Raw genomic sequence first — 51,266 nt, forward strand, 5'->3', positions numbered from 1 at the left:
AGCCCGAGACCGGCGGCGACGGCGAGGTTCGACCGCGAGTGGTCGCGCAGCACCGTCCGCAGCGCCTTGCGCGCCACGAACGCCAGCACGATCGCGGACCTGCCCGCCGAGCCCGGCCTGGACACCGAGGCGATCCTGGCCGAGGCCGCCGCGGGACGGCGCGGCGCGCTGCTCGTCGGCGGCGTCGACCCCGAGGACCTGGCCGACCCGGCCGCCGCGCTGCGGGCGCTGGACGCCGCCCCGTTCGTGGTGAGCCTGGAGCAGCGGCCGAGCGCGGTCACCGACCGCGCCGACGTGGTCCTGCCGGTCGCGGCGGTCGCCGAGAAGTCCGGCACGTTCGTCGACTGGGAGGGCCGCGGCCGTCCCTTCGACGTCGTGCTGAAGTCCGCCGGGCGCCTGTCGGACCTGCGGGTGCTGGACGCGCTGGCCGGTGAGATGGACGTCCACCTCGGCCTGCCCGGACCCGAGGCGGCGCGCCGCGAGCTCACCGCGCTCGGCGCGCACCGCGGCGAGCGGCCCGAGCCGCCGAACGTGGCACCGCCGCTGCCGCCGCACCCGGAGCGGGGCGAGGCGCTGCTGGCGACCTGGCGGCTGCTGCTGGACCGGGGCAGCCTGCAGGACGGCGAGCCGTTCCTGGCGGGCACCGCCAAGGGCGCGGTCGCCCGGCTGTCGCCCGCGACGGCCGCGGAGATCGGCGCGACCGGCACGGTCACGGTGGCCTCGGCGCGCGGCGCGGTGACGCTCCCGCTGGAGATCACCGCGGACCTGCCGGACCGGGTGGTGTGGCTGCCGACGAACTCGGCGGGCTGCGCCCTGCACCGGGACCTCGGCGCGGGCGCGGGCGACGTCGTCCAGATCGCGGGCGGTGGGCCCGCGGGCACGACCGACACCACCGCTGGAGGCTCACGATGAGTCCGCACGCGCACGCGCAGGCCCCGCACGCGCCCGTGGCGGCGGCCAAGGACCCCACCCTCGCGGGCTTCGGCCACGACCCGTGGTGGCTGATCGGCGGCAAGGTCCTGGCGATCTTCGTCTTCCTGGTGCTGACCGTCCTGCTGTCGATGTGGGTCGAGCGGCGCGTCATCGCCCGCATGCAGCTGCGCACCGGCCCGAACCGCGTCGGCCCCCAGGGGCTGCTGCAGGGCCTCGCGGACGGCGTGAAGCTGGCGCTGAAGGAGGACATCGTCCCCCGCCAGGTCGACAAGGTCGTGTTCGTCCTGGCGCCGATCATGTCGGCGGTGCCCGCCTTCATCTCCTTCATCATCATCCCGTTCGGGCCGACCGTGTCGGTGTTCGGGCATCAGACCGCGCTGCAGGGCACCGACCTGCCGGTCGCGGTGCTGCTGGTGCTGGCGATGTCGTCGATGGGCGTCTACGGGATCGTGCTGGCCGGCTGGTCGTCGATGTCGCCGTACTCGCTGCTCGGCGGGCTCCGCTCGTCCGCGCAGGTGGTCTCCTACGAGATCGCGATGAGCCTGTCGTTCGTGGCGGTGTTCCTGTTCGCCGGGTCGATGTCGACGTCCGACATCGTCGCGGCGCAGCACGACAAGTGGTTCGTGGTGCTGCTGCTGCCGTCCTTCCTCGTGTACGTCATCACGATGATGGGCGAGTCGAACCGCATCCCCTTCGACCTGCCCGAGGGCGAGGGCGAGCTGGTCGGCGGCTTCCACACCGAGTACTCCTCGCTGAAGTTCGCGATGTTCTTCCTGGCGGAGTACATCAACCTCGCGACGCTCTCGGCGCTGGCCACGACGCTGTTCCTCGGCGGCTGGCGGGCGCCCGCGCCGATCTCCACGGTGTGGGCCGGCGCCAACGCCGGCTGGTGGCCGGTGCTCTGGTTCCTGGTCAAGCTGTGGCTGTTCATCTTCTTCTTCATCTGGCTGCGCGGCTCGCTGCCGCGCGTGCGCTACGACCAGCTGATGAAGCTCGGCTGGAAGGTGCTGATGCCCTTCTCGCTCGGCTGGATCCTGCTGGTGTCGACCATCCGGGCGCTGAAGAACGAGGGCTACGACATGCGGCAGATCGTCATCGTCGCCGCGGTCGTGGCGGCGGTGGTGCTGGTGGCCACGGTGCTCTGGGAGATGATCCGGGGCGGCGGCGAGCAGGTCGCGCCGGAGGCCGGCCGCGACGCGGTCCGCGACCCCGCCGCGGGCGGGTTCCCGGTGCCGCCGATGGACGCGCCGCACTATCACGGCGGGCGCGGCGCGGCCGGGCCGTCCACGATCGAAACCCCTCCTGAGGAGGTCACCAGTGGGACTCACTGATTTCCTGAATCCGGTCAAGGGGTTCGGGGTCTCGTTCCACCAGATGTTCACCAAGAGCGAGACCGTTCAGTACCCCGAGGTGAAGAAGCCGACGGCCCCGCGCTTCCACGGCCGCCACCAGCTCAACCGGTGGCCGGACGGCCTGGAGAAGTGCGTCGGCTGCGAGCTGTGCGCCTGGGCGTGTCCCGCCGACGCCATCTACGTGGAGGGCGCCGACAACACCGCCGACGAGCGGTACTCGCCCGGCGAGCGGTACGGACGCGTCTACCAGATCAACTACCTGCGCTGCATCCTGTGCGGCCTGTGCATCGAGGCGTGCCCCACCCGGGCGCTGACGATGACCAACGAGTACGAGCTCGCCGACGACAGCCGCGAGAGCCTGATCTACACCAAGGACATGCTGCTGGCGCCGCTGCGCGAGGGCATGGAGCAGCCGCCGCACGAGATGCGGCTCGGCGACACCGAGGAGGACTACTACCGCCTCGGCCTCCAGCCGGACGGCTCCGCGGAGGGTGAGGCGAAATGAGCGCGTCCCTCGCGGCCGGGCACGTCCTGGCCGGGCAGGTCGCCGACAAGCAGTCCGGCGAGCCGTTCTTCTTCTGGCTGCTGGCCGCCGTGTCGGTCTGCGCCGCGCTCGGCATGATCTTCATGCGGAAGGCGGTGCACTCGGCGCTGCTGCTGGCGACCGTGATGCTGTCGCTGGCGGCCCTGTACGCCCTGCAGGACGCGCCGTTCCTGGCCTTCGTCCAGGTGATCGTCTACACCGGCGCCGTGCTGATGCTGTTCCTGTTCGTGCTGATGCTCGTCGGCGTCAGCTCCACCGACTCGCTGGTGGAGACGATCCGGGGCCAGCGGCTGTGGGCGGGCATCGGCGCGCTCGGCTTCGTCGCCCTGCTGGCCGCCGGGCTCGGCAACGCCGCGCTCGGCGACTCCACCGGGCTGAAGGCGGCCAACGCCGACGGCAACGTCATCGGGCTGGCCCGGCTGCTGTTCAAGAACTACGTGTTCGCGTTCGAGGCGACCAGCGCCCTGCTGATCACCGCGGCGCTCGGCGCGATGGTCCTGGCGCACCGCGAGCGGGTCGAGCCGAAGCCGACCCAGCGCGACCTGTCCAAGGGACGGTTCCTGTCCGGCGACCACCCGGGGCCGCTGCCCGGCCCCGGCACCTACGCCCGGCACAACGCCGTCGACATGCCCGCGCTGCTGCCCGACGGGACCCCCTCGGAGCTGTCGGTCAACCCGATCATCGCGGCGCGCACCGACACCGTCGAGCGGCACTCCGACCTGCTCGGCGAGACCGAGGAGGAGGCGGCCGGGCAGGACGTGGCCGCCGTGCGGGCCGTGACCGCGCGAGCGGAGGACGCCGGCGCCGAGTCGCGCGTCGTCAAGGCCGGGACGCAGGCCGCCGGCGGCCCCGCGGCCGGCACCGATGCTGAAGGCGAGGCTGGTCAATGAGTCCGGGGCACTATCTGGCGCTCTCGGCGATCCTGTTCACCATCGGAGCGCTCGGCGTCCTCGTGCGCCGCAACGCGATCGTGGTGTTCATGTGCGTCGAGCTGATGCTGAACGCGACGAACCTGGCGTTCGTGTCGTTCTCCCGCATGCACGGCGAGCTGGACGGTCAGATCATCGCGTTCTTCGTGATGGTGGTGGCCGCGGCGGAGGTCGTGGTGGGCCTGGCGATCATCATGACCATCTTCCGGACCCGCAGGTCCTCGTCGGTGGACGACGCGAACCTGCTGAAGTACTGAGAGGTCGGGGATGAAAGCGGAAGGCATCCAGGCCGCGTCCTGGCTTCTCGTCGCGCTCCCGCTCGCGGGCGCCGCGATCCTCCTGCTGGGAGGGCGGCGCACCGACCGGTGGGGGCACCTGCTCGGCGTCACCATGTCGGTGGCGTCGTTCGCCGTCGGCGCCGCGATGTTCGTCCAGATGCTCGGGTACGACGCCGACGAGCGGCGCCGCACCCTGCACCTATGGGACTTCATCGACGTCGGCTCGTTCAAGATCGGCATGGACCTGCTGGTGGACCCGCTGTCCATCAGCTTCGTGCTGCTGATCACCGGGGTGGGCTCGCTCATCCACATCTACTCCATCGGCTACATGGCCGAGGACCCCGACCGGCGCCGGTTCTTCGCCTACCTGAACCTGTTCGTGGCGGCGATGCTGCTGCTGGTCCTGGGCGGCAACTACCTGATCACCTTCCTCGGCTGGGAGGGCGTCGGTCTCGCCTCGTACCTGCTCATCGGGTTCTGGCAGTACAAGCCGACGGCCGCGACCGCGGCGAAGAAGGCGTTCGTCGTCAACCGCGTCGGCGACCTCGGCCTGATCCTGGCGATCGCGCTGATGTTCCAGACGTTCGGCACGATCGGGTTCACCGAGGTGCTCGGCACCGGCGCCGAGCACGCGGGCCTCGCGGCCAAGCTCGGCACCGGGACCGCGACCGCGATCGGGCTGCTGCTCCTGCTCGGCGCGTGCGGCAAGTCCGCCCAGCTCCCGCTGCAGTCGTGGCTGCTGGACGCGATGGAGGGCCCGACCCCCGTGTCGGCCCTCATCCACGCGGCGACGATGGTGACCGCGGGCGTCTACCTGATCGTCCGGTCCGCGCCGATCTTCGAGATGTCGGAGAACGCGCAGCTGGTGGTGACGATCGTCGGCGCGGCCACGCTGCTCGCCGGCGCGATCATCGGGTGCGGCAAGGACGACATCAAGAAGGCCCTCGCCGGCTCGACGATGTCGCAGATCGGCTACATGCACCTCGCCGCCGGGCTCGGCAAGCCCGGCTACGTCTTCGCCATCGCGCACCTCATCGCGCACGGCTTCTTCAAGGCGGGCCTGTTCCTCGGCGCCGGCTCCGTCATGCACGGCATGAAGGACGACGTGAACATGCGCCACTACGGCGCGCTCCGCGGGCTGATGGTCATCACCTACGCCACGTTCGGCCTCGGCTACCTCGCCATCATCGGGTTCCCCGGCCTGTCCGGCTGGTTCACCAAGGACGGCATCATCGAGGCGGCCTACGAGAAGGGCGGCACGTCCGGGGCGATCCTCGGCACCTGCGCCCTCGTCGGCGCCGGGATCACCGCGTACTACATGTCGCGCGTGATGTTCATGACCTTCTTCGGTGAGAAGCGCTGGGAAGAGGGCGTCCACCCGCACGAGTCCCCGAAGGTCATGACGATCCCGCTGGTCGTCCTGGCGTTCGGCTCCGTCTTCGCGGGCGGCTTCCTCATCCTCGGCGGGTTCGCCGACTTCCTCGAACCGGTCGTCGGCAAGGCCGAGCACGAGCCCGAGTTCCAGCCGCTCACCGGGCCGAGCATCGCCACCTTCGTGCTGATGGTCATCGGCGCGGGGATCGCCTGGCGGCAGTACGGCGCCCACGCCGTGCCGCGCGAGGCGCCCGCCGGCTCGTTCGTCACCGTCGCGGCCCGCAAGGACCTCTACGGTGACGCGATCAACGAGTCGCTGCTGATGCGGCCCGGCCAGTGGCTGACCCGCCTCGCGGTCTGGTTCGACGGGCGCGGCGTCGACGGCGCCGTCAACGGCCTCGCCGCCGGGGTCGGCGGCAGCTCCGGCCGCATCCGGCGGCTCCAGACGGGCTTCGCCCGGTCCTACGCCCTGTCCATGTTCTTCGGTGCGGCGCTCGTCGTGGCCGCGCTCCTGGTGGTGAACGTGACATGAGTGACTTTCCCTGGCTGAGCGTCCTCATCGCGCTGCCACTGGTCGGCGCGGTGCTGGTCAGCGTCCTGCCGCGGGAGCGCGAGACGCTCGTCAAGCAGGTCGCGCTCGGCGTCTCCGTCCTGGTCGGGGTGCTCACCCTGATCATGGCGGCGCGGTTCGACGCCGGCGGCGCCCGCTTCCAGTTCGACGAGAAGTACTGGTGGATCAAGGAGTTCGGGGTCCACTGGGCGCTCGGCGTCGACGGCGTCGCGCTCGTCCTCATCGTGCTGTCGGTGATCCTCGTCCCGCTGGTGATCGTGGCGTCCTGGAACGAGGACGACCGCTCCGGCGGCGTGGACGTGCCGGCCAAGCGGTCGGTGAAGACGTACATGGCGCTGCTGCTCGCCCTGGAGGCGGCGATGATCGGCGTCTTCGCGGCGACCGACGTCTTCCTCTTCTACGTCTTCTTCGAGGCGATGCTCATCCCGGTGTACTTCATCATCGGGTACTACGGCGGCGCCCAGCGCTCCTACGCCGCGGTGAAGTTCCTGCTCTACTCGCTGTTCGGCGGGCTGCTGATGCTCGTCGCGGTGATCTGGCTCTTCCCGCTGTCGAACCGGCCCGCCGGCGAGGGCGGCCTCGGCCACGGCACGTTCATGTTCGACGAGCTGACGAAGATGAACATCGAGCCGACCACCGCCAAGTGGCTCTTCCTCGGCTTCTTCGTCGCCTTCGCGATCAAGGCGCCGATGGTGCCGGTGCACACCTGGCTGCCCGACGCCGCCCAGCAGTCGCCCGCGGGCGCGCTCGTCCTCATCGTCGGCGTGCTCGACAAGGTCGGCACCTACGGCATGATGCGGTTCTGCCTGGAGCTGTTCCCCGGCGCCGCCAAGTGGGCGACGCCCGTCGTGCTCGGCTTCGCCGTCCTCAGCATCATCTACGGCGCCGTCCTGGCCATCGGCCAGGTCGACCTCAAGCGGCTCATCGCCTACACCTCGGTGTCGCACTTCGGGTTCATCGTGCTCGGCATCTTCGCGATGACCTCGCAGGGCCAGTCCGGTGCCGCGCTCTACATGGTCAACCACGGCTTCTCCACCGGCGCGCTGTTCCTCATCGTCGGATTCATGATCGTCCGGCGCCGGTCGGCGCGGATCGGCGACTACGGCGGCGTGCAGAAGGTCGCCCCCGTCCTCGCCGGGACGTTCCTCGTCGCGGGCCTGTCCGGGCTGTCGCTGCCCGGCCTGTCGCCGTTCGTGTCGGAGTTCCTCGTCCTGGTCGGCACGTTCAGCCGCTACCGGTGGGCCGCCGTCCTCGCGGTCAGCGGGGTCGTCCTCGCCGCGATCTACATCCTGTGGATGTACCAGCGGACGATGGGCGGGCCCAAGGTCGAGGCGGTCGAGGGCATGCACGACCTCTCGGCCCGGGAGAAGTGGGCCGTCGCCCCGATCATCGCGATCATCGTGGCGATGGGGTTCTTCCCGCAGCCGGTGCTCCACGTCATCAACCCATCGGTGAAGGAGACCCTGGCCCGGGTCGACCGGCACGACCCCGCGCCGAAGATCACCGGTAATGTCGCCGAGAACGGAGCCCGTCCATGAGCCGCAGCAGTCATGTGAGCGCCGTCCTCGCGCAGGGAGGTGAGATCCCGGCGCCGCACATCGAGTACGGCCAGATCGGGCCGCTGCTGCTGGTGCTCGGCGTCGCCGTCGCCGGCGTGCTGGTCGAGGCGTTCGCCGGCCGCACCTGGCGCTACTACCTGCAGGTCCCGGTCGCCTTCCTCGGCCTGGCCGGCGCGCTGGTGTGGACCATCCTGCTCGGCTGGCGCGACGACCCGCACCACGTCGCCGCCGAGGGCGCCCTCGGCGTCGACGGCCCCACCCTGTTCCTGCAGGGCACCATCCTCGTCCTCGCCCTGGTCTGCCTGCTGCTGATCGCCGAGCGCGGCGACGGCCGCGGCGCCTTCGCCGCCCAGGCGTCCGCGCTGCCGGGCAGCGAGGCCGAGCAGCGCACCGCCGCCGCCGGGATCACCCAGACCGAGGTGTTCCCGCTGATGATGTTCGCGGTCGGCGGCATGCTGATGTTCCCCGCGTCCAACGACCTCCTGACGATGTTCGTCGCGCTGGAGGTCATGTCGCTGCCGCTGTACCTGCTGTGCGGCCTGGCCCGGCGGCGCCGTCTCCTGTCGCAGGAGGCCGCCGTCAAGTACTTCCTGCTCGGCGCGTTCTCCTCCGCCTTCTTCCTGTACGGGACGGCGCTGCTGTACGGCTACGCCGGATCGGTGAAGCTCGCCGACATCGCCACCCAGATCAGCAAGGACGCCGGCTCGGAGACCCTCCTGCTCGCCGGCGTCGCCCTGCTGTCGGCGGGCCTGCTGTTCAAGCTCGGCGCCGTCCCCTTCCACATGTGGAAGCCCGACGTGTACCAGGGCGCCCCCACCCCGATCACGGCGCTGATGGCGTCCTGCACCCTCGTCGCCGCGTTCGGCGCCATCCTGCGCGTCTACTACGTCGCGTTCGAGACGCTGAAGTGGGACTGGGAACCGATCCTGTGGGGTGTGTCCATTCTCACAATGGTCATCGGCGCGATCATCGCGATCACGCAGACCGACCTCAAGCGGATGCTGGCCTACTCCTCCATCGCGCACGCGGGGTTCCTGCTGACGGGCGTCGTCGCCACCAACCAGAACGGCCTGTCCGGCACCCTGTTCTACCTCGCCGCCTACGGCTTCACCACGATCGGCGCCTTCGCGGTGATCACGATGGTGCGGGACGCCGGCGGCGAGGCCGCGCACCTGTCCCGCTGGGCCGGTCTCGGCAAGCGCTCCCCGGTCGTCGCGGGGGTGTTCGCCTTCTTCCTGCTCGCCTTCGCGGGCATTCCGCTGACCAGCGGCTTCACCGGCAAGTTCGCGGTGTTCAAGGCCGCCGTCGAGGCGCACGCCACCCCCCTGGTCGTCGTCGGCGTGGTGTCCTCCGCGGTCGCCGCGTTCTTCTACGTCCGGGTGATCGTCGTGATGTTCTTCAGCGAGCCGGAGGCCGACGGCCCCACCGTCGTCGCGGGCCCCGCGACCGCGGCTGCGGTCGCACTCGGTCTGACGGCTACTGTTGTACTCGGTGTGCTCCCCCAGCCGCTCCTGGACCTCGCGGGACACGCCACGACACATATGTTCGTCCGGTAGGGAGTCATGGGTGAGCAACGCCTTCGCTGAGGAGTCCGGCCCGTTCGGGATTCCCGTCGACGCGGCCCTCGCGGCCGACGCCAGGGAGCGTCTCGCCGCCGTCGAGACACTGCTCCTGGAGTCCGTCCACGGCGAGGACCCGCTGCTCACCCAGGCGTCCAAGCACCTCGTCGTCGCGGGCGGCAAGCGCTTCCGCCCGATGCTGGTGCTGCTGGCCTCCCACTTCGGCGACCCCGCCGCGGCCGGGGTCGTCCCGGCCGCGGTGGTGGTCGAGCTCACCCACCTCGGCACCCTCTACCACGACGACGTGATGGACGAGGCCACCGTCCGCCGCGGCCGGGAGTCGGCCAACGCCCGCTGGACCAACACCGTCGCGATCCTCACCGGCGACTACCTGTTCGCGCGCGCCTCCGACCTGCTCGCCGACCTCGGCCCCGAGGCCGTCCGCATCCAGGCCCGCGCCTTCGCCCGCCTCGTCCGCGGCCAGATCCAGGAGACCGTCGGCCCCGCCGACGACGCCGACCCCCTCAAGCACTACCTCCAGGTCGTCGCCGACAAGACCGCCTCCCTCATCGCCGTCTCCGGCCAGTTCGGCGCCATGCTCGCCGGCGCCCCCTCCCACGTCGTCGACACCGTCACCTCCGCCTGCGAGAAGATCGGCGTCGCGTTCCAGCTGTCGGACGACATCCTCGACATCGACTCCGAGGCCGAGCAGTCCGGCAAGACCCCCGGCACCGACCTGCGCGAGGGCATCCGCACCCTCCCCGTGCACCACGTCCTCGCCGGCATCGGCTCCGGCCCGGACGACGCCCGCCTCCGCGACCTCCTCGTCCAGGACCTCACCGCCGACGACCTCCACGCCGAGGCTCTCGCCCTCCTGCGCGCCCACCCCGCCATGGACCGCGCCCGAGCCGACCTCCGCCGCTGGGCCGAGGACGCCCGCACGGAACTGCTCACCCTCCCCGACATCCCCGCGAGGGCCGCCTTCACCGGCCTCTGCGACTACGTGGTCAGCAGGACGGGCTGAAAGCAGTGCCCTCGGCGTCAGGCGCTAGAGCCTGACGCCGAGGGCACCGCGACGAACACCGCTATTCGACTCCTCGTGCCTTCATGGCGTGGAGGACCAGGTCGATGAGGACTTGTTTGCAGGAGTCCATGCTGCGGGCGTCGCAGAGCATCACCGGGACCTTGGGGCCCAGGTTGAGGGCGAGCTGGATCTCGTCCAGGTCGTACTGGCGGGAGCCTTCGAAGCAGTTGACCGCGACGATGAACGGGGTGTTGCGGCGCTCGAAGTAGTCGACCGAGGGGAAGCAGTCGGACAGGCGGCGGGTGTCGGCGAGGACGACGGCGCCGAGTGCGCCGATGGCGACCTCGTCCCACATGAACCAGAAGCGTTCCTGGCCGGGCGTGCCGAAGAGGTAGAGGACGTACTCGTCGCGCATGGTGATGCGGCCGAAGTCCATCGCGACGGTGGTGGTCTGCTTGCGCTCCACCCCGGAGATGTCGTCGACGCCGACGCTCTCGTCGGTGAGGAGCTCCTCGGTGCGCAGCGGCCTCGTCTCCGAGACCGTTCCCACCATGGTGGTCTTGCCGACGCCGAAGCCGCCCGCGATCACGATCTTGACTGCGGTGGGGAGCCGGCGGGCGCGTACGTCGCGCCTAGAGAGCACGGAGGCCATCGATCACCGCCTTGTAGAGCCTGATGTCGTGCATGTCCGCTTCCGGTTCGGGTTCCTGCATCGAGACGAACCCCTTGTCGAGCAGGTCGCCGAGCATCACCCGCACGGTCGCCACGGGCAGGTCGAGGTGGCCGGTGATCTCGGCCACCGACAGCACCGTCTGGCACAGCCTGAGGATCGCGAGGTGCTCGGGGCCGAGGCCGATCGTGCCCTCGGGTTCGGGGCCGACCGCCACCACGAGCGTGATGAGGTCGAACTTGCCGCGGGTCGGCTCGACGCGGCCGCTCGTCATGACGTAGGGCCGCACCATGGGGTGATGCTCGTGCTCGTCGAGCCAGCGGTCGGGCGCGGGCGGCTGCGCCGCCGGGTCGTCCGTCCAGTGGTCCTGTGGCGGGTCCTCTGGCGGCATCATGCGGGCCGGCCCTCCGCGGGGGTCTCGGTGCGCGACGGGGACGAGAGGTGGTGGCCCATGGCCGTCACGAGCATCGCCATCTCGTAGGCGATCAGGCCGACGTCGGCCTCCTCACCGGCCAGCACGGCGAGGCAGGCGCCCTTGCCCGCGACCGACACCAGCATGAACGCCGACTGCATCTCGATGATCGTCTGCCGGACGGGGCCGCCGCCGAAGCGCACCCCGGCCCCCTTGGCGAGGCTCTGGATCCCCGCGGCCACCGCCGCCAGGTGCTCGCCGTCGTCCTGGCTCATGCCCTCCGAGGAGGCCATGAGCAGGCCGTCCGCGGACAGCACGACCGCGCTGCGCGCGTGCGGCAACCGATGGACCAGGTCGTCCAGCAACCAGCCCAGATCGGATGAAGAACCCGCCTTCTGCATCACTGGCCTTCCTCGTCTTCCGCTCCGTCATTGCCGAGGGCACCGGCCGCCTCGGTCCGGCCGCGACGGGCGCCGCGCTGGTACGAACCCACGATCCGCTTGATCTCCTCGGGCGAGCGGCCGGCGTCCTGCGTCTCATCCGGTGGCCCGGCGGTGTCGTCGGAGCGCAGGGGCTCGGCGAGGTTCGCCTGTGGCACCCGGACGGGCAGGCCGGACGGGGTGGTGGGCTTATCGTCGGGCACGGGTCGCTGGTCCTCCGGCTCGTGGGGGTCGTGGCGCCCGCCGTCCCTGATGCCGGTGGGCGGGGAGGTCAGGTCGGCGTGGGCGCCGGCCGCCCGGCGTGCGGACGGGGACACCGGCGGAGCCGTGGTCGTCGTCCGCAGGCACATGGTGCGGAAGGGCATCAACCTTGTCCTCAACGAGTTCCGGAAAGACGGGCGGCCTGACCCGAGGGGCGCCGACTGCCGAGCCGCTGCTGTCGTGGCGTGAGCCGCGGTGGATCCGCCGCTTCACTCAGCGCAGTACTTTAGCAACGACACGCCCTCGAATGGCGCACTTTGTCGACAGGTGAAGAACGTCTTCCGGAGGCCCGCCGAATTGTGATCCTCGTTACAGACTATTGCCTGGCAGAGCGTCCGCCTGTAGGTGTCCGCGAGGTGTCGGCCAGATGAAGTGCCCCGAGAACCGCCGCCCGCACAATCGCCCTCGGATGGTAGAGGTCCTTGTCGTGCCAGAGCGCCGGAGCGGCAATCTCCGCCTCGTCCGGATCGGCGACGGCGCAGAGGAGGAATTCATAGCCCCGGGTGATAGATTCCTGCACTTCCGGCTGGACGGGGCCGGTCAGCGCGAGTGTTTGCAGGCTGTAGGCGGTCTCCTCGGCGGTGCCCGCCCACAGGCCCCACGAGCCGTCGTCGCGCTGCGCGGCCAGCAGCCCGTCGCGGGCGCGCGTCACGGTGTCCGCCGCAGCCTCACCGCCGTAGTCGTGCAGCGCGAGAGCACAGCACATCGTCGCGTAGTAGGGCGATGCGTGCCAGCGGTCGAGCCATCCGCCGTCCGCCCGCTGCCGCTCGCAGAGCAGCTCGATGATCTTCTGGACGGCGGCCGTGGCGCGTTCGGACCGCGCGCCGGCGCGCAGGTGCGCGCCGAGCGCGTCCAGGACGTGCGCGTTGGTCGTGACCGAGAGGGCCTGCTCTCCCGGCCAGGTGCAGAAATGCGTCTCCGTTTCGAACGCCCACAATGAGTCCGGGGTGCACGGGATGCCGAGCCGGCCGAGTGTGTAGAGCGTGACCGACGTCGTGTCGGCGTCCGCGGGAAGGCCGGCCGCGGCCGCGATGCCGGCCGGTCCGATGCAGGCCGCGAAGTCGTCCATTATCGGGCGCGGAACGGTGAGGTCAAGACCCGCGCGCGCCAGCCCGCCGAGCACCCATGACCGTTCGAAGATGGTGATTGGTATGCCGCACGGCGCCAGTCCGTGATGACCGTCGACGACCTTCTCGAGAAAGCGTTTCGCGCGAATGTGGGAATCGAGCGTGCTGTTCTCGTCCAGCCATGCCGCCGTCGCCGCCGCGGACGCCCCGACCGTGCCGGTGGCCTCCGGCGTGATCGCGGCGTGGCCGCGCGCGGCCGTCCCGAGGACCTCCAGGGCGTGCAGGACCTTCGTGGGCGGCCTCGCCCCCTCGTCGACGGCGGCCCGGACCATGGTCAGCCGGGTGCCGTCCACCCCGTCCGGCGCCCGGAGCCGTCCGTCGAACGCCGGACCGGGTGCGGTGGCGGGCCACTCGTCCAGCAGCCGGTTGATCGACACGATCAGCGAGGTGGTGATCAGGTCGAGGGCGGGCATGTCCGGAACGGCGGCGGCGTCGATGTCGGGCAGCAGCCGCGCCAGCCGGCGCAGGCCGCGCTCCGCCGCGTCGAGGAGCGCCGCACCGCCCGGTCCGGGCGTCGCGCCGCCCGCACTGAGCAGCGCCTCGACGGCGCTCAGCGTCGGCACGATCGCATACCCGCCGGGTCCGCCCCAGGCGCCGTCCTCGCGCTGCTCGGCGAGGAGGTAGTCCAGCCGCTTCTGATGTCCCCTGAGCCACGGGGCGAGCGTCACCAGCCGTCCCGTCTCGTACACCGACGGAGACACCCGCCCCCACGGGGTGGTCAGGAGCCCGCACACCAGGGCACGGGTCTCGGTGCGGAGGTCGATGGCCGGGACGGCCCGGCCCGCCTTCCCGCGCCGTCCACCGCCCTGCGACAGTGCTTCGTGCTGGTGAGCGGACCGTGCTCCGACATCGACGTGCATGCTCGACCTCGTGGGGAGAGTGGGGTGACGCGTGATGGTCCACGGGCGTGACGGGACGTCCCTGACTGGCCAGGCCAAGGAGAAGTATGCGCCTTATGGGCGAAAAATACCTTTCAGGGGAAGTATCACATGATCAATTTACGAAGACAAGGATTTGTTCGGTGGGAATTGAACTACTTCGCGCGTGACGTGTGTCACTTGGCAAGGGATGCGAAGGTGCGATAGAGCGCCACTAGGCGAAGGCATGGTTAACGCTCGGTGCAAGATCAAAAATTGAACGGAATCGAATACGATGTCGAATACCCGATGAAATGGCCTAGAGATTCGTTCCCGACGGCCTGAGCACCACGGGCCACGCCGGCCGGGTCGTCACCCGGAACTGCCCGTGCAGCGTCCGGAGACCGCACCGCACTCGGATCGGGTACGTCCCGTCCCGGGCGTCCCGCCGAACCCCCGCCGTGCCCGCCGCCCGGTCGCCGGTGCCGTCGAGCGAGACGCGTCCCGCGAACGCCGGGGACGTCGCCGAGCGCCCCCGCTGGCCGTCCGGACATCCGTGAACCGTCAGCTCGGCCCGCTGGCCGGGTCGCGCCAAGCCCGGGCGGACCACTACCTTGCCGTCGCCCAGCGCCGTGGCCTGGCCCGCCGCCGGGGCCACCAGACCCGCCGCCACGAGAACCACTCCCACGGCGGTGACGCTGAGAAGGCGCAACGAGACTCCTAGTACCGGGGGCTGTGACATCCGGCACTCTAGTGGGCTAGAGCGTTCTAATGCACGCCTTCCGGAGCCGCCTCCAGTACGGGATCGGCACGCCTGGATCGGCGCCCCGCGGCCAGGCCGTCCCAGGTGAGCGTCACCAGCGCGAGCCACACCAGGAGGAAGCCCGCCCACCGGCTCATAGGCATGGCCTCATGCTGAACGAGCAGGCCAATGAGGAACTGCAAGACGGGGGCCAGGTACTGGAGCATCCCGATCGCGCTCATGGGCAGCCGCGTCGCCGCCGTGTTGAACATCATCAGCGGGATCGCCGTCACGATGCCCGTCGTGGCCATCAGGACCGTGTGCCCCACCCCGTGGTGCCCGAAGTCCGCTTCCCCACGCCCCTGCAAGACCAGGGCGAACACGAGGGCCGGAAGGAACAGCACGGCCGTCTCGACGCCCAGGCTCTCCGCGGACGGCATGTCGGCGAACTTCTTGACAAGCCCGTAGGTACCGAAGGAGAACGCAAGGACCAGGGCGATCCACGGCAGCCGCCCATAGTCCGCGGTCAGCACCACGACCGCCGCCGTGCCCAGCCCCACCGCGGCCCACTGCCACGCACGCAGCCGCTCGCGGAAGATCAGTACGCCGAACAGCACGCTGATCAGCGGGTTGATGAAGTACCCGAGCGCGGCCTCGATCGTGTGCCCGGTGTTCACGGAGTAGATGTAGATGCCCCAGTTGACCGTGATGACCAGCGCCGCCAGCGACAGCAGCCCCAGCCGCCGCGGCCTCAGCGCCCGTATCCAGCCCCAGTTCCGCCGCACCGTGAGCAGCACGACCACCGCGACCAGCGACCACATGATCCGCTGAGCGAGGATCTCCATCGCGCCGGCGGGTTTGAGGAGGGGCCAGTACAGCGGGAACAACCCCCACAGGCCGTAGGCCCCCGCCCCGAACGCCATGCCACGATTCACGCCCCGCACGATATCAGGACGTAATCAGTCAAAACGATTCACGGTCATGACTGTGCGCGAGCTAACCTGAGAGACATGTTCGGCATAGCGAAGGCCCAGATGGTCACCCCGGAGAAGGCGCTCCCCGGCAGGGACGAGCCCATCCCGGTTCCGCCGCGCCACGAGGTCCTGGACGCCCCGCTCGCCCCGCCCTACGCGGACGGCGCCGAGATCGCCGAGTTCGCCCTCGGCTGCTTCTGGGGCGCCGAGCGCAAGTTCTGGGAGACCCCGGGCGTCCTCTCCACGTCCGTCGGCTACGAGGGCGGCCACACCCCGAACCCCACCTACGAAGAGGTCTGCAGCGGCCTCACCGGCCACACCGAGACCGTCCGCGTGGTCTACGACCCGTCCAAGGTCTCCTACGAGGAGCTCCTCCGCGTCTTCTGGGAGGCCCACGACCCCACCCAGGGCATGCGCCAGGGCAACGACGTCGGCACCCAGTACCGCTCGGCCGTCTTCTACCGCACCGACCTCCAGCGAAAGGCCGCCGAAGCCTCCCGCGACGCCTACCAGAAGGTCCTCACCGCCGCCGGCCACGGCGGCATCACCACCGACCTGACCCCGGCCACCGACTTCTACTTCGCCGAGCCGTACCACCAGCAGTACCTGCACAAGGTCCCCAACGGCTACTGCGGCCTAGGCGGCACCGGCCTCTCCTGCCCCATAGGAGTAGCCCCCGCCGAGTAGCGGCGACGCCCGCCGCCGTCGAGCACCGGCTAGAGCGGGACCTGCTCGAAAAGGCACTGCGGACCAACGAGCACGCGTCGGGACCGATCCCGCAGGTGCTGCGTGACGAGGCCGCAGGTCTCTTCCACGCCGTCAAGGCGGCGCCCGAGTTGCGGGAGGGCGCCGAATGAGCCGGGCCGGGCACGGGCGCATTCGTCCTCGACTGCGAGGGGTGGCCAAGGGGTGCCAGATCGACGCGGTCGTCGCTTCCCGACCGCGTCAGGTGCCCAAGCCCGTCGTCCTCCTGACCCTTGATGAGGGGGACATGGCCCCGTCCGGCCTCGCTCAGTAGAAAGTGCCACGAAGATGGAAAGATCTGGCTGGTACGGAGTCCGCTGCGTCTTCCGCTGGCTCAACGAGGATGAGCGGCTGTACGAAGAGAAGGTCACCGTCTGGCGTGCGTCCTCCTTCCAAGAGGCGATCGCCAAGGCCGAGAGCGAGGCCCGCGAGTACGCGAAGGCCACTCACGGGCAGTACTTGGACTTCGCTCAGGCGTACTTCATCGGCGCTGGTGGGCCCATAAGCGAGGGCTCAGAGGTCTTCTCCTTGATGCGTACGAGCGCCCTTGACCCAGGCGAGTACCTCACCAGGTACTTCGACACCGGACGCGAGCACCACGACCGGGACGAGGACAAAAGATGATGAGGGAAGTGGCCTCCGCTGAGTAGGAGATCCCTTTAGGGCATCCGGTGCCACTGGTGCCCTCCCGAAGGCGGACGGTGGCCTTCCGCTGCCCACGCGATGGACCTATGCTCGCGCGGCCTCCATCTGGATCCCCTCAAACCCGGTCTGGCGTGACTGATTTCGCGTATCGGTCTGTGCTTCCCGTCGGCTGACGGTCGGGGAAGCGCCGTCGTACCGTGGGGCCGTGGATGCTTATCCAGATGTCCCGATCGGTGAGCGGCTGGCGCGGCTTCGTCGGCGTCATGGCCTGTCGCAGGAGAGACTTGCGGAGCGTTCCGGGGTCAGTGTTGACGTCATCCGGAAGCTTGAACAGGGACGGCGGCGCTCCGCGCTCATGGCGACACTGACGGCCTTGGCGCGAGCACTCGACGTGGAAGTGTCGGTTTTGGTGGGCCAGCCGTCCACTGTCCGCAGCGACGACTCGACCAGTCTGGTCCTGGCGATCCGGGAGGCGCTGACCTCCCTTGACGACTTCCCCGGCCTTCCTTCCGACGTGCCGGAGGGAGAGTTGCCCAGCCTCGATGACCTTCGCCGTGCGCTGAGCCATGCCGAGCGGGTTCGGCTGCATGGCAGCTTCACGGAGTTGGGTCGCCTTTTGCCCGGCTTGATCGCTGAGACGCGAGCGGTGGCGCGCGGGTCCAGCGGTGATGATCAGGTGGAGGCGTTCGGCCTGCTGTCCGAGGCGTTCCAGATCGCGGCGACGATGATGACCGCGCTCGGCAAGGAAGATCTGGGCTACATCGGGTTGATGCGTGCGCAGGAGGCGGCGCGGGCCTCGGGGAACAAGCTCCTGGAGGCCATGAACTCGTCGTGGTTGTCGTGGGTGCTGCTCAAGCAGGGGCGGCTTGATGACGCGGCTCGGGCCGCCGTCGTCGCCGCTGACCGGATCGAACCCGATCTCGTTCGTGACCAGTCGTCCCGGGTCGCCGTGTGGGGCGTCCTCATGCTGCGCGCTGCGAGCGCGTCCGTACGCGGTCAGAAGGCCGACCGCGCCGACGAGTTCCTGTCACTCGCCCGGATGGCGGCATCACGAGTGGGCGCGGACCAGAGCATCTATGCGACCCCGTTCGGGCCGACGAACGCCGTGGTCGCCTCTGTCAACGCGGCCGTAGAACTGGGCGAGTACCGCAACGCACTGTCGCTGGCACGCGACCTCCCGGCGGAGGGCTGGGTGAGCCCGACGTGGAAGGCGCGATACAAGATCGATCTTGCGATCGCGCAGGCGGCGACGCGCAAGATCCCGGCCGCCGTCGACTCGCTACTTCAGGCGGAGGCCATAGCTCCCGACTGGATGCGCCACCACGCCCTGGCGCGCGATGTCGTCCGGGAAGTCGCTGAGCGTTCCAAGCGTCGCCACTCGCCCGTACAAGAGCTTGCCGGACGGCTTCACGTCGAAGTGTGACGCGGGTAGGACGCAGCGTCCTACCCGCGAGCGGTCGACTCAACGAAGAGGGCAAGGCGTCACTGTTCTGAACTGGACCGATTCCATAGCGTCACGGGTAAGCACTCCCGCTCCTCTGGGGGATCACCGTGACAGAGAATGGACCTAGCGAAACCGACGTACGCCGCGTACGCGTGTGGGTCCTGGCACAGGCGCTGAAGGCCCACGGCTACGTCGCTGAGGTGGCGGAGTCCGCGCCGGTGCTCGCAGTTTCCGGCACATCCGGCACGCCCATCAGTGTGAGCTGCGACCGCCGCCCCGAGTGCGGCGGTGGGCTGTGGTTCTTCCTGGACGGCGCCCCGATGGCTCCGGCGGATGACGCGCACATGCCTGAGACGATCGTCGCCTTCAAGGGCAAGCTTCTGGTCGGGGACGCATTCGGCTCGGCGGCGCGGCAGACGGATCCTGAGCGGCTGCGCGGGTACCTCACTGACCTTGATCGCGCGGTGTCGGCGCGGCCGGAGTTGGCGTGCGGGGTCGTGGTGCGGATGGACGGTAAGACGGTGCTGAACGTGATCCGGCTGGGGTCGCCGCGGCGCTTCGTGGAGATCACGGCCGTGGAGGCGTTCGGTGAGCCGTGGTTCGCCTGGGTCAAGGGTGGCCGGCTCATCGGGCCCGTGCACGACGCCGCGACCGTGGCGTACTCGATCTCGTGTGAGTTGAGCCCTTTGGGGCGCCCGTGATTCCGCTGGTGGAACTGGTGCGCATGGCCGTGATGCTGGTGGTGTTCGGGGGCGCGTGCGGGGTGGTCGGCGCGTCCATGGGAGCACTGGCGCCGGGTCGCCGTTTTCGCAGGCACAGGAGGGCAAGCCACGTCCGACGCCAGGACGCCCCCAGGCCGGTCCTGTCGGCCAGTCAGGTCATGCGCGGTCTCGCGGTGGCGTCGCCCGTGGGCGCGCCGATGGAGCAGGGCGGCGCGGGTGAGTGAGGTCGAGCGTGGGCGCGGGGGGACGGGTAAGGCGGCAGATCCCCCCGCGCCCGCTTCACCTGCCGAGCGTCTGGACGAGTTGGCGGCCCTGCTGGTGCGGAGGTTCTCCGGCGTCTATGCCACCCGTCCGGGCGGTGGGAGCGTGCTGTATCTGATCCGCTCGGGTGCCGGGCCCCGGTACGTCCTGTGGTCGCGGTGCCGTTCGGCTTATGTCTGGTACGGCGAACCCGACCACGGCGAGCGGATCGGCGCGACCGCCGAGCAGGCGGCGGAGGTGATCGGCGAGGCGCTGAACCTGCCTCGCGCATAGGCACAGCGCGAGCGGTCAAGATCGGCGTGACGCTGACAGACGCATCGAGCGACTGCACCTGAGGCCGTCGAGTCCGCGCAGGCTGACCTCGGCGTTGCCGGGTGGGTTCATCGCCCCCGGTGAGCCCTGGTGTTGGGGTCGTGCGTCCGTTGCGGGGCCACTCCGGGAGGCGACCCGGCAGGACGGGGGAGCGGACGCGACGAAGGGGCCCCGGGCTGACGACCCGGGGCCCTTCGCTCGCTCACCTGCACAGTCTCAGATCGAAGGGAGTCGGCCGGCGCCGCTTGCACCTTCCGGCCCAAGCGCCAACGACCTGGAGGCCGCTGCCCGGCTCGCCGCGCGGGGATGCCTCACCATGGTCCTGCGGTACGGGCGGACCCTCCACAGAGCCGGGGCGGTGCCCGCCAAGCGCGGACCCTGTAATGAAACCGGCCGACGCCGGCCGGTCGGGGCTAGCTTGCCTCCCTGGGCCGCTGGCGCTCGGTACGACTCGGTCGGCTTTCCCGTGGGGCCGTCCGGCGTGATGCCTGCTCGCCGTTGGCTCTGTGCAATGCGTGGGGGGTCCAGTAGCATCAGGCCATATCGGTCCTTACGGGGGTTTCCATGTTGCCGCTTCAGCCTCCCTATGTCGCCATTTACATCACCTCCACGCTCTCCGACGACCTCGACGGCTATGACGAGCTGAACGATGAGATGGTGAAGCTGTCCCAGGAGCAGCCCGGTTGCCTGGGGCGCGAGTCACTGCCCAGCGAAGGGGACGAGGAACGAGTCGTCATCTACTGGGCCGACGAGGAGTCCCTGAAGGCGTGGCGCCTGCACCCTGAGCACCAGGTCGCGATGCGCCTCGGCCGCGAGCGTTTCTACTCTTCGTACGACATCCGCGTTGCCAGGGTCGAACGTGAGTACGGGTTCAACCGCAGCGCGGCCGAATGAGAACGAACCAGTAGCGCCTGGTCCCCGTACATCGCACTACGGACGGTGACGGGCCCTGCGATTCTCTCTCACCCGCTGTTCGACCTGGGGGAGTATGCCGGCCCTGGTACGGGCGTCCCTGAAACGTTGGACGAGCTGGCAGACGCCTTGCGCCCTCTGCGGGTCCCTGAGGCTCAGATGATTCCGTTCCTGGTGCACACTTGCACCCAGAACCTTGCGTCTGAGGGGAGTCCCGTTGGGCCATGGTCTCCGCAGGACGCAGAGGTCGTCCTTGGGCGGGTGGTAGAGCTCCTGGGGCCAGAGGCGCAGTGGTGGACCAACGTCAGTTATCCCGCGTGGGCATGGGAGTACGGTGACTTCTCGGACGGTCAATCGTGGACCCCGGTAACCGGCCACGAGTTTGATCGGGCCGTCATCGGCGTGGGGGGTGAGGTCACCATCACGCTCCTGACCGTGTCCAATTCTTGAAGGTCGGCGGCCATCGGATGGCGAACGGACTGCGTCCTTAATTTCGTTGGCCTCCTCTGTGCGTACGGCGTACCCTTGAAGCGTGAAAAGGTATGAGAGTGACATTGAGGATGGGCTGACTCGCGGGACTCGGTATTTCATCAGCGTGCATGGAATTCGTGTCGCCTCGCTGCCGGTTGAGGATTATCGGACGACGTGGTTGGGCTTAGGTGTGCCTGCCGCTGAGATCGATCGTGTGGCGGCTTTCAGTGAGCGCTGGGGAGGGTTGGCGCTGCCGCCTTCGCCGTGTTACGACGGTGGTCCGCGCTGCTTCTCTCCCGATGTTCCTGAGACTGATGAGTCGGGGGGCTGGTGGTTCGAGGCGGGAGATCAGCGGAGCGCGGTGCCTTACGGTTTCTTCATCGGCCCGAACGATGAGTTCGGCATCTGTGGAGGAGATGACGAATGGGTGCCCCTTCACGGGACGGTGGAGGGGTGGGTGGAATCCCTCGCGCTGGCCCACCACGCCAGGCTGTGGGCCGAGAAGGTCACGAGGGTCAAGGGGGACGAGGTCCACTCGATCGATCTCGACGGTTTCGAGCCGGTGCCCGAGGTCGTCGGCTTGGCGGACACGTGGTGGAGAGGCAAGGATTCGCTCGTGGCGATCTACCAGGGAGAAGCCGAGTGCCTGGCCGCGCCGAAATGCCGGACCGCGCTCATCTTCAGCGGCCTGGACAAATGGGGCCTGCGCAGTTGACCCAAACGAAAATCAGTCAGAAATCGTGGTCGGTGGGCCGGTTCGCCGGTATGGCATGGGGTTAGTCATCGAGCGCGTCCGCGTCGTAGGGGCTTGTTCCCTGCTCCGGATCCCACACGGAGGCGAGCGGCATCAGGTCTTTGATGCGCACGCTCCTGATGCCCTCCGCAGTGGGCAGAATGACGCGGATATCGGGGTGATAGTCGATGAGAACCTGCCTGTCGCGGCCGCAGGGGCCGACCGGGCCGCGGCCGCCGTCGCCGACCGCGACGATCGTGGTCAGTTCGCGGGCGCCGGACGCGCGGGCGTGGCCGAGCGCGACGAGTTCGGCGCACGGACCGCCGGTGAAGTGAAAGAGGTTGATGCCCCCGTAGATCCGTCCGTCGGCGGCGCGCACCGCGGCGCCCATGGTGTGGACGCCGTCGTCCCCGTCGCCGTGCTCCTCGACGATCCGCCGCGCGTGCTCGATGAGCTCGCGGTCGGCGGCGGTCAGCTCATTGGACGGGAGACGCATCGGCGTAGCGTATCGGCCCCTCGGTGCTCCCTGGCGTTCGGTCAGTATGCGGACGCGAACACTACGTGGGTGCGGTGTCATGCTAGGTGCTCTCTCGAACGCGCCCGAAGGTTGTGCTCATAGCCGGCACGCCAGCTCGCGTTCTGGTGAACGCCGGTCCCGGACACATAGACCAGCGCGCTGACGTGCTCGGGACGCTCCAGCGCGTACATGAGGGCCAGTCGCAGGCCACGGTCTCAGGACGCAGATCACATCGCTCGCCGGCTTCTGGCCTTGTCGGTGGGGAAAGGGCGTGCGCTCTTTTAGGAGCGCTGGGGCTTGAGGTGCAGGGCGGTGACTCCGCACTCGAACTGGCGGCTTGCGACGAGGTGGAGCCGCTCGTAGGAACCGTTGTTGGGGAAGACGGGCATTCCGGAGCCGAGCGCGATCGGGTTGACGAACAGGTGGAGTTCGTCCACCAGGCCCCTGGTGATGAGATCCCGGACGAGGGTGCCGCCACCGGAGGTGATGATGTCGCCGCCAGGGCGGGCCTTCAGCTCGTTGATGGTCTCGGTGAGGTCGCCACCGGCGATGACGGTGTTCTTCCAGGGGGACTCGATGAGGCTCGTGGAGATGACGACCTTCGGCGTGTTGTTCATCATGTCGATGGCCTCCCGGGTCTCGTACTCGGGCTCGGCCGCCCAGTGGGGGATGAAGCCCTCGGCGAGCCTGCGGCCCAGGACGATGCAGTCGACGGGCTTCCACAGCGCCGCGACGTAGGCGTTGACGTCGTCGGTCCAGGGGAGGGTCATCCAGTCCATCTCGCCGTTGGGGCCGGCCATGTAGCCGTCGATGCTGATCTGGACCTGGAGCTTGAGCTTGCGCATGGGGTTCGTCCCTTCCCTTGGCTTATCGCCCGTTCTGTCGATGCCTCCATCCTGGCAACCGACAATCTAGATTGTCAAGACAAAAATAGTTGTCCGTGGCTCCGTGCAGGGCTCGTGTGCGGTGTCGCGGCTGCTAGAGGAGGCCCTGGTCCTTGGCGTAGAGGGCGGCTTGGGTCCGGTCGCGCAGGTTGAGGCGCTGCAGGATGCGGGAGATGTGGTTCTTGACGGTCCCCTCGCTCAGGTACAGGCGAGAGGCGATCTCCTTGTTGGTGGCGCCGGCCGCGATCAGTCTCAGGACGTCGGTCTCACGCGGGGTGAGGGTCCCCGGGCCGGGTAGTGCGGCGGCCAGGCGGCGGGCGATGGTGGAGTCGAGTTGCGTGACGCCGGAGTAGGCGAGCCGCACCGCCGCGGCGAGCTCCGCCGCGGGCAGGTTCTTCAACAGGTACCCGGACGCGCCCGCGCGCAGGGCCTGCACGACGTAATCGTCGTCGTCGAAGGTCGTGAGCATCACGACTCTGCAGGACGGGGTCCTGCGCCGGACTTCCGCGGTGGCCACGACGCCGTCCATGGCGGGCATGCGCACGTCCATCAGGATGACGTCGGCGGACGGGGCGGCGTCGACGGCCTCCGTCCCGTCGCGGGCCGTGCCGACCACGTCGATCCCCGGTTGCAGGCTGAGGAGCGAGGCGATTCCTTCGCGGACGAGTTCCTGGTCGTCCGCCACCAGCACCCGGATGTCGTTCACCAGGGCACCGTGACCGTGACCGTGGTGCCGTTGGACGCACTCGCGAGTTCGAAACGGCCGCCAAGGCGGCCGATGCGTTCTCGCATGCCGCGTATGCCGAACCCTTCCCGCATGTCGAATCCCGTGCCGTCGTCGGTGACGACGAGGCTTGCCCCGGAGTCCTCGTAGGACAGGGAGAGGCGGATCCGGCTGGCTCCCGAATGGCGGCAGGCGTTGGTCAACGCTTCCTGTGCGGCTCTGTAGACGGCGGTGAGCGCTGCTTGGGGCCGTTCCCCCTCGTCGCCGGTCACCTCAAGGGTCACGGAGAGGCGGTCGTCGTTCAGGCGGGCGATCAGCTCGGTCAGTGCGCTGGACAGACGGAACTGGTCTTGGCCGAGCGCGCGCACGGACTGCCGCACTTCGGTGAGTGCGCGGTCGGCTGACCAGCGGGCGTTGGACACCGCGTCCTGCGCGGCCTCGGGGTCGAGTTCGGCGAAGGCGGTCGCCTTCTCCAACTGGATGCCGATGGCGGTCAGGTGATGGCCCAGGCTGTCGTGGATTTCCCGGGCCAGACGGTTGCGCTCCTGAGCGGCGGACAGTTCCTCCACTTCACGCATGGCCCGCTCCAGCCGCAAGCGTGCTTCCCCTTCACGGACGGCGACGGCGGCCATGGTGACCGCGAGGACGATGCCCAGGGTGAACATCACCAGGTCGGAGATGTAAGCGGCGCGGACTTGCCAGTCCGGGACCCAGACGGTGTAGGCGCCCACGATCGCCATGACGCATCCGGCGCCGAGTGCGACGGCGGTGCGCCGTCCGAACGCGAAGTAGGCCGTGAAGGGAATGAGCACGAACAGCACACGCGAGACACCTGAGACGTCGAGCACGTTGACCGCCGCGTAGAGGGCCGTCCGGACCGCGAGGAGGGCCGCGGGCGGGATGCGCCGGTCGAGGGCCTCCACGCCCATCACCAGCAGGACACAGGCCGCGAATCCGGCCGTGCGCATCGAGGGGCCTGCGTCCACGACGGCGTAGTAGGCGCCGCCGAGCAGTACCGCGAGGCAGAGGAGGGGTGGCACCCAGGGCACGGGGCGCGTCGTGGCCATGCGCGCAGGTTACGTGGGAGGGCCCTGTGCAGGCTATGGACGTCGGATGGGTCTGGCCATAGGTCATGTGCCGTTCGGTCAGGGCGGGTCTGGCCGGTCCTCACTTACCGGTGGGAAGGGGTGCTTTCTACGTTGCGTGGTGTCTACCGAAGGAGTTCGACATGGCGTTGCGTACCACCGCGCTCGTACCGATCCTGCTTGCCTCGGTGCTGAGTCCCGCTGCTGCCGCCGACCCCGGATGCGGAGAACAGGGGCTTCGCGTACCGGGGGCGGAGCGATCCGTCGCGGCCTGCCTGTCCGACCTGACGACGGCCGGCACGGTTCCGAGCGGGCACACGGACCCCACGGACTGGGCTGGACTGGAGGCGCCTGGGACCGTCAACCCGTCCGGTGTGCCCGGGATCCAGCTCGACGGCTATTTCCCTGACACGTCCACCACCAACCCGACGCACGGGTGGAACCATGACGCGCAGTTCGTCATCCGGCTTCCCGACCGGTGGAACGGCGGGCTCGTGGTGAGCGGCCCACCCGGCCTACGCGAGCAGTACGCCAATGACCGGATCATCGGTGACCACGTCCTGGCCAAGGGCTACGCGTTCGCGGCCACGGACAAGGGCAATACCGGGGCCACTCTCTACAAGGACGGCCGAAGGCCGGGCGACGCGATCCAGGAGTGGCACACGCGCGTGGCACAGTTGACCGTCGCGGCCAAGCGCGTCGCGGCGCAGCGGTACGGCCGCGCGCCGCGCTACACCTACGCCGCCGGCCTTTCGGCAGGGGGCTACCTCGTCCGCACCCAGCTGGAGCGCTATCCACAGCTCTACACCGGTGGGGTCGACTGGAACGCCCTGACGTTCGCGCCGACGGGGACGAGCCTGTTGACCACGCTTCCCCCGGCGCTTCGCGCGTACCCCCGGTACAAGGCGGGCAAGGCGGGAGCACATGAGGAGATGCTCGCCGCCGGATACCCGGCAGGTTCGGAGCCGCTCTGGGACTACCACTACAAGAACCAGTGGGACTTCTTCCAGCGGGTCGTGCGTGAGGAACTCGACCCGTCCTACGACGGCGACGGCGAAGCCGGGACGCCCTTCTGCCCAGAGGGGACAGGCGCCGGATGCGACACCGACTACGACCTCCGGTCGCGCCCACGTGCGGTGCAGAAGGCGGTGAAGCGTGTCTCCCTCACGGGGCGTATCGGACGGCCGCTCATCAGCATCCAGGGCACGCTGGACGTGTTGACGCCGATCAGCAAGAACGGTGACGTGTACGACGAACTGGTGCGCCGGGCCGGGCGGGGATCGCTGCACCGCTACTACCGTGTGCCCGGCGGCAGCCACACGGACGGGCTCGCGGCCGCCTTCCCAGGACTCGTCCGGCCGATGCAGTCCGACTTCCTGACGGCGTTCGACAGGCTGGCCGCGTGGACGCAGTGGGGAACCCAGCCGCCGCAGTGACGCGAGGCCAGGTCAGGAAACGTCGGCGCCCTGTCGCACCAGATGGATGAGCCGGTCGATCTGATCGGGGTCCGCTCCGGCTAGGGCGATCCCGTTGGCCAGGGTCACGAGGTCCGCTTCGATGACATCGGGGCGGACCTCCCCGGCTTTCTGGGCACGTGTGAGAAGCGCGGACATGGTGCTGCGCATCGTGGTGTGCCACTCGTTGAACAGTGCGGTGCGTTCACCCTCGGGGATGGCCTGAGCCAGATCCCGTTTCGTTGCGATGTGGGCGATGAACGTGCGAATCCAGATGAAGAGCGCGTCGGCGGCGGGGTCCTTGGCGAGCAGGTCCCGCCCCTCGGCGGTGAGCGCCGTGACCTCGTCCGCGTAGACCGCGATGAGGAGTTCACGGCGGGTTGGGAAATGCCGGTACATCGTCGCGTTGCCGACACCCGCCCTCCGGGCGATCTCGTCGAGGGGGGCACTCGGCCCGCGCTCGCCGAAGACGGCCCTGGCGGCGGCCAGGAGGAGTTCGCGGTTGCGGCGCGCGTCGGCCCGGGGCATGGTTCTCCCGTCAGGCAACTGGGGATTTCCCCGGTTACTCTAGGCCGCCGCCGGACAGGCGGGCCACCTCCTCTTTTCGCTGAATGAAACGTCAGGCGGCGCGGCTGCGGAGGTAGGTGAGAACGGCGAGTACGCGCCGGTGCTTGTCCTCGGTCAGATGAAGGTCGAGCTTGGCGAGGATGTTGCCGACGTGCTTGCCGACGGTCACCTCCGCGACGACGAGCTGGCGGGCGATCGCCGCGTTCGAGTGGCCTTCGGCGATGAGGGCCAAGACCTCCAGTTCCCGCGCCGACAACCTTGAGAGCGGATCCTTGCTACGGCGCAAGAGCTGGCGGACGACCGTGGGATCCACGACCGTTCCCCCTTCGGTGACCTTCCGGAGAGCGGACACGAACTCCTCGACGTCCACCACGCGATCCTTCAGGAGATACCCGACCCGGACGCCTCCGTTGGAGTCGAGCAGGTCCGCCGCATAGCTCAGCTCCACATACTGGCTGAGCGCCACGACGGCCAGGTCCGGCCTGACCTTGCGCAGCTCCACGGCGGCGCGCAAGCCCTCGTCGCTGTAGTCCGGCGGCATCCGGATGTCGGTCACGACCAGGTCGGGAGAATGCTCGGCGACCGCCGCCCGGAGCGCGTCGGCGTCCTCGACCGCCGCCAACACCTCGAACCCGAACCTCGCCAGGAGTTCGGCGAGCCCGGCCCGGAGAAGCACGCCGTCCTCGGCGAGGACTACTCGGATGGTCGGCTGCACGGAAGCTCCACACGTAGGAGTGTCGGCCCTCCGGCCGGGCTGGACAGCAGCATTCTCCCGTCTATCACCGCCACCCTGTCGGCCAGACCGGTCAACCCGGTCCCGCGCGCCGGATCGGCGCCGCCGTGCCCGTCGTCCTCGATTTCCACCACGAGGACGTCGTCGTCCACGTGTGCGGACACCGACGCTCGCCCCGCACCGCTGTGCTTGGCCACGTTGGCCAGGGCCTCTGCCGCCACGAAGTAGGCGGTGCCCTCCTCATGCGCGGGCAGCCGTCCGGGCAGATCGGCGCGGACGTCCACCGCCACCGGGGAGCGGTCGGCCAGTTCGCCCAGTGCGGCGGCGAGACCGCGATCGGTGAGCACGCGCGGATGGATGCCGCGAATGAGTTCCCTCAGCTCGTCCATGAGGAGCTTGGCCTCCTCATGGGCGTTGGCCACGCTGCGTCCGGCCGCTGAGCCGGAGGGGAGGTCCATGCGCGCGAGACCGAGTTGCAGGGTGAGCCCGATGAGCCGCTGCTGCGCGCCGTCGTGCAGGTCGCGTTCGATGCGTCGGCGTTCCGCCTCGAACGCGTCCACCAGTCTCGCCCGGGAGCGCGCGACCTCGACCAGTTCCGCGCGTAGCCGTTCGCCGGACCCGTGTCCGAGCAGGGCACGTGCGACCGCTCCGTGGGCGCCTGCCAGGAGTGCCGCCAGGTAGGGGAGGGCACAGCAGAGCGCAAGGCCGGCCAGTGTGTAGGGGACGGCCTCACCGGGGTTGGAGACCTCCACCAGACCGAGCGCCACCGGGGACCCGTCCCGGGCCAGCAACGGGCTGAGCACGAGACCGATGTCCAGGAGGACGACCATCAGCAGAGCCCCGTACAGGATGGGCGCCACGGTCACCAGCAGGCAGGCGTACACCATCTCCCGCCATAGGGCGGCTTCGCCGTAGCGGACGCCCGACCACGCCCCATGTGAACGTGCTCCGTGTGAACGTGCTCCGTGTGAACGTGCTCCGTGTGAACGTGCAGAAGCGAGAGGACGGGTGTCGACCAAAGTCAGCCGTCGCCGTTCCACCTCGGCGAGGGGCGCGGCGATGAGCGGACCCAGCCCCGCCAAGAGCAAGGCGCCCAGCGCAACGAGCAGCAGTCGTGCGCTGACCGGATGCCGTGAAGACAGCGCGGCGGCCCACGGAAGTACGAACAACCCGAAGGGGACGGCGGCGGCGAGCGCCGGAATCGGAGTCGTCACCAGGTAGGCCGCGCCGCGCCACGGCCACGCCGTCACCAGAAAACGACGACGTCCGGCCGCCTCCAGGACGGAGTGCGGCGCGGAGACGGGCATGCGGCCAACGCTAGCCAAGAACGCGTAGCCGCACGGTATGCCTGGCCATACCTCTGAATGGTGGCCAGCCGTGATGCCACGACCACACCCCGCGTGATGTCGTGATGAGGCGGATCGAGCGAGGGGGCGAACGTGACCATCACAGCGGCGATCGCGGCGGAACTGCGCGACGTGACCCGGGAGTACGGGCTGGGGAACGCTCGGGTCCGTGCGCTCGACGGCGTCAGCCTGGCCTTTCCCGCCGGCTCCTGGACGGCCGTGATGGGCCCGTCCGGGTCGGGGAAGTCCACCCTGCTGCACTGCGCCGCCGGGCTCGACCGGGTGACCGGCGGCCGCGTCTTCCTCGCCGGGCGAGAGGTCACCGGCGCGCCCGACCGGGTCCTCACCGACCTGCGCCGCCGCACCATGGGGTTCGTCTTCCAGAACTTCAACCTGATCGGCTCGCTCACCGCCGAGCAGAACGTCGCCCTGCCGCTGAGGCTCGCGCGCACCCGCGTCGCCCGCGCCGACGTCCGCGCCGTGCTGGCCGCCGTCGGCCTCGGCGACCGGTTGCGGCACCGCCCGCGCGAGCTGTCCGGCGGCCAGCAGCAGCGCGTGGCCATCGCGCGGGCCATGGTCACCCGGCCCGCCGTCCTGTTCGCCGACGAACCGACCGGCGCGCTCGACTCGGCGTCCGCCCGCACCGTGCTCGCGCTGCTGCGCGAGATGGTCGACCGGGACGGGCAGAGCATCGCGATGGTCACCCACGACCCGGCCGCCGCGGCGTGGGCCGACGCCGTGGTGTTCCTGTCCGACGGGCGGCTCGTCGACCGGCTCGTCCGCCCCTCCGCCCGCGAGGTCGCCGAGCGGCTCGCGACACTGGAGGCGGCCCCGTGCTGACTCTCGCCCTGAGCACCTTCCGCGACCGCTGGCGGCTCTTCGCCGGCGCCATCGTCGCCGTCGCGCTCGGTGTCGCGATCGTCCAGTCCTCGCTGCTGGTGATGGTCGCCACCGACCGCGCCCCGATCCCGCCCGGCACCACGGGGCGGGCACGCGAGGAGCTCCAGGAGGGCTACGCGGGCGCCGCGACGCTGCTCGGCATGACGGTCCTGCTGTCCGCCTTCCTCACCGTCTTCATCGTCAGCTCCACCTTCGCCTTCACCGTGGCGCAGCGGCGCCGCGACCTCGCGCTGCTCCGGATCGTCGGCGGCGGCCGCCGCCAGCTCGTCCTGCTCCTGCTGGCCGAGGCCGTCCTGCTCGGCCTCCTCGGCGCCGCCCTCGGCGTCCTGGCCGGGCTGCCCGCGGCCTGGGCGCAGGCCCGGCTGCTGATCGCCCTCGGGTTCCTGCCCGGCGGTTTCGCCCCGGTCTGGGACTCCGGCGTCCTGGCGGCCTCGTTCTGCGTGGGCATCGGGGTGTCGCTCGCCGGGGTGCTCACCGCGGCCCGCCGGGCCGCGAGCGTCCGTCCGCTGGAGGCCCTGCGCGAGACCGGCGGCGCCGCCCGGGTGATGACCCCGGCGCGCTGGCTGTCCGGTCTGACCGCGCTCGCGCTCACGGTGTGGATGGTGACGCTCGCCCAGTCGGCCGAACTGCTCGGCGCGATGATGATGGCGCTCGGCATCTCCATCACCGGCGCGATCGCGCTCAGCGCCCTCAGCCCGCTCGCGGTGCCCCTCGCCGGCCGGGCCCTCGGCGTCCTCCTGAGGGCCGGGCCCCTCGGCGACCTGGCCCAGGCCAACCTCCGCGACGGTGTCCGGCGCAGCGCGTCCACCGCCGCCCCGCTCATCGTCCTGGTGGCCCTCCTGCTCGGCCTCAGCGGCACGCTCGGATCGCTCGCGCTGCTGACGGGCGAGGAACAACGCCGTCTCGTCGCCGGTGACCTGGTGGTGACCTCACCCGGCGCCGCGGCGGCCGACAAGGTCGCGACCATGCCGGGCGTGGCCGCCGCATCACCCGAACTGCCCGTCCCCATGAGCGTGACCGTCCGGCACCACGAGGAGGGCCGCTCCTGGCGCCGCACCCACTACGCGGGCATCATCGCGATCGACGCCGCGTCCTACCGGCGCACCCACCACCTGCGGTTGCGCGCGGGTTCGCTGGCCCGGCTCCACGGCCGCACGATCGCGCTCGGTCCCGGCATGGCCGGCGAGGGAATCCGGCTCGGCTCGACCGTCACCGCCGAGATCGGCGGCCACCGGGTCCGGCTGAAGGTCGTCGCCGCGCTCCGCGAAACACTGGAGAACTACTCGGAGACCTTCCTGGTCCCCCGCGACCTGATCCCGGCCGCCGCGCTGGCCGAGGCGAAGACCCACACCGTGGTGCAGATCGCGCCCGGGGCGAGCACCACCACCGTCCGCGCCGCCATCGGCGCCGCCCGGCTCGGCAAGGTCCAGACCATCGACCAGTGGGCCGACGACAGGATCGCCGTCCAGCAGCGCGGCAACATCGGCATCCTGGCCGTCCTGATGGGCATGGCCGGCGGCTACGCCGCGGTCGCGGTCATCAACGCCGTCCTCATCGCCGGCACCGAGCGCCGTGCGGAGTTCGCCACCGCCCGCGTCACCGGCCTGACCCGCCCCCAGGTCGTCCGCGCCGCCCTGATCGAGTCATGGGCGGTCACCTCCATCGGCCTGGTCCTCGGCTGTGCCGTGGCAGCCGGGGCCCTGTCCGGCATGCTCGCCGCCTCGCTCCACGCCACCGGCCGCCCCCTGGTCGCCGTCCCCTGGACGCTCCTCGCGGGCATCACGGTGACGGCCTACGCCGTCACCGGCATCACCAGCATCTGCGCCACCCTCGCCGCGACCAGACCACCCCCCGTCACCCTCCTCTCCTCCCACGACTAGCACCGGGCCCGGGCGCTGGGGCTTCTCCGGTGGATCATGCGTTGAGCCAGGGCAGGGCGGTGACAGCACGATCGCCGCCAGGAGGCGGGCAAGGCGGTGCAGTCGTTGATGTCGCCTGGCCTCAACACGATCGAAAGGGGAAGGCCACGCCCGTCGACCGCCAGGTGACCTGGGAGTACGGGCTGGGGAACGCCCGGGTCCTCGGCGCCGGCGTCATTTGACCTGATATTGACCCCGACAGAGGGTGACCGGCGGCGGCCCGAGATCGCTTGCAGTGTCCCGGCGACGCCTGCGGGAAGAGCGCGACCACGATCGGCGTGGGCCCCGACGCAATGGGAGCGTGGCAGGTCAGCCGGGTGTAAGCGGACCTGGCCAACCTTGGCTCATTCCTTACCTGGCAAGTGTTCCCCATGAACGCAGGCTACGTATCGTGACTCTATGGTCAATGTCACGACTCACCGGCAAATCACGGACATCGCGGCAAGGCTCTTCGGTGAACTCGGCTATGACGTGACATCGCTGCACATGATCGCTGAGGCCGCCGGGACTGATGCGTCAACTCTCCGCGAGGTCGCGGGCGACAAGCGCGGGCTGTACTTGGATGTCATGCGCCGGGCGTACGAGGTGGAGCAGGCCATGCTGGAATCGCTGGCCGAGAGCGGCGTCCGGGGACGGACGGCAGTCCACCAGATGGTCGACGGCTACCTGGACTTCTACCTGGCGCATCGGGAGAACCGCACTCTGTGGCTGCAGCGCTGGCTGTCGGACGCGGCGGACATCACCGAGATGGAAGACAGTTACCTGTGTCCCATGTTGCGTGTCGCCGTCGACATGATCACCGACGAGGTCCGGCCGGGAGTCGACCCCTACTACGTCATCGGGACCCTGATCTGGACCATTCTCGGGTACTTGGGCTCGGGAACGGCCAAGTGCCGCCCCGGCGCACCGGACAGTCTCGAAGACCCGGAGGCCGTTGAGAGCTTCCGCGCGCACCTGCACACGATGATGGACGGCCTGCTCATGCCGTGAGGGTCCTCCCGGCCTTCTGCTCAGCGGAGGTGCCATGGCGGTCCGAGAGCCTTTCGCGCCGGCTGCGGAGTGTCCGGGTCGCCCATCTCGTCCAGCGCGCGTCACCATGATCTCCTCTCATGACCGGGGAGGTGTTGATCGCATTTCCGGCCCACGGCGCTCGCCTGGGGGCCTGCTGTGTTGGTCGCATTCTCGGTTCGCGGGCTTGTCCGGTGGCTTGCTGTGTTGGCTGCGAGCCTGGCGGCGCCTCGCTCTGTGACCGGTCTTGTGCGAGCGCAGCATCGCTTCGCGATCTGGCTGGCGGGTCTCGCCTTCGGCATTGCCCTGCCGGCCAGGTAACGCGCTCGCGTGCGGGCTGAGGACCACTGCGGGACGGGCCCTAGGCGGGCTCTCACGGCCCGGAATTCCCGACCCGGTGCCGACGGTTGCCTTTGCCGCGCTCCGTCCTCGGGGTGCTGCTTTCCCCTGAGCAGGGGCGTGGTGGTGGGAGTGGTGTCTTGGGGAGCCGGGCCGGCGGGGGTGCGGACGGTCCAGGTGGGGCCGAACGGGGGATCGGTGGAGATCTGGGTGCGGGGCCAGTGGGGAAGCGGCTGTGGTCCGTCGGTTCCTTGCGCCGGGACGTGCGGTGAGCCGCTTGGGGGTGCGGGGCTTGGTGGTGGGTGGGGCGTCGGCCTGAGTGGATCGTGATGGCTTGGGTGGTGCGGGTGAGTCGGGGTGTGAGGCCGTCGGCGGTGGGGTGACCGGTGTCGGGAAAGCAAGTCGGGGCTCGTGCGAAGTGTCGGTGAAGCTGATGATGTCCCACTCTCAGGAGGCCGACCGTATGACGGAGACTCCGCATTGACCGCCGACGTGGACGAACTGACGACCGATGCCGTCCTCGCCGATCGGTTTCGGCGGGACCCCGAGGAGTTCCACGCGGTGTACGACCTGTACTACCGCGCCGTCCACCGGTACGTGGCGGGGCGGCTGGACGTGCAGGCGGCCGACGACCTGGCAGCCGAGACGTTTCTCGCCGCGTTCGGGCAGCGCCACCAGTTCGACCCGACACGCGGGGGGCTCCGGCCCTGGCTGTTCGGCATCGCCACCAACATGGTGGCCCGCCACCGGCGCAAGGAGGCGCAGCATTACCGCGCGCTGGCCCGCCGTCCGCCCGAGCGGGCGATCGACAGCCACGAGCACCGTGTCGTCACCTCGGTCGCCGCACAGCGCATGCAGCCGCAGCTCGCGCTCGCCCTGACCAGGCTCAACCGGGGCGAACGTGACGTGGTCCTGCTCATGGCGCTCGCGCAGCTCAGCCATGAGGAGATCGCCCAGGCGCTCGGCATTTCGTACGGAACGGTCGGTTCTCGGCTCAGCCGTGCCCGCAAGAAGCTCAGGTCCGTCCTAGACAAGGAGAAGTTCCGTGGATGAGTTCACCGAGATCGCCGCACTGCTCACCAAGCCGGAGCCGTCGCGGGAGGCGGTGAACGAGGGACGCCACCGGCTCCAGAACACCATGCTCAATCCCGCTTCGGTGCGCAGGCGCCCCACCGGCCGGCTGGCGAGTTACCTCGGACTGGCCATCGTCGCGCCGGCGGCCGCCGTCGCGATCGCGATCTCGTCGACCGGCACGTCCCCCGCGCACAGTCCCAACAGTCCCCCGGAGGCGCCGGCGACCGCGCGGCAGATCCTGATGGTGGCCGCGTCCACCGCGGAGAAGCTGCCGGACAAGGGGCGCTACTGGCACATCCGCCTTGAGGAGCGCCAGGGCCCCGGTGCCGCGCCGGAGGTCAGCGAGCGCTGGATCGAGCGCGACGGCCGGGTCTCGTTCAAGGGCAAGAAGTCCGGTGGCGAGCTCACTCGGCTCGGCGATCAGCGCTGGGGGCTGGGAGCGCTCGAGGTGAGCCTGCCGCAACTCCAGCGGCTCCCAGATCGGCCTGATCTCCTGAAGGCGTGGCTCACCGACAAGGTCGCGCATGCCGGCATCAGGACGAGCGCGGGCCCGCTCACCGCGGAGCAGCAGAAGCGGGAGGTGTTCCAGGGGCTGGTCTCCCTGATCAGCCTTGTGCCGACCACGTCGGCGACGCGCGCCGCGGCGTTCCGCGCCATCGCCTCGTACCCGGACGTCAAGAGCGTGGGGACGGTCGACGGCGGCCAGGGCCTGGAGTTCCCGTCCGAGAGCGGTGGCAAGGGCAAGCTGGTCGTCGACCCGGCGACCTCCCAGATTCGCGAGGCCAACATCCTCGTGTGGCTCGACGGCGCGGAGTGGATGACCTCCGGCTCCTACACGCCCACGGCCGGCTGGACCGACGCCCCGCCCCGATAACCCCCGACCGTCCTCGGGCCGCCGCTCGACAGAGGGCGGCGGCCCCGTTCGGCATGCCCTGAGGAGCCTCCCATCAAGAAGATCAAGAAGGCCGTGACGGCGCTCGGCATCGCCGGCCTCGTCCTGCCCCTGCCCCTGTCATCGGCCGCCGCGTCCCCGCCCGGCCCGCACCGTTCCCCGAGCTTCAAGTCCCCGAGCTTCAAGTCCCCGGACCTCAAGTCCCCGGACTTCAAGCGCGGCGTCGTGTTCACCGGCGACCGCGCCGTGCTCGGCCGGTCGTTCGGCAAGCCGCGAGCCGCCGCCGGCGACCACGTGATCAAGCTCGACCTGATCGACCGTTCGGGACGGGCCCCGGGGACGGCGGAGGCCCCCCGGGTGTACATCTGGCCGCTGGACGGCGGCGATCCGACGGGCGCCGACATCGTCGGCGGACACGGCGAAGAGAAGATCCCGACCGGCGACTACGCGATGTACGGCTACGTGAAGACCCATGAAACCGGCGGCGAGACCTCCATGACGCTGGTCTATCTGCCCAAGGTCCACGTGGACGGGACCACCTCGGTGGTCCTGGACGCCCGTGCGGCCAAGCCGATCCGCGCGAGCGTGGACCGCGCCGGCGCCCGCGCGAACAACACCGCCGTTCTCGTCAGCCAGAAGCTGGGCAACGCCGAGCAGCCGACGGCCATGGACCTGAGCGGCAAGAACCTCTACATCACGCCCGTGCCTCGGGGTCTCGGCGTCACCTTCCACGTGCAGTCCGTACTGACCCGCGGGGGTGCCGTGACCGGCAGCCCGTACGTGTTCAACCTCGCGTCCTCCGCCGAGGGGATCCCGTCCGATCCAGGCGTCCATGCTCGGGAGCGCGACCTGGCCGCGGTCCGAACCCGCCACAACAGCGAAGGGGGACCGGGCTGCGCCGCGGCACACGCGCTGGTGGACTTCGGTATCGGCGTGCAGGTGGGGCTCGCCTCCTCTCCCGGTGCCCTGCCCGTCACTCGGAGCGAGTACTTCTCGCCCGGGGTGGCCTGGGGCCTCCGCGAGGCCGTCAGCACCGCCGACTGCGCATTCACCGATTTCGACGTCAGCTACCGGGACGAACGATTTCCCCGTGCCGGCTCGTACTCCCGGCAATGGAACAATGCCCCGTTCGGGCCTGCCGGAGGTGTGCTCGACCTCAGCCGCGAGGGTGACGTCACCTTCGAAGCCCAGATGGCGGCCGCGGTGGACGTGCCCGTTTCGTGGGAGTCCCTGCGAGGAGACTCGATGCTGCGCGATGCCGAGGGCACCCTGGTGGGGGTGAGCGCCGTCCCGGGCGAGGGCACTTCGTGGCCGAGCCCTGCTCCGGGCAAGCACACGCTCACGGTCGACGCCGAACGCGCGGTGCCGTGGTCCGACCTGTCCACCCGGCAGCACGTCGTCTGGGATCTCGACATCAAGGGCAACGAGGTGATCAAACTGCCCGCCGTGCGCTACCGGACGTCCCTGGACGACGCCAACCGCGCCCGGCCGGGCTCGCGCCAGGAGGTCTCGCTCGTCCCCGAAGGGCTTCCGGCGGGTACCCGGCCGGTGTTCTCCGTCTCCTACGACGACGGCACGACGTGGCGGCGAGTGCCGGTGAGCGCGAGCGGGACCGCCTCGTTCACCAACCCGTCCTCCGGCCATGTGTCGCTGCGCACCCAGGTCCCGGGGGTGCTCGACCAGACGGTCATCCACGCCTACGGCGTTCGCTGACGACCACGATGCCCCGGGCCACGGCGAGGCGGACCGGGGCATCGCCGCGGCGGCGAAGCGGTACGGCGATCACCAGTCGCGGACGGCGATGAGTTTCTCGATGTCGGCGTCCTCGAAGCCGTAGGCGGACGCGATGAACCAGAAGTCCTCGGCGATCTCCTCGCGCGCGACGGTCTCGATCTCGCTTCCGGCGGCGTCGAAATCCTCGTTCAGGGCATTGAACTCCTCCGTCGCCGCCTCGGTCAGGGTGTACAGCGACGTGAGGTCGGCCGGTCGCTCGCCCTCGATCCGCTCGCACAACCTGAGGAGGATCGCCTTCCCCTTGTCGACGACGTGATCGGGGTAGTACTCGTCCGCGTAGAGCAGCCGGAGGAACTCGCGACCCGCGACCCGCTCATTGGTGATCGGCACAGCGCCCCTTCCCCTCGTGGTTCGGTGACCGGCTTCTGATCCTGCACCCCGGGTCCGACATTGCCTAAGGTCGTCTCATGCCCAGAGCGCTGATCCTTGGGGGTACCGGACTGATCGGCGGTGCCGTGGCCCGGCGGCTGCTGGCCAACGGGTGGGAGGTGGACGTCAGCGGACGGAATCCCGTCCGTGTGCCGTCCGAGATCGCGGCGGCCGGGGGTCGTTTCGTCGCCGCGGACCGGGGCGACGACGCGCAACTCAGGGCCGCGCTGGGCGACGGTGCCGACCTGCTCGTTGACTGCGTCTGTTACACCGCCGCCCACGCCCGGCTCCTCCTGCCGCTCGCCGAGGACGCCGCCTCCACGGTGCTGATCTCCAGCAGGGCCGTGTACGTCGATGACGAGGGCAATCACTCCAACTCCGACGTCCCGCCCCGCTTCGACGGTCCCATCCGCGAGACGCGGCCGACCTTGGCCGCCGGTGACATGGACTACAGATCCCGAGAGGGCTACGGCCCCAACAAGGTCGCGGCCGAGCACGTCGCCCTGGACAGCGGCCTGCCCATCACCGTGATACGTCCCGCCCACGTCCACGGTGTGGGCGCGGCCCGTCCGAGGGAATGGGTGTTCGTCAAACGGGTTCTGGACGGGCGCGGCGCCGTGCTGCTCGCGCGCGGGGGCGCCGGGCTCGTCCACACCACGGCCGCGGCCAACATCGCTTCGCTGGTGGAGACGGTCGCCGCCCGGCCCGGCGCGCGCATCCTGAACTGCGCGGACCCCGACGCGCCGAGCGTGCTGGAGATCTCCCGGGTCGTCGCGCGGCACTTCGGGCACGCGTGGGAGGAGGTCCTTCTCGACGGCACGGTTCCGGACGGGCTGGGGCGGACCCCGTGGGACTCCCCGCATCCGGTCGTGCTGGACACCTCCGCCGCCGAGGAGCTCGGATATCGGCCCGCCGGGGACTACGCGACGACGGTCGCCGCCGAACTCGACTGGCTGTCCGAGGCGGCCCGGAGCGGAGACCAAGCGGGGATCCTGCCCAAAGCGGACGACCCGTACTTCAGCCGGTTCTTCGACTACGCGGCCGAGGACGCGTTCCTCGCCGGCCGCACCCGCTGAACGCGGCGGGCGGCGGCCGTCCGGGGTGTCCTCAGAGGCATGAACCCGGGACGGAGGGCTGGGCCATGCGTCCCTCGACGATGCGTTGAAGCAGCGTGCGGAGCTGCTCCTGTTCCGGTGGTGTCAGGTCGCTGAGGAGATCGTCCTCGATCTGGCCGACGGTTCGCGCGGAGGTGGCGAGGGCGCGGTGGCCGGCGGCGGTGACGGTGACGATGCGGGCGCGGCGGTCGTGCGGGTCCGGGTGCTTCTCGATCAGTTCGTGCCGTTCGAGATGGTCGAGGACGGGGATGAGCGTGCTCTTGTCGAGGCCGGCCTTGCGGGCGATGGCGAGCTGGGTGGGCGCCCCCTCGGAGATGGCGGCGAGGACGACGTGCTCGCGCACTCCGAGGCCGAGCCGCTCCAGTGCCTGCTGCTGGGTCTGCTTGGAGACGTGCGCGACGATGGACAGGAGCAGGACGAGGTTCTCGCGCAGCGGACGCTCCGGCACGGTGCTCCCCTTCCCTCCGCGACCATGGGCTGGACTCGGATGTTCTGACCTAAGACTATTCCTGCCCCCGTACCCGTGCGGGCGTCCTGGGGGAGACGGGCTGTGGCCGCGGCCCGATGAGGCGGTCGCGCGCGGAGGCCAGGCCGGTGATCGTCTGCGGGACGAGCAGGACGAGCAGGACGGCCAGGGCGGGCGTCCAGGAGCCGGTGGCGTCGTGCAGGGCGCCGACGGCGAGCGGGCCGATACCGGCGATCACGTAGCCGACGGACTGCGCCATCGTGGACAGGGCCGCGGCGTCCTGGCCGGTGCGGGTCCGCAAGGCGATCATGGTGAGCGCGAGGGGGAAGATCGCGCCCATGCCCAGGCCGAGCAGCGCGGCCCACAGGTAGGGCAGCGTGGTCGGCGCGACCAGGAGGCCCGTCAGCCCGACGACGGTGAAGCCCGTCAGCCCGGCGACCCATCGGCGCTGGTCGGGGCTGCGGCTGGCCAGCGCGGGCAGGACGAGCGTCACCGGGGTGGCGACGATGGTGGCGACCGACAGCAGTGCTCCGGCGGTGGAGGAGCTGATGCCCTGCGCGGTGTAGATGGCCGGAAGCCAGGCCAGCACGGTGTGGTAGGTCAGCGACAGCAGCCCCATGAAGACGGTGAACTCCCAGGCCCGCCGATCGCGCAGGAACCCCGCCACGCCGGTGCTCGGCGCGGGGCCGTCGCCGGCCGCGGGGCGGCCGGACTGAGGCAGCCACACCAGCAGCGCGAGGACGGCGGGGATCGTCCAGACGCCGATCGCGCCGCGCCATCCGAGCCCGAGGGCGTCGCCGAGGGGCACGGTCGTTCCGGCGGCGATGGCCGCGGCGCCCGCCAGGGACGTGGTGTACAGGCCGCTCATCAGGCCGATCCGGTCCGGGAAGTCGCGTTTGACCAGGGCGGGCAGCAGCACGTTGGCCACCGCGATGCCCACGGCGAGCACGCCCGTCCCGGCGAAGAGCGTCGTCTGGGCGGGCACCATCCGCAGCAGTGAGCCGGCGATGAACAGCAGCAGCGCGACGAGCAGCGCGCGTTCGACGCCGACGCGGCGGGTCAGCACGGGGGCCAGGGGAGCACCCAGGCCGAAGAGCAGCACCGGGAGGGCGTTGAGGACGTTCGCGCCGGCCGCCGACAGGCCGAGTCCGGCGTGCAGCTGATCCAGCACCGTCGCCACGCTCGCGATCGCCGGACGCAGGTTCGCGGCGATCAGTACCACTCCGGCGCCCAGCAGGATCGCCGAGCCCCGCCCTTTCTGGATGCTCTGGGACATGCCCGTCCTCCTTGTCTCGGGTCGTGCGGCCGGGCGCGGTCCCGCGAGCCCGCCCTGAGGGGGGCGCGGGACCGCGCCACGGGGACGCACGGCGGTGGGCTCAGGCGAAGAACGCCGACAGCAGTTCGACGACGGTCTCGGGCTGTTCCTCGGGGAGGTAGTGGCCGCTCTTCTCGACCTTCACCACCTGGACGTCGGGCCCCTTGCCGGGCAGGACGGCGGCCAGGTACGGGTAGTTGCTGTGGTCGCCTCCGAGCGCGAGGACGGGCACGGCCAGCGGCCCGTAGTCCTTCTCGTCCTCGATGTCCTGGATGAACGCCTTGTACCAGGCGCTGCCCGCGCGGACGGCGTCGGCGGTGGAGTAGGCCCGCGCGTAGATGTCGCGGTCCCGCTCACCGATCGTGGCGGGGTCCAGGAGCAGGTAGCCGAAGAGCCAGTCGATCAGGTCGCGTTCGCGGCCGGCGAGCAGCTTCTCCGACAGCCCGTGGACCTGGTTCATCGCGAACCACCACAGGTAGACGCGCGAGCCCGCGTGCAGGTCGCCGTCCACGTGCTGGTCGGGCTGCGGCAGCAGGGTGAGGTCGTGCAGCGTCTCGTCGGGGTGGTGGACGTCCAGCAGGGCCGCCTTCCGCACGGTCTCCGGATGGTTGGCCGCCATGGACTGGGCGACCATCGCGCCGATGTCGTGACCGGCGATGTACGCGCTCTCGTGGCCGAGGTGCCGCACCAGTTCGACGATGTCGCGGGCCATGGTCTTCTTGTCGTAGCCGCCGGCGGGCTTGGCCGAGCCGCCCATGCCGCGCAGGTCGACCGCGATCACCCGGTACTCCCGGGCCAGCCTCGGCATGATCCTGTTGAACTGCCACCACGTCTGCGGCCAGCCGCCCAGCAGCACCAGCGGCTCTCCCCGCCCGCCCTCGACATAGTGCAGGCGGGTCCCGTTGACCTCCGCGTGGCGGCTGGTGAAGCCGCCCTCCAGTGACCGGGCGAGCTCCGCGTCCGACATGACGTCCGTCATCATCACTCCATCTTCTCGACTCAGATCGTCTGAGATCAGAAGATATGGACTCAGTTGTTCTGATGTCAAATCATCTGAACTGAGTAGATGTGCGATGATGGCTCCGGCGCGGGCCACCGCGCCGGAACCCTCGTGGAGGCGTTGATCGATGACGGCGACCCCCGGCCCGTCGGCGAACGGTGCGGGCGATGAGCTCGATCCCGGTTGGTCCTACACCCTGGTGACCCCCGACGGCGTCATCAGCGACGCCATCGGGTGGATACTGCCGAGACTCCGGGATCACGGGTTCCGGGTATCGACCTTCGGCCTGGTGTCCCTGGACGCGAAGGTCATGTACGAGCTCTACACGGAGACCGAGTACGACCCGGATCAGCTGCGGGTGAAGCCCGGCCAGCCGAAGCTGCCGATCGCCATGTTCGAGGACCTGTACGCCCTGGCGCCCGCGTGCCTGCTGATGCTGCGGCATCCGGACGGCCGTGCCTGCCCGAAGATGGCCGACTGCAAGGGCGGCACCCGGCCCGAGTACGCCGCCCCCGGCAGCATCCGCGCCCAGGGCGAGAACGTCATCCTCAACTTCCTGCACTCGCCGGACGACCAGCCCTCGGCGCTCAGGGAGCTGCGTCTCCTCGTCGGAGCCGCCGAGACGAGGCGCCTCGTCGCGATGACCCGGTGCCAGGACGACGGCGTCAACGCCCTGGCCGGCGTGGACAGGCTCGATGCCTGCCTGCCCGCGTTCCACGGCCCGGACGCCATGTCGTTCCCGGCCATCGCGAACCGCGTCGGGAACCGCGTGCTCCAGCGTCTCGTCCCCATCGCGTTCGAGGCCGGAACCGCCCTGGATCGGCTCACCGCCGCCCACGCCGCCCTGGGTGATCAGCGGGCGGAGCTGGGATCCCTCGTGACGAGCCGGGAACGGCTCCAGGCGTCGCGGCGCCTCGGCGGGCGCATCGGGTCACATCTGTCGTCCGCCGCGGACTCGCTGGGCGAGCCGCTCATCGCGGACGGCGTGCGCGCTCTGACGGACCTCTACGAACTGGGCGGACCCCGGGATCTGGCCCCGGCCCTCGCCCTGGCCGGGCGCGGCGTCTACCTGGCCGCCGCTGAGAAGGCGGCCCTGGAGGCCCACCGCCACGCCTTCGTCTCCAACGAGTTCCTCGACGAGATCTACTCGGACGGCGCCGGATGAGCGCGGTGGCCGATGAAGGCGGCGAGGCCGCGCCGCGCGCCGGTGCCCGTCGGCGGACGCGGGAGCGGCCGGCCCGTTTCGAGCACGGTCAGTACGGCAGGAGGCGACCCGAGGGGGTCCGCAGGTCGGGCGGGCTCGGTTGACGTGGGGGCTTGGGGCGCTTGATGAGCTGCTGCCGTGCCATGGTGATCATCTCCCCCGCCGGACCGGGTGCTAACCCGCCGATCGAGCCGATGTGGCCTGCACTCCGTACGACGCGCCGGCCGCCCCGGAGGTTCGCCGAGCTTATGCGGCAACCTCTACAGGTTCGACCGATTTTCTGCGGTCGATCTTCGCGTTGGGTGTCCCGTCCGCTACCGGGAGTGCGTGGCCGAAGCCGGTCTCGGGAGTCGGGGGGACCGGTTCAGGAGGTGATGTCGCGGTTGCGGAACCGGCGGAACGCGAGGGCGAACAGGACGGCGGCGTAGGAGGTCGAGATGGCGGCGCCCTTGGCCATGCCCGTCCACTGGATCTGCGGCTGGAGGGCGTCCATCCACGAGTACATCCAGTGGGTGGGCAGGAAGTCGCGCCACGATCCGAGCGCGGTGACCGCGTCCAGGATGTTGCTGACGATGACCAGGCCGACGGCGCCGCCGACGGCGCCCAGCGGCGAGTCGGTGGTGACCGAGAGCAGGAACGCCAGCGCGGCCACGACGAGCTGCGCGACCAGCGAGTAGCCGACGATGATCGCCATCCGGCCGAGCGCGGTGCCGACCGGGACGGTGCCGCCGGTGGGCAGCTCGACATCGCCCCAGCCGAAGCCGACGACCCCGGCGACCAGCGACATCAGCGGCAGGCTGACGACGGCGACGACGGCGTACGACAGCGAGACGATCAGTTTCTGGCGCAGCAGCCGGGCGCGCGGGACGGGCGCGGCGAGCAGGTAGCGCAGCGACGACCAGCCGGCCTCGCTGGCGACGGTGTCGCCGCAGAACAGCGAGACCGCGACGACGAGCAGGAAGCCCGTCGAGACGAACAGGGCGAACAGCGCGAAGTTCAGCGCGCTCGCCGTGGCGACGTCGACCAGGCTGGGGACGCCGTCGGGCCCCGGATCGCCACCGATCTTGAACGCGCCGACCAGCACCCACGGCAGGACGAGCAGGATGCCGAACGCGATGAGGGTGCGCCGGCGGCGGAACTGGCGGACGGCCTCGACGCGCAGCGGCAGCGTCCGCCGGACGGTGTAGCCGGGCGCGGTGCCGTCGCCGGCCGGTGCCGTGGTCGTGCTCACGAGCCCTCCCCGATGATCTCCAGGAACGCGTCCTCCAGGCGGCGGCCGGAGCCGACGATCTCGCTGACCGGACCGGCGGCGACGCGCCGCCCGCCGGCCATGACGACGGCGTGCGTGCAGGTCTGCTCGACCTCGGCGAGCAGGTGGCTGGAGACGATGACGGTGCGCCCGGCCGCCGCGTACCGGACGAGCACCTCGCGCATCTCGCGGATCTGCGGCGGGTCGAGGCCGTTGGTGGGCTCGTCCAGCACGAGCAGGTCGGGCAGGCCGAGCATCGCCTGGGCGATCGCGAGGCGCTGCCGCATGCCCTGCGAGTAGGTGCGCACGGCCCGGTCCAGCGCGGTGCCCAGGTCGGCGATCTTCAGCGCCTCGTCCAGGTGGGCCTCGTCCGCGGGACGGCCGGTGGCCCGCCAGTACAGGTCGAGGTTGTCGCGGCCGGACAGGTGGGGGAGGAAGCCGGGGCCCTCGACGAACGACCCGAGCCGCGACAGGACCGGCGCGCCGGGGGTGACCCGCTGCCCGAAGATGCGGATCTCGCCGGAGTCGGGGTGGATGAGGCCCATGAGCATCCGCAGGGTGGTGGTCTTCCCCGCGCCGTTCGGGCCGAGCAGGCCGAGCACCTGGCCCTTCTCGACGCGCAGCGACAGGTCGGCGACCGCGAGGTGGCCGTTGCGGTACGCCTTGGTGAGCCCGGTGATCTCCAGCGGGACGTCGCTGAGGGCGGGCCGGCCGGCGGGCCGGCGGCGGCCGCGGGCGAGGATCACGGCGGCGAGGACGGCCGCCGCGACCGGCAGGCCCCACACCCAGCCGGGGACGGGCGCGGGCTCGGTCGCCAGGGCCGGGACGGTCGGGACGGTCAGCGGCGACACCGCCCGCACCGCGTACGAGGCGGGCTCGGCGGGCGTCGCGAAGCCCATGTCGGTGGTGGCGACGACGACGCGGAGCCGGTGGCCGCGGTCGAAGCGGTAGTCCATGGCGGGAAGCGTGACGGTGGCCTCGGTGCCGCCGGTGACGCGCACCGGCGCGGCGATCCGCCGGGCGGGGACGGCCTGCCCGGTGGGCGCGACGTCGTACAGCTTCGCGAACAGCGGCACGTCGCCCTTGCCGGACACGTGGATCCGGACGGTGGGCGCGCCGGTGAGGCGGAGGGGGCGCTCCAGCGGCGCGGTGTCGAACCGGGCGGCCTGGCCGGGCATGTCGACGGGCAGGCCGCCGCCGGGGACGCCGAGGTCGGCGAGGCCGCCGAGGGCGCCGAGACCGGGCAGCGCGGAGATCGAGGCGGGCGAGCCGCCGGCCGGGTTGAAGATCGTCTGCTCGTGGCCGTTCAGCGGGAGCGTCCGCCGGTCCGCGCCGAGGCCCGGGTAGACGCGGGCGGCGGCCTCCTCGACGACGACCTTCTGGGTGGAGGAGTCGAGCCCGCCCGCGCGGGTGACCGTGAACCCGTCCCCGGACGGCCCGCCGTGCCGCAGCCGGGCGTCGAAGAAGCCGCGGAGCAGGCCCCGGACGCGGGTGGTCTCGTTGTCGCCGCCGTCGTGGCCGCCCTGGAACCAGACCACCGAGACGGGGGCGCCGTTGCGGGTGATGGCGCGGGCGTTGGCGTCGGCCTGGTCGAGGGGGAACAGCGAGTCGGACTGCCCCTGGACCAGCAGGGTCGGCACCTTGATCCGGTCGGCGACCGACGCGGGGCTGGAGCGCCGGAGGGTGGCGACCGCCTCCGGCGTGGGACGGCCCGTCCGGGCGACCTCCTGGTACATGTCGCACAGGGACGGCAGGAAGCGTCCGCAGGCCGAGGAGCCCGCGCCGTCGGTGAAGAACAGGCCCGCCCACAGCTTCTTGAACACGCCCTTGCCGGGGCCCGCGCCGGAGGCGTTGGGGAACAGCGCGTCCGCGAGGTCGTTCCAGGTGATCTGGGGGGCGATCGCGTCGACGCGCCGGTCGTAGGCGGCGGTCATGAGGGCGATGGCGCCGCCGTAGGACTCGCCGGCCATGCCGACCCGCGGGTCGCCGGGCCCGTCGAGCAGGACCTCGGGACGCTTGGCGAGCCAGTCGATGAGCTGCCGCGTGTCCTTGACCTCGTAGTCGGGGGAGTTCAGCGCGATCTCGCCGGTGGAGTGCCCGAACCCGCGCGCCGACCAGGTGAGGACGGTGTACCCGGCGCGGGCGAACGCGCGCGCGTCGCCGGTCACGTCCCGCTTGTCGCCGCCGAAGCCGTGGCCGAGCATGAGGGCGGGGCCCTTGGCGCGGCCGACGGGCCGGTAGAGGGTGGCGTCGAGGGTGACGCGCTGGTCGTCCTTCGGGCCGTCCACCACGGTGATGCGCTCGTCGACGGTGCGGACGCGCGGCGCGCCGTCGGCCGACACGCCCCACGCGGCGCCGCCGCCCAGCAGCGCGACCGCGGCGCCCGCCGCCGTCCAGCGCGCGGCCCGGCCCGTCCTGCCCCACCGCGCCCGGAGCGCTCCGCCCACCCTCATGTCCAGCACCCTATGCGGGCCGGAACGGCGGCCGCTCCGTCCCCGGAGCCGATCCGCCCTGCGCCCGGCGCCGTATGCCGAGCCCGCCCGTACATCGCGTGGTGTACGGGGGTGTTCGCGGCGAGCGCGTCTCACGCCGGGCGCGATGTCGCGCTCAGCCGCCGGACGAGGCGTCGCCGGACGGGGGCGGGGCCAGGGCGGCGGTGAACATCGCGGTCAGGCGGCCGGTGAGGTCGGCCGGGTCGGCGGCGCGCAGGTCGGTCAGGTCGAGCAGGCGCCGGACGGGCCCGCCGCCCATGATGAGCGCCGAGGCGAGCAGCGCGCGGGCCCGCGCGTCCGGGCCGTCGAGCTGGGCGATCATCGGCTCGACGGCGACGTCCTCCAGGTAGCGCGAGAGGATCTGCTTGACCTCGGGATGGCCCGCGGACCGGTCGAGCATCCGCGTCATCGGGCTCTCCGGTTTCCGGCCGATCTGCCGGACGACGTGCTCGGCGAGCCGGCGGGGCAGCCCCGCGGCGTCGCCGGCGATGACGCCGCGCAGCACCGACTCGCCCTCCAGGATCTCGCCGAACAGGGCCGCCTTGGTACCGAAGTAGCGGTTGACCAGGGCCATGTTCGCCTCGGCCGCCGCCGCGATCATGCGGACGGTGACGCCGTCGTAGCCGTGCTCGCCGAACAGGTCGCGGGCGGCGTCCAGGATGCGGCGGCGGGTGGCCTCCCGGTCGCGCTTGCGCCGCTCGGCCGGGGCGCCCTCCGCCCGCGTGCCGGCGTCGGCCCGTGTCTCCATGTCCGTCCCATCGTCCCTGGCGCGCCCGCCGTCCGGGCGGCTCTCAGTATCCCCCGGGTTGCAAGTAAACAAGCGTCTACATACGATATGTGCAAAACACAGGTAATGACTCTTATGTGGGGGCATCGTGGCCGGAGTGAGCGCGGCGGTGGAGACGGCGGTGCCGGAGCAGGCGCCACCGCGCTACACCCATCGCCAGATCCTGGAGATCCTCGCCGGCCTGATGATGGCGATGCTCACCGCGATGATCTCCACGTCGGTGGTCAGCACGGCGCTGCCGACGATCGTCGGGGACCTCGGCGGCCAGGACCAGCTCTCCTGGGTCGCCAGCGCCTCGCTGCTGACCATGACGGCGTCCACGCCGCTGTGGGGCAAGCTGTCGGACATCTTCGGCCGCAAGCTGATGTTCCAGAGCGCGCTCCTGCTGTTCGTGGTCGCGTCCGTGGCGGCGGGGCTGTCGCAGAACATCGGCCAGCTGATCGCCGCCCGCGCGTTCCAGGGCCTCGGCGTCGGCGGGCTGTCCGCGCTGGCCCAGGTGATCCTCGGGGACGTGGTGGAGCCGCGGCAGCGCGGCCGCTACGCCGGCTTCATGGGCGCGGTGTTCGGCGTCGCGACCGTCGCCGGGCCGCTGCTCGGCGGGTTCATCGTGGACGCCGACGCGCTCGGCTGGCGCTGGTGCTTCTACGTGAGCATCCCGCTGGCGGTGGTCGCGTTCGCGGTCATCCAGCGCGTGCTGAAGCTGCCGAGGGTCCGCCGCGACACCCGCATCGACGTGCTCGGCGCGGTCACGATCACCGGTGCCGCGACGGCACTGATGCTGCTGCTGTCCATGGGCGGCCAGCAGTTCGGGTGGAACTCCCGGTGGACCTACCTCCTGCTCGGCGCCGCCGCGGCGCTGCTGGGCCTGTCGATCGTGGCCGAGCGGATCGCCCGGGACCCGATCCTGCCGCCGCGGCTGTTCCGCGACCGGACGTTCGTGCTGTCCGGGCTCACCTCGATCTGCGTCGGCATCGCCATGTTCGGCGGGATGATCTACATGCCGCAGTACCTGCAGGTCGTCAAGGGGATGAGCCCGACCGCCTCGGGGCTGATGACGCTGCCGATGGTCGTCGGCATGCTCATCACCTCCACCGCGTCCGGGCAGCTCGTCACCCGGACCGGCCGCTACAAGATCTTCCCGGTGTTCGGGCTGGTGTTCATCGGCGCCGCGATGTTCCTGCTGTCGCGGCTGCACGTCGGCTCGTCCGGGTGGCTCATCGGCGCGGACGTGGCCGTCCTCGGCGTCGGGCTCGGGCTGACTCTGCAGATCCTCATCCTCGCCGCGCAGAACGCCGCCGCGGCCGCCGACCTCGCCGCCACGACGTCCGGCGTCTCGTTCTTCCGCAACCTCGGCGGCGCGATGGGCGTCGCCGCGTTCGGCGCGATCCTCAGCAACCGGCTGGGCGGCGAGCTGGCCGCGGGGCTGCGCGCCGCGCACGTCACGGCACCGCCCGGCGGCGGTGAGCTGGGCTCGCCCGCGCAGATCCAGGCGCTGCCCGAGCCGTTCAAGCACATCGTGCTGACGGCGTTCACGAACTCGCTGGAGAGCGTGTTCATCGTCGGCGTCCCGGTGGCCGTGCTCGGCCTCCTCGCGGTGCTGGGGCTCAAGGAACTGCCGCTGCGCGGCTCCGCGCCGGCCGGGCGCCCCGGGGCCAACGGCGGCGCGGAACCCGCTTCGCCGTCCGGCGGGGTGGTGGGACGGCACGCGCGCGGTTACGATCGGCAGCCCGTCCCGGTGCCGGAGCTCGTCCCCGTCGCCGCCGCCTCCGGTCACGACGAGATGGTCATCGCGATGAACGAGATGTCCCCCCACGGGACGCAGCCCCCCGGCCAGGCCCCGGCAGGGCTCGGCGGCACGGCGGTACCCGCCGTGGACGCTGTGGAACGCTCCGAACACGGCCCGGCGCGGCGCCCCTCCGGCGGGCGGCCCGCGGGCGTCCCCGTCCGGGGCGTGGTCCGCGCCGGGGACGGCGCGCCCATCCCGGCCGCCGCGCTGACCCTGATCGGGGCGGACGGGCACCAGCTCGCCCGCGCCGTCACCCAGGACGACGGCCGGTACGCGCTGCCGACCCCCGGCCCCGGCACGTACGTGCTGATCGCCGCGACCGGCGGGCACGAGCCGCTGGCCGCGACGCTGGCCGTCGGCGACGACCCGGTGGACTTCGACCCGACGCTGACGGGCAACGGCGGTCTCACGGGAACGGTCCGCAGCGCCGACGGCAGCCCGATCGCGGGCGCGATGGTGGTCGTCACCGACGTCCACGGCGACGTCGTCGGCACCGGCCGCACCGGCGCCGACGGGCGCTACGCGTTCATGGACGTGGTGTCCGGCGGGTACACGCTCGCGGTCAGCGCCGCCGCGCACCGCCCGGTGGCGCTGCCGGTGGAGGTCGGGAGCGGCGGGCAGAGCCGCCTGGACGTGGAGATGCCGCCGGGCGCCCGGGTGCGCGGTACCGTCCGGACCGAGGCGGGCGAGCCCATCGAGGACGCCCGTGTCATCCTCATGGACGCGGCCGGCGTCGTCGTCGCGATGGCGACCACCGGCCCGGACGGCGAGTACGCGTTCACCGACCTGCTCGGCGGGCAGTACACGGTGATCGCCTCCGGCTATCCGCCGGTGGCCACCGCGCTGTCGCTGACGGGCGGCCGCGAGGACGGCCACGACCTGAAGCTCGGCCACCCGGACGAATGACGGGCGGGGCCGGGACCACACGAGTACGAACCTGGAGTGCGGGTCGTTGATGGATGAGAGTCAGGGTCTGCGCGGCACCGTGCGGACGAAGGACGGCTGGCCCGTGCCGAACGCCATCGTCACGGTCACGGACCTGGCGGGACGGCAGGTCGCGCGGGAGCGGACCGGCGACGACGGCGTGCTGGCGGGCGGCCCGCTGCCCGCCGGGACCTACACCGCGATCGTGACGGCGGCCGGCCACCGGCCCGACGCCGCGACGCTGGTCGTGCACGGCTCGGGCGCCGCCGACCTCGGGACGCGGGCGCTGGAGCGGGCCGGCGGCACCGCGCTGCCGCCGCCCGGCCCGTGGACGATCGACCCGGTGCACTCCAGCGTCGGCGCCGTCGCCCGGCACCTCGGCCTGACGAGCGTCCGCGGCCGGTTCGCCGCGTTCGAGGGGCGCGTGGAGGTCGCCGAGCCGGTGGAGGCGTCCCGGGTCACCGCGCGGATCGAGGCCGCGTCCATCGACACCGGCACCAAGATGCGCGACGACCACCTGCGCTCGGCCGATTTCCTGAGCGCCGACGAGCACCCCGTCATCACCTACGAGGGCGACGGGCTGACCGCCGCCGGGCCCGACCGATGGACGGTCCACGGCGACCTCACCCTCAACGGGGTCACCCAGCGCGTCGACCTGGACATGACCTACCTCGGGACCAGCGCCGACCCGTGGGGCGGCATGCGGACCGCGTTCCGCGCGACGGCGGAACTGCGCCGAAGCGACTTCGGGATCCGCTTCAACCAGATCATGGAGGCGGGCGTCGCGCTGGTCGGCGAGAGCCTCAGGGTGGAGCTGGAGATCCAGGCCGTGCGGGGCACGGAGCTCCCGTCGGCCTGACGCGGGACGCGGCGCGCCGCCGCGGGGTCAGCGGCCCTTGAGCTCGCGGACGAGCCGGTCGGCGGCGGCGCGGTCGGGCGGCCCGGTCACGACGATCTTGCCGTCCGTCACCGCCATGTCCACCCGGGGCAGCGTGACCAGCCGGTCGCGGACGACGAACGCCAGGTCGCGGCCCACCATCGCGCGGGTCAGGTCGGCGAAGGCGCGCCGGTCCACCGGCCGGAGCGTGACCGCCACGTCGTATCGGGCGGGCGCCGTCCGGGACCGCTGGACGCGCAGGTCGGCGACCTTGTGGATCGCGATGCCCTGGGTCAGCCGGTAGCAGGCCGGCCCGGTGGCCGCCTGGCCGGTGATGCCCTGCGTCCCGGCCGGGCACTGCCCCGGCGTGATCTGCGCGACGGGGTAGACGTGCAGCGGCGCCGCCAGCGTCACCGGCCGGGTGCGCATCGACGCGGCGATCATCCCGCCGGTCACCACCACCGCGGCGATCAGCAGCCCCAGCGTCATGACCATGATGAGCAGCGCCGAGCGGTGCTGGTCGGCGGCCCGCTCCCGGCGCACCGCCCCGGCCGCCCGGTCGCGCCGCTGCGCCGCGCGGGCGCGCTTGGCCTCCG

50 protein-coding genes are annotated in these 51,266 nt (G+C 70.9%); 28 read left to right on the forward strand and 22 right to left on the reverse strand.

All coding sequences use genetic code 11. From position 1 onward, the window contains the following. The 9 genes from E1291_RS09735 to E1291_RS09775 all read left to right on the forward strand — a co-directional run. The coding region (locus tag E1291_RS09735; protein ID WP_165495042.1) for a molybdopterin dinucleotide binding domain-containing protein at positions 1 to 912 on the forward strand (912 nt) is incomplete at its 5' end. Further along, positions 909 to 2,264, forward strand: a complete 1,356-nt coding sequence (nuoH, locus tag E1291_RS09740; protein ID WP_131737420.1) for an NADH-quinone oxidoreductase subunit NuoH — start codon at positions 909 to 911, stop codon at positions 2,262 to 2,264. The genes E1291_RS09735 and nuoH, both read left to right, overlap by 4 nt. Then, the gene (gene nuoI / locus E1291_RS09745) at positions 2,251 to 2,790 is read left to right on the forward strand and encodes an NADH-quinone oxidoreductase subunit NuoI (RefSeq protein ID WP_131737421.1); all 540 of its coding nucleotides are present in this window, start codon (positions 2,251 to 2,253) and stop codon (positions 2,788 to 2,790) included. The genes nuoH and nuoI overlap by 14 nt, the downstream gene beginning before the upstream one ends. After that, positions 2,787 to 3,719 carry an NADH-quinone oxidoreductase subunit J gene (locus E1291_RS09750; protein ID WP_131737422.1) on the forward strand — a complete coding sequence of 311 codons (933 nt, stop codon included), beginning with the start codon at positions 2,787 to 2,789 and terminating at the stop codon, positions 3,717 to 3,719. The genes nuoI and E1291_RS09750 overlap by 4 nt, the downstream gene beginning before the upstream one ends. Continuing rightward, positions 3,716 to 4,015, forward strand: coding sequence for an NADH-quinone oxidoreductase subunit NuoK (gene nuoK / locus E1291_RS09755; protein ID WP_067466785.1), 300 nt, complete (start codon positions 3,716 to 3,718; stop codon positions 4,013 to 4,015). Before E1291_RS09750 ends, nuoK begins: the two co-directional genes overlap by 4 nt. A gap of 10 nt (positions 4,016 to 4,025) precedes the next feature. Continuing rightward, the gene (gene nuoL, locus E1291_RS09760; protein WP_207400651.1) at positions 4,026 to 5,942 is read left to right on the forward strand and encodes an NADH-quinone oxidoreductase subunit L; all 1,917 of its coding nucleotides are present in this window, start codon (positions 4,026 to 4,028) and stop codon (positions 5,940 to 5,942) included. Beyond that, a complete protein-coding gene (locus E1291_RS09765) occupies positions 5,939 to 7,519 on the forward strand; it encodes an NADH-quinone oxidoreductase subunit M (RefSeq protein ID WP_131737423.1) in 1,581 nt (526 codons plus the stop codon). The genes nuoL and E1291_RS09765 overlap by 4 nt, the downstream gene beginning before the upstream one ends. Continuing rightward, positions 7,516 to 9,096, forward strand: a complete 1,581-nt coding sequence (gene nuoN / locus E1291_RS09770) for an NADH-quinone oxidoreductase subunit NuoN (RefSeq protein WP_131737424.1) — start codon at positions 7,516 to 7,518, stop codon at positions 9,094 to 9,096. The genes E1291_RS09765 and nuoN overlap by 4 nt, the downstream gene beginning before the upstream one ends. Before the next feature lie 10 nt (positions 9,097 to 9,106). Then, the gene (locus E1291_RS09775; protein WP_165495043.1) at positions 9,107 to 10,123 is read left to right on the forward strand and encodes a polyprenyl synthetase family protein; all 1,017 of its coding nucleotides are present in this window, start codon (positions 9,107 to 9,109) and stop codon (positions 10,121 to 10,123) included. Between the two features lie 61 nt (positions 10,124 to 10,184). Here E1291_RS09775 and E1291_RS09780 read toward each other — a convergent pair whose 3' ends face one another. The 7 genes from E1291_RS09780 to rarD form a co-directional block, all read right to left on the reverse strand. Further along, the gene (locus E1291_RS09780) at positions 10,185 to 10,775 is read right to left on the reverse strand and encodes a GTP-binding protein (RefSeq protein WP_131737425.1); all 591 of its coding nucleotides are present in this window, start codon (positions 10,773 to 10,775) and stop codon (positions 10,185 to 10,187) included. Then, complete coding sequence (locus E1291_RS09785) at positions 10,756 to 11,187, reverse strand: DUF742 domain-containing protein (RefSeq protein ID WP_131737426.1); 432 nt, start codon at positions 11,185 to 11,187, stop codon at positions 10,756 to 10,758. The genes E1291_RS09780 and E1291_RS09785 overlap by 20 nt, the downstream gene beginning before the upstream one ends. Next, positions 11,184 to 11,606: a roadblock/LC7 domain-containing protein gene (locus tag E1291_RS09790; RefSeq protein ID WP_131737460.1), complete on the reverse strand. Its 423-nt coding sequence runs from the start codon at positions 11,604 to 11,606 to the stop codon at positions 11,184 to 11,186. The genes E1291_RS09785 and E1291_RS09790 overlap by 4 nt, the downstream gene beginning before the upstream one ends. Continuing rightward, positions 11,606 to 12,010 (reverse strand): hypothetical protein, encoded by a 405-nt coding sequence (locus E1291_RS09795; protein ID WP_131737427.1) that lies wholly within the window; start codon positions 12,008 to 12,010, stop codon positions 11,606 to 11,608. Before E1291_RS09795 ends, E1291_RS09790 begins: the two co-directional genes overlap by 1 nt. A gap of 212 nt (positions 12,011 to 12,222) precedes the next feature. Beyond that, the gene (locus tag E1291_RS09800; protein WP_131737428.1) at positions 12,223 to 13,893 is read right to left on the reverse strand and encodes a prenyltransferase/squalene oxidase repeat-containing protein; all 1,671 of its coding nucleotides are present in this window, start codon (positions 13,891 to 13,893) and stop codon (positions 12,223 to 12,225) included. Between the two features lie 316 nt (positions 13,894 to 14,209). Next, positions 14,210 to 14,578 (reverse strand): hypothetical protein, encoded by a 369-nt coding sequence (locus tag E1291_RS09805; RefSeq protein WP_131737429.1) that lies wholly within the window; start codon positions 14,576 to 14,578, stop codon positions 14,210 to 14,212. A gap of 80 nt (positions 14,579 to 14,658) precedes the next feature. Further along, on the reverse strand, positions 14,659 to 15,555 hold the full coding sequence (gene rarD, locus E1291_RS09810) for an EamA family transporter RarD (RefSeq protein ID WP_131737461.1): 897 nt from the start codon (positions 15,553 to 15,555) through the stop codon (positions 14,659 to 14,661). Positions 15,556 to 15,642: 87 nt separating this feature from the next. Here rarD and msrA point away from each other — a divergent pair, with 87 nt between their 5' ends. The 8 genes from msrA to E1291_RS09845 all read left to right on the forward strand — a co-directional run bounded on the left by msrA (position 15,643) and on the right by E1291_RS09845 (position 21,832). Next, positions 15,643 to 16,293, forward strand: a complete 651-nt coding sequence (msrA, locus tag E1291_RS09815) for a peptide-methionine (S)-S-oxide reductase MsrA (RefSeq protein ID WP_131737430.1) — start codon at positions 15,643 to 15,645, stop codon at positions 16,291 to 16,293. Between the two features lie 345 nt (positions 16,294 to 16,638). After that, complete coding sequence (locus tag E1291_RS09820) at positions 16,639 to 16,974, forward strand: hypothetical protein (RefSeq protein WP_131737431.1); 336 nt, start codon at positions 16,639 to 16,641, stop codon at positions 16,972 to 16,974. 226 nt (positions 16,975 to 17,200) lie between these two features. Continuing rightward, positions 17,201 to 18,418, forward strand: coding sequence for a helix-turn-helix domain-containing protein (locus tag E1291_RS09825; RefSeq protein ID WP_165495045.1), 1,218 nt, complete (start codon positions 17,201 to 17,203; stop codon positions 18,416 to 18,418). A 173-nt stretch (positions 18,419 to 18,591) separates the two neighbouring features. After that, positions 18,592 to 19,140, forward strand: coding sequence for a hypothetical protein (locus tag E1291_RS43185; protein WP_207400652.1), 549 nt, complete (start codon positions 18,592 to 18,594; stop codon positions 19,138 to 19,140). Continuing rightward, entirely contained in the window at positions 19,137 to 19,385 is a 249-nt protein-coding gene (locus tag E1291_RS09835) for a hypothetical protein (RefSeq protein WP_131737433.1), read from the forward strand. The genes E1291_RS43185 and E1291_RS09835 overlap by 4 nt, the downstream gene beginning before the upstream one ends. Before the next feature lie 142 nt (positions 19,386 to 19,527). Further along, positions 19,528 to 19,695 (forward strand): hypothetical protein, encoded by a 168-nt coding sequence (locus E1291_RS41890; protein WP_165495046.1) that lies wholly within the window; start codon positions 19,528 to 19,530, stop codon positions 19,693 to 19,695. A gap of 603 nt (positions 19,696 to 20,298) precedes the next feature. Continuing rightward, positions 20,299 to 20,628 (forward strand): antibiotic biosynthesis monooxygenase family protein, encoded by a 330-nt coding sequence (locus tag E1291_RS09840; RefSeq protein ID WP_131737434.1) that lies wholly within the window; start codon positions 20,299 to 20,301, stop codon positions 20,626 to 20,628. 550 nt (positions 20,629 to 21,178) lie between these two features. Continuing rightward, positions 21,179 to 21,832: a hypothetical protein gene (locus tag E1291_RS09845; protein ID WP_131737435.1), complete on the forward strand. Its 654-nt coding sequence runs from the start codon at positions 21,179 to 21,181 to the stop codon at positions 21,830 to 21,832. A 61-nt stretch (positions 21,833 to 21,893) separates the two neighbouring features. Here the strand turns inward: E1291_RS09845 and E1291_RS09850 are convergent, their stop codons facing one another. From E1291_RS09850 to E1291_RS09865, 4 genes are all read right to left on the reverse strand, one after another. Then, a complete protein-coding gene (locus tag E1291_RS09850; protein WP_131737436.1) occupies positions 21,894 to 22,346 on the reverse strand; it encodes a cytidine deaminase family protein in 453 nt (150 codons plus the stop codon). A gap of 302 nt (positions 22,347 to 22,648) precedes the next feature. Further along, a complete protein-coding gene (locus tag E1291_RS09855) occupies positions 22,649 to 23,212 on the reverse strand; it encodes a dihydrofolate reductase family protein (protein WP_131737437.1) in 564 nt (187 codons plus the stop codon). 133 nt (positions 23,213 to 23,345) lie between these two features. Then, complete coding sequence (locus E1291_RS09860; protein ID WP_131737438.1) at positions 23,346 to 23,957, reverse strand: response regulator; 612 nt, start codon at positions 23,955 to 23,957, stop codon at positions 23,346 to 23,348. Then, the gene (locus E1291_RS09865; RefSeq protein ID WP_131737439.1) at positions 23,954 to 25,042 is read right to left on the reverse strand and encodes a sensor histidine kinase; all 1,089 of its coding nucleotides are present in this window, start codon (positions 25,040 to 25,042) and stop codon (positions 23,954 to 23,956) included. The genes E1291_RS09860 and E1291_RS09865 overlap by 4 nt, the downstream gene beginning before the upstream one ends. A 161-nt stretch (positions 25,043 to 25,203) precedes the next feature. Between E1291_RS09865 and E1291_RS09870 the strand changes: the two genes are divergently transcribed. Then, on the forward strand, positions 25,204 to 26,496 hold the full coding sequence (locus E1291_RS09870) for a tannase/feruloyl esterase family alpha/beta hydrolase (protein ID WP_131737440.1): 1,293 nt from the start codon (positions 25,204 to 25,206) through the stop codon (positions 26,494 to 26,496). Between the two features lie 12 nt (positions 26,497 to 26,508). Here E1291_RS09870 and E1291_RS09875 read toward each other — a convergent pair whose 3' ends face one another. The 3 genes from E1291_RS09875 to E1291_RS09885 all read right to left on the reverse strand — a co-directional run bounded on the left by E1291_RS09875 (position 26,509) and on the right by E1291_RS09885 (position 29,121). After that, the gene (locus tag E1291_RS09875) at positions 26,509 to 27,042 is read right to left on the reverse strand and encodes a TetR/AcrR family transcriptional regulator (RefSeq protein ID WP_131737441.1); all 534 of its coding nucleotides are present in this window, start codon (positions 27,040 to 27,042) and stop codon (positions 26,509 to 26,511) included. A gap of 91 nt (positions 27,043 to 27,133) precedes the next feature. Next, positions 27,134 to 27,796 carry a LuxR C-terminal-related transcriptional regulator gene (locus tag E1291_RS09880; RefSeq protein ID WP_242614054.1) on the reverse strand — a complete coding sequence of 221 codons (663 nt, stop codon included), beginning with the start codon at positions 27,794 to 27,796 and terminating at the stop codon, positions 27,134 to 27,136. Further along, a complete protein-coding gene (locus tag E1291_RS09885; RefSeq protein ID WP_131737442.1) occupies positions 27,775 to 29,121 on the reverse strand; it encodes a sensor histidine kinase in 1,347 nt (448 codons plus the stop codon). The genes E1291_RS09880 and E1291_RS09885 overlap by 22 nt, the downstream gene beginning before the upstream one ends. Positions 29,122 to 29,259: 138 nt before the next feature. Between E1291_RS09885 and E1291_RS09890 the strand changes: the two genes are divergently transcribed. The 6 genes from E1291_RS09890 (at position 29,260) to E1291_RS09915 (ending at position 37,005) form a co-directional block, all read left to right on the forward strand. Next, entirely contained in the window at positions 29,260 to 30,000 is a 741-nt protein-coding gene (locus E1291_RS09890) for an ABC transporter ATP-binding protein (RefSeq protein ID WP_165495048.1), read from the forward strand. Then, on the forward strand, positions 29,994 to 31,940 hold the full coding sequence (locus tag E1291_RS09895; RefSeq protein ID WP_131737443.1) for an FtsX-like permease family protein: 1,947 nt from the start codon (positions 29,994 to 29,996) through the stop codon (positions 31,938 to 31,940). Before E1291_RS09890 ends, E1291_RS09895 begins: the two co-directional genes overlap by 7 nt. A gap of 438 nt (positions 31,941 to 32,378) precedes the next feature. After that, complete coding sequence (locus E1291_RS09900; protein ID WP_131737444.1) at positions 32,379 to 32,969, forward strand: TetR/AcrR family transcriptional regulator; 591 nt, start codon at positions 32,379 to 32,381, stop codon at positions 32,967 to 32,969. Positions 32,970 to 33,806: 837 nt separating this feature from the next. After that, positions 33,807 to 34,379: an RNA polymerase sigma factor gene (locus E1291_RS09905; RefSeq protein WP_131737445.1), complete on the forward strand. Its 573-nt coding sequence runs from the start codon at positions 33,807 to 33,809 to the stop codon at positions 34,377 to 34,379. Beyond that, positions 34,372 to 35,274, forward strand: coding sequence for a hypothetical protein (locus E1291_RS09910; RefSeq protein WP_131737446.1), 903 nt, complete (start codon positions 34,372 to 34,374; stop codon positions 35,272 to 35,274). Before E1291_RS09905 ends, E1291_RS09910 begins: the two co-directional genes overlap by 8 nt. A gap of 93 nt (positions 35,275 to 35,367) precedes the next feature. Then, complete coding sequence (locus tag E1291_RS09915) at positions 35,368 to 37,005, forward strand: hypothetical protein (RefSeq protein ID WP_131737447.1); 1,638 nt, start codon at positions 35,368 to 35,370, stop codon at positions 37,003 to 37,005. A gap of 69 nt (positions 37,006 to 37,074) precedes the next feature. Here the strand turns inward: E1291_RS09915 and E1291_RS09920 are convergent, their stop codons facing one another. Then, entirely contained in the window at positions 37,075 to 37,416 is a 342-nt protein-coding gene (locus E1291_RS09920) for a DUF5713 family protein (protein WP_131737448.1), read from the reverse strand. A gap of 77 nt (positions 37,417 to 37,493) precedes the next feature. On the opposite strand from E1291_RS09920, the gene E1291_RS09925 reads away from it, so the two are divergent. Next, complete coding sequence (locus E1291_RS09925; protein ID WP_131737449.1) at positions 37,494 to 38,531, forward strand: NAD-dependent epimerase/dehydratase family protein; 1,038 nt, start codon at positions 37,494 to 37,496, stop codon at positions 38,529 to 38,531. Positions 38,532 to 38,562: 31 nt separating this feature from the next. Here E1291_RS09925 and E1291_RS09930 read toward each other — a convergent pair whose 3' ends face one another. The 3 genes from E1291_RS09930 to E1291_RS09940 form a co-directional block, all read right to left on the reverse strand. Further along, positions 38,563 to 39,018: a MarR family winged helix-turn-helix transcriptional regulator gene (locus tag E1291_RS09930; protein WP_131737450.1), complete on the reverse strand. Its 456-nt coding sequence runs from the start codon at positions 39,016 to 39,018 to the stop codon at positions 38,563 to 38,565. Between the two features lie 55 nt (positions 39,019 to 39,073). After that, complete coding sequence (locus E1291_RS09935; RefSeq protein ID WP_131737451.1) at positions 39,074 to 40,312, reverse strand: CynX/NimT family MFS transporter; 1,239 nt, start codon at positions 40,310 to 40,312, stop codon at positions 39,074 to 39,076. A 100-nt stretch (positions 40,313 to 40,412) separates the two neighbouring features. Then, complete coding sequence (locus E1291_RS09940) at positions 40,413 to 41,330, reverse strand: alpha/beta fold hydrolase (protein WP_131737452.1); 918 nt, start codon at positions 41,328 to 41,330, stop codon at positions 40,413 to 40,415. A 148-nt stretch (positions 41,331 to 41,478) separates the two neighbouring features. On the opposite strand from E1291_RS09940, the gene E1291_RS09945 reads away from it, so the two are divergent. Then, the gene (locus E1291_RS09945) at positions 41,479 to 42,516 is read left to right on the forward strand and encodes a nucleoside-diphosphate kinase (RefSeq protein WP_131737453.1); all 1,038 of its coding nucleotides are present in this window, start codon (positions 41,479 to 41,481) and stop codon (positions 42,514 to 42,516) included. A gap of 403 nt (positions 42,517 to 42,919) precedes the next feature. Here the strand turns inward: E1291_RS09945 and E1291_RS09950 are convergent, their stop codons facing one another. The 3 genes from E1291_RS09950 to E1291_RS09960 form a co-directional block, all read right to left on the reverse strand. After that, entirely contained in the window at positions 42,920 to 43,786 is an 867-nt protein-coding gene (locus tag E1291_RS09950) for an ABC transporter permease (protein WP_131737454.1), read from the reverse strand. Continuing rightward, on the reverse strand, positions 43,783 to 46,257 hold the full coding sequence (locus tag E1291_RS09955) for an alpha/beta fold hydrolase (RefSeq protein WP_131737455.1): 2,475 nt from the start codon (positions 46,255 to 46,257) through the stop codon (positions 43,783 to 43,785). Before E1291_RS09955 ends, E1291_RS09950 begins: the two co-directional genes overlap by 4 nt. 154 nt (positions 46,258 to 46,411) lie before the next feature. Continuing rightward, on the reverse strand, positions 46,412 to 47,044 hold the full coding sequence (locus tag E1291_RS09960) for a TetR/AcrR family transcriptional regulator (protein WP_131737456.1): 633 nt from the start codon (positions 47,042 to 47,044) through the stop codon (positions 46,412 to 46,414). Positions 47,045 to 47,171: 127 nt separating this feature from the next. Here E1291_RS09960 and E1291_RS44905 point away from each other — a divergent pair, with 127 nt between their 5' ends. Further along, complete coding sequence (locus tag E1291_RS44905) at positions 47,172 to 49,775, forward strand: MFS transporter (RefSeq protein WP_370770968.1); 2,604 nt, start codon at positions 47,172 to 47,174, stop codon at positions 49,773 to 49,775. Between the two features lie 49 nt (positions 49,776 to 49,824). Then, on the forward strand, positions 49,825 to 50,652 hold the full coding sequence (locus E1291_RS09970; protein WP_131737457.1) for a YceI family protein: 828 nt from the start codon (positions 49,825 to 49,827) through the stop codon (positions 50,650 to 50,652). Positions 50,653 to 50,679: 27 nt separating this feature from the next. On the opposite strand, the gene E1291_RS41895 is transcribed toward E1291_RS09970, so the two are convergent. After that, positions 50,680 to 51,266, reverse strand: a 587-nt coding sequence (locus E1291_RS41895) for a SecDF P1 head subdomain-containing protein (RefSeq protein ID WP_165495047.1), incomplete at its 5' end; no start/stop codon positions are given.

Origin of the sequence: Actinomadura roseirufa (assembly GCF_900659635.1) — a bacterium.
GTDB lineage: Bacteria > Actinomycetota > Actinomycetes > Streptosporangiales > Streptosporangiaceae > Spirillospora > Spirillospora roseirufa.

What these genes read in the sequence shown, in the direction of transcription:
- nuoH (WP_131737420.1), top strand. Translation starts at nt 909, where the DNA reads ATGAGTCCGCACGCGCACGCGCAGGCCCCGCACGCGCCCGTGGCGGCG.
- E1291_RS09750 (WP_131737422.1), top strand. Translation starts at nt 2,787, where the DNA reads ATGAGCGCGTCCCTCGCGGCCGGGCACGTCCTGGCCGGGCAGGTCGCC.
- nuoK (WP_067466785.1), top strand. Translation starts at nt 3,716, where the DNA reads ATGAGTCCGGGGCACTATCTGGCGCTCTCGGCGATCCTGTTCACCATC.
- nuoL (WP_207400651.1), top strand. Translation starts at nt 4,026, where the DNA reads ATGAAAGCGGAAGGCATCCAGGCCGCGTCCTGGCTTCTCGTCGCGCTC.
- E1291_RS09765 (WP_131737423.1), top strand. Translation starts at nt 5,939, where the DNA reads ATGAGTGACTTTCCCTGGCTGAGCGTCCTCATCGCGCTGCCACTGGTC.
- nuoN (WP_131737424.1), top strand. Translation starts at nt 7,516, where the DNA reads ATGAGCCGCAGCAGTCATGTGAGCGCCGTCCTCGCGCAGGGAGGTGAG.
- E1291_RS09780 (WP_131737425.1), bottom strand. Translation starts at nt 10,775, where the DNA reads ATGGCCTCCGTGCTCTCTAGGCGCGACGTACGCGCCCGCCGGCTCCCC.
- E1291_RS09785 (WP_131737426.1), bottom strand. Translation starts at nt 11,187, where the DNA reads ATGATGCCGCCAGAGGACCCGCCACAGGACCACTGGACGGACGACCCG.
- E1291_RS09790 (WP_131737460.1), bottom strand. Translation starts at nt 11,606, where the DNA reads ATGCAGAAGGCGGGTTCTTCATCCGATCTGGGCTGGTTGCTGGACGAC.
- E1291_RS09795 (WP_131737427.1), bottom strand. Translation starts at nt 12,010, where the DNA reads ATGCCCTTCCGCACCATGTGCCTGCGGACGACGACCACGGCTCCGCCG.
- E1291_RS09800 (WP_131737428.1), bottom strand. Translation starts at nt 13,893, where the DNA reads ATGCACGTCGATGTCGGAGCACGGTCCGCTCACCAGCACGAAGCACTG.
- rarD (WP_131737461.1), bottom strand. Translation starts at nt 15,555, where the DNA reads ATGGCGTTCGGGGCGGGGGCCTACGGCCTGTGGGGGTTGTTCCCGCTG.
- msrA (WP_131737430.1), top strand. Translation starts at nt 15,643, where the DNA reads ATGTTCGGCATAGCGAAGGCCCAGATGGTCACCCCGGAGAAGGCGCTC.
- E1291_RS09820 (WP_131737431.1), top strand. Translation starts at nt 16,639, where the DNA reads ATGGAAAGATCTGGCTGGTACGGAGTCCGCTGCGTCTTCCGCTGGCTC.
- E1291_RS09840 (WP_131737434.1), top strand. Translation starts at nt 20,299, where the DNA reads ATGTTGCCGCTTCAGCCTCCCTATGTCGCCATTTACATCACCTCCACG.
- E1291_RS09850 (WP_131737436.1), bottom strand. Translation starts at nt 22,346, where the DNA reads ATGCGTCTCCCGTCCAATGAGCTGACCGCCGCCGACCGCGAGCTCATC.
- E1291_RS09855 (WP_131737437.1), bottom strand. Translation starts at nt 23,212, where the DNA reads ATGCGCAAGCTCAAGCTCCAGGTCCAGATCAGCATCGACGGCTACATG.
- E1291_RS09865 (WP_131737439.1), bottom strand. Translation starts at nt 25,042, where the DNA reads ATGGCCACGACGCGCCCCGTGCCCTGGGTGCCACCCCTCCTCTGCCTC.
- E1291_RS09870 (WP_131737440.1), top strand. Translation starts at nt 25,204, where the DNA reads ATGGCGTTGCGTACCACCGCGCTCGTACCGATCCTGCTTGCCTCGGTG.
- E1291_RS09875 (WP_131737441.1), bottom strand. Translation starts at nt 27,042, where the DNA reads ATGCCCCGGGCCGACGCGCGCCGCAACCGCGAACTCCTCCTGGCCGCC.
- E1291_RS09885 (WP_131737442.1), bottom strand. Translation starts at nt 29,121, where the DNA reads ATGCCCGTCTCCGCGCCGCACTCCGTCCTGGAGGCGGCCGGACGTCGT.
- E1291_RS09900 (WP_131737444.1), top strand. Translation starts at nt 32,379, where the DNA reads ATGGTCAATGTCACGACTCACCGGCAAATCACGGACATCGCGGCAAGG.
- E1291_RS09925 (WP_131737449.1), top strand. Translation starts at nt 37,494, where the DNA reads ATGCCCAGAGCGCTGATCCTTGGGGGTACCGGACTGATCGGCGGTGCC.
- E1291_RS09935 (WP_131737451.1), bottom strand. Translation starts at nt 40,312, where the DNA reads ATGTCCCAGAGCATCCAGAAAGGGCGGGGCTCGGCGATCCTGCTGGGC.
- E1291_RS09940 (WP_131737452.1), bottom strand. Translation starts at nt 41,330, where the DNA reads ATGACGGACGTCATGTCGGACGCGGAGCTCGCCCGGTCACTGGAGGGC.
- E1291_RS09945 (WP_131737453.1), top strand. Translation starts at nt 41,479, where the DNA reads ATGACGGCGACCCCCGGCCCGTCGGCGAACGGTGCGGGCGATGAGCTC.
- E1291_RS09955 (WP_131737455.1), bottom strand. Translation starts at nt 46,257, where the DNA reads ATGAGGGTGGGCGGAGCGCTCCGGGCGCGGTGGGGCAGGACGGGCCGG.
- E1291_RS09960 (WP_131737456.1), bottom strand. Translation starts at nt 47,044, where the DNA reads ATGGAGACACGGGCCGACGCCGGCACGCGGGCGGAGGGCGCCCCGGCC.
- E1291_RS09970 (WP_131737457.1), top strand. Translation starts at nt 49,825, where the DNA reads ATGGATGAGAGTCAGGGTCTGCGCGGCACCGTGCGGACGAAGGACGGC.